General features: G+C 72.9%; 26 protein-coding genes (1 of these 26 cut by a window edge). 16 read left to right on the forward strand and 10 right to left on the reverse strand.

Annotation, left to right across the window (positions count from 1 at the left end; all coding sequences use genetic code 11):
• The 3 genes from TU30_RS02410 to TU30_RS32800 all read right to left on the reverse strand — a co-directional run.
• Positions 1–454, reverse strand: the 5' portion of a protein-coding gene (locus tag TU30_RS02410; protein WP_052479722.1) for a Crp/Fnr family transcriptional regulator. Its footprint begins 260 nt before the window's first position; the window shows 454 of its 714 coding nt (coding positions 1–454); it begins with the start codon at positions 452–454; its stop codon lies off the left edge, out of view.
• A gap of 77 nt (positions 455–531) precedes the next feature.
• Positions 532–1101, reverse strand: coding sequence for a YdeI family protein (locus TU30_RS02415; protein ID WP_042163759.1), 570 nt, complete (start codon positions 1099–1101; stop codon positions 532–534).
• Between the two features lie 54 nt (positions 1102–1155).
• Positions 1156–1890: a 4'-phosphopantetheinyl transferase superfamily protein gene (locus TU30_RS32800; RefSeq protein WP_052479723.1), complete on the reverse strand. Its 735-nt coding sequence runs from the start codon at positions 1888–1890 to the stop codon at positions 1156–1158.
• A gap of 261 nt (positions 1891–2151) precedes the next feature.
• Between TU30_RS32800 and TU30_RS02425 the strand changes: the two genes are divergently transcribed.
• The 4 genes from TU30_RS02425 to TU30_RS02440 all read left to right on the forward strand — a co-directional run bounded on the left by TU30_RS02425 (position 2152) and on the right by TU30_RS02440 (position 11069).
• Positions 2152–3381, forward strand: a complete 1230-nt coding sequence (locus TU30_RS02425) for a hydroxymethylglutaryl-CoA synthase family protein (RefSeq protein WP_042163761.1) — start codon at positions 2152–2154, stop codon at positions 3379–3381.
• The gene (locus TU30_RS02430) at positions 3381–4148 is read left to right on the forward strand and encodes an enoyl-CoA hydratase/isomerase family protein (RefSeq protein WP_042163967.1); all 768 of its coding nucleotides are present in this window, start codon (positions 3381–3383) and stop codon (positions 4146–4148) included. The genes TU30_RS02425 and TU30_RS02430 overlap by 1 nt, the downstream gene beginning before the upstream one ends.
• A gap of 3 nt (positions 4149–4151) precedes the next feature.
• Positions 4152–5024 (forward strand): ACP S-malonyltransferase, encoded by an 873-nt coding sequence (locus tag TU30_RS02435; protein ID WP_052479724.1) that lies wholly within the window; start codon positions 4152–4154, stop codon positions 5022–5024.
• 69 nt (positions 5025–5093) lie between these two features.
• On the forward strand, positions 5094–11069 hold the full coding sequence (locus TU30_RS02440) for an SDR family NAD(P)-dependent oxidoreductase (protein WP_158719291.1): 5976 nt from the start codon (positions 5094–5096) through the stop codon (positions 11067–11069).
• A 77-nt stretch (positions 11070–11146) separates the two neighbouring features.
• Here TU30_RS02440 and TU30_RS02445 read toward each other — a convergent pair whose 3' ends face one another.
• Entirely contained in the window at positions 11147–11971 is an 825-nt protein-coding gene (locus TU30_RS02445; protein WP_042163764.1) for a transposase family protein, read from the reverse strand.
• A gap of 180 nt (positions 11972–12151) precedes the next feature.
• Between TU30_RS02445 and TU30_RS02450 the strand changes: the two genes are divergently transcribed.
• The 5 genes from TU30_RS02450 to TU30_RS02470 all read left to right on the forward strand — a co-directional run bounded on the left by TU30_RS02450 (position 12152) and on the right by TU30_RS02470 (position 18734).
• A complete protein-coding gene (locus TU30_RS02450) occupies positions 12152–12547 on the forward strand; it encodes a VOC family protein (protein WP_042163766.1) in 396 nt (131 codons plus the stop codon).
• A gap of 314 nt (positions 12548–12861) precedes the next feature.
• The gene (locus TU30_RS02455) at positions 12862–14436 is read left to right on the forward strand and encodes an MDR family MFS transporter (RefSeq protein WP_042163769.1); all 1575 of its coding nucleotides are present in this window, start codon (positions 12862–12864) and stop codon (positions 14434–14436) included.
• A 156-nt stretch (positions 14437–14592) separates the two neighbouring features.
• Complete coding sequence (locus TU30_RS02460; RefSeq protein WP_234307752.1) at positions 14593–15441, forward strand: DUF6039 family protein; 849 nt, start codon at positions 14593–14595, stop codon at positions 15439–15441.
• Positions 15442–15445: 4 nt separating this feature from the next.
• The gene (fabD, locus tag TU30_RS02465) at positions 15446–17776 is read left to right on the forward strand and encodes an ACP S-malonyltransferase (RefSeq protein WP_052479728.1); all 2331 of its coding nucleotides are present in this window, start codon (positions 15446–15448) and stop codon (positions 17774–17776) included.
• Positions 17777–17810: 34 nt separating this feature from the next.
• Positions 17811–18734: a DUF6039 family protein gene (locus tag TU30_RS02470; protein WP_042163770.1), complete on the forward strand. Its 924-nt coding sequence runs from the start codon at positions 17811–17813 to the stop codon at positions 18732–18734.
• A gap of 145 nt (positions 18735–18879) precedes the next feature.
• Here TU30_RS02470 and TU30_RS02475 read toward each other — a convergent pair whose 3' ends face one another.
• Positions 18880–19242 (reverse strand): VOC family protein, encoded by a 363-nt coding sequence (locus tag TU30_RS02475; RefSeq protein WP_042163773.1) that lies wholly within the window; start codon positions 19240–19242, stop codon positions 18880–18882.
• 161 nt (positions 19243–19403) lie between these two features.
• On the opposite strand from TU30_RS02475, the gene TU30_RS02480 reads away from it, so the two are divergent.
• Positions 19404–20114, forward strand: coding sequence for a PIG-L deacetylase family protein (locus TU30_RS02480; protein WP_042163774.1), 711 nt, complete (start codon positions 19404–19406; stop codon positions 20112–20114).
• A 36-nt stretch (positions 20115–20150) separates the two neighbouring features.
• Here TU30_RS02480 and TU30_RS02485 read toward each other — a convergent pair whose 3' ends face one another.
• Both TU30_RS02485 and TU30_RS02490 read right to left on the reverse strand, forming a co-directional pair.
• A complete protein-coding gene (locus tag TU30_RS02485) occupies positions 20151–20900 on the reverse strand; it encodes a class I SAM-dependent methyltransferase (RefSeq protein WP_042163775.1) in 750 nt (249 codons plus the stop codon).
• A gap of 76 nt (positions 20901–20976) precedes the next feature.
• Positions 20977–22233: an alpha/beta fold hydrolase gene (locus TU30_RS02490; protein ID WP_042163776.1), complete on the reverse strand. Its 1257-nt coding sequence runs from the start codon at positions 22231–22233 to the stop codon at positions 20977–20979.
• Between the two features lie 129 nt (positions 22234–22362).
• Here TU30_RS02490 and TU30_RS02495 point away from each other — a divergent pair, with 129 nt between their 5' ends.
• The 6 genes from TU30_RS02495 (at position 22363) to TU30_RS02520 (ending at position 49319) form a co-directional block, all read left to right on the forward strand.
• A complete protein-coding gene (locus TU30_RS02495) occupies positions 22363–22608 on the forward strand; it encodes a phosphopantetheine-binding protein (RefSeq protein WP_042163778.1) in 246 nt (81 codons plus the stop codon).
• 5 nt (positions 22609–22613) lie between these two features.
• The gene (locus TU30_RS02500; RefSeq protein ID WP_042163780.1) at positions 22614–24191 is read left to right on the forward strand and encodes an AMP-binding protein; all 1578 of its coding nucleotides are present in this window, start codon (positions 22614–22616) and stop codon (positions 24189–24191) included.
• 72 nt (positions 24192–24263) lie between these two features.
• On the forward strand, positions 24264–46580 hold the full coding sequence (locus tag TU30_RS35140; RefSeq protein ID WP_042163782.1) for an SDR family NAD(P)-dependent oxidoreductase: 22317 nt from the start codon (positions 24264–24266) through the stop codon (positions 46578–46580).
• Complete coding sequence (locus TU30_RS02510; protein WP_042163784.1) at positions 46577–47827, forward strand: hydroxymethylglutaryl-CoA synthase family protein; 1251 nt, start codon at positions 46577–46579, stop codon at positions 47825–47827. Before TU30_RS35140 ends, TU30_RS02510 begins: the two co-directional genes overlap by 4 nt.
• Positions 47828–47850: 23 nt before the next feature.
• Positions 47851–48096 carry a phosphopantetheine-binding protein gene (locus TU30_RS02515; protein ID WP_042163787.1) on the forward strand — a complete coding sequence of 82 codons (246 nt, stop codon included), beginning with the start codon at positions 47851–47853 and terminating at the stop codon, positions 48094–48096.
• Positions 48093–49319 carry a beta-ketoacyl synthase N-terminal-like domain-containing protein gene (locus TU30_RS02520; RefSeq protein WP_052479729.1) on the forward strand — a complete coding sequence of 409 codons (1227 nt, stop codon included), beginning with the start codon at positions 48093–48095 and terminating at the stop codon, positions 49317–49319. The genes TU30_RS02515 and TU30_RS02520 overlap by 4 nt, the downstream gene beginning before the upstream one ends.
• Here the strand turns inward: TU30_RS02520 and TU30_RS02525 are convergent.
• The 3 genes from TU30_RS02525 to TU30_RS02535 are packed head-to-tail and all read right to left on the reverse strand — an operon-like array spanning position 49285 to position 57526.
• Positions 49285–50031, reverse strand: coding sequence for a thioesterase II family protein (locus TU30_RS02525; protein WP_042163789.1), 747 nt, complete (start codon positions 50029–50031; stop codon positions 49285–49287). The two genes, TU30_RS02520 and TU30_RS02525, sit on opposite strands and share 35 nt — an antisense overlap.
• Positions 50028–57113: a non-ribosomal peptide synthetase gene (locus TU30_RS02530; RefSeq protein ID WP_158719293.1), complete on the reverse strand. Its 7086-nt coding sequence runs from the start codon at positions 57111–57113 to the stop codon at positions 50028–50030. The genes TU30_RS02525 and TU30_RS02530 overlap by 4 nt, the downstream gene beginning before the upstream one ends.
• Positions 57101–57526 carry a group II truncated hemoglobin gene (locus TU30_RS02535; protein WP_042163980.1) on the reverse strand — a complete coding sequence of 142 codons (426 nt, stop codon included), beginning with the start codon at positions 57524–57526 and terminating at the stop codon, positions 57101–57103. Before TU30_RS02535 ends, TU30_RS02530 begins: the two co-directional genes overlap by 13 nt.
• Positions 57527–57671: the final 145 nt, after the last annotated feature.

Raw genomic sequence — 57671 nt, forward strand, 5'->3', positions numbered from 1 at the left:
TTGCCGCGAGCCGGTACTCGCACTTCATGGTGACCAGGTGCTTGATCATGCTTTCACGCTCGCGGATGCGCTGGGCCAGATGCTGGCTCCAGTCCTGGAAGAGGTCGAGGTCGCTGCACAGGCTGCGTACGAAGTCCCGGCGGTTAATACGCAGTACACGGCTGTCCAGTATGGCAGTGGCGGACTCTTCGTGCACGGATGGAATCAGCGAGAGTGCGCCCAGGATGTCGCCGCGCCGACATATGTCCAGGATGCATTCCTTTCCGCTGTGCGCGCTGGTGGTCAGTTTGATGCCGCCATGGATGATGAGGAAGAGGTCATCGATGGTCTCGCCGCAGGTGTAAAGGTTGTAGCCCCGCTCCAGAGTGATCGGGGTCAACGATATCTTGTAGATTTCTCTGTTCTGCAGCAGGTGTAAATGTAGGGCGGACTTGTCAAACTGAACACGCTGCATGAAAACTCCCCGTGAGTTATTTTCTGTACAGTGCGGCTCGTGGTGGAGGCTTGGTCAAGCCTCCACCACGAGCATTGTCAAGAGTAGATCTTCTCCTTGTTCGACATCATTGTGACGAATTTTTCAATTCGTTTGACGCGCGTTTCGGTCTTTTTGGCGCTTTGGATTCGGTACAGAATGGCGTAGCGGTTCTTGCTGTCCAGAGTCGCGAAGAACTCCGCCGCCGCGGGCTCCTCGCGGAGTGCCGCTTCGAAGTCGTCCGGCACGGTCATCTTGCTCTGGGAGGCGTACGCCGCCTCCCAGCGTCCGTCGGCCTTTGCGGCGTCGATCTCCCGCTGACCGGCAGGCCGGATTGCGCCCGCGGCGGCCAGTCGCTCCACCCGCTCCCGGTTGGCCTGAGACCAGGGGCTCTTCTTGGTACGAGGAGTGAAGCGTTGCTGCCAGTACTGGTCGTCGACCTTGTCCCGCTGGCTGTCGATCCATCCGAAGCAGATGGCGCAGTCGAGCGCTTCTGCGTAGGTGACGCTCGGAATGCCGGTGGCATTCTTGGCGATCTTGACCCATACTCCGGACGCGCTCCCGTGGTGCTCCTCCAGCCACTGTTCCCACTGCGTCTGGTCCTCGAAAAAGATGATCGGTTCGCTCATCCCTCGATCCAATCAGAAGTGCGTGAGGGGGGGGGGGATATGTCCGTCACGGATTTATGGCAGGTGCACGCGGACTGCGACGTCGTCCTCCCGTGTGCGCCCGGGATCGCCCTGTACCGCGACAGCGAGGAGACCACCGTGCTGAACCGGCCATTGCCGGAAGGTGTACCCGGCATGCTGGGGGCCGGCGGCGAGGGAGCGCAGGACCGGCCTGCCCATTCCGACATCGAACTCGCAGGCGGTCATCGGGAACCGTATCCCGGTCCCGATCGCCTTGAGATACGCCTCTTTCAGGGTCCAGTAGCGGAAGAACAGTTCCTGGCGCCGGCCCGGGGGAGCCAGGCCGAACTCGCGCTGCTCGCGTGCGGACAGCACCGAGCGGGTGAGCCGGTGCAGCGGCAGCACCCGGCCGGGGCGCTCCACATCCACACCGCAGCGTGCGTCGCGGGTCACCACGCACGCCACCATTCCCTCCGTGTGGGACAGATTGAACCTCAAAGAGCGGGCGCGGGCCGGGTGGTGCACCTCGGGACGGCCGAGGCTCGAGCGCAGGAACCGCCACTCGTCCGGGCGCACCTGGGGCTCGGCCGCGCTGAGAGACTGTCGCACCAGGCCCCACGCGGCGGTGTACAGCGCACGGTCCTGGGCACGGCGCAAGGTGTCCCGACGGGCCAGTTCGCCGTCGCTCAGGGTCCACTCGACGTCAGTGGGGCGCACGCCGTCGCGGGCTGCCGCGTCGTCGGCCACCGGCCGGCACCACACGTGCGCCACCGTTTCCGGGTACCCCATCGCCCGCGCACCTCCTCACTACCTCGCGGCCATGCCGGAGCGTCTCGAACCCGTGGGTACTCGTCCTCGGCTCCGCCAGGAAGCCGCAGTACGTGCACGCAAGGGGATAAGAGCGATTTTTGCCCCCGTCCGTTCGCACAGTCTGAGCTCCCGGAGGTTCAGTCGACTGCGCAATAGTGCGCAGTCATCGCTCGGTCGGCGGGGGCATGATCGGCGCCGGTCAGACGGACGCCGGTGCGCTCCGGCAGACGGGAGAGCGGCATGGGCGTCGGAATCAAGGCCCTTCATCCGTACGTGGGGCGGAGCTGCGTCGACATCAGGACGCTGTATGAGTCGCGGGGCCACGACATGAGCCGCTTCGGCAACCTCATGATGAGCCGCAAGTCGGTCAACATGCCGTTCGAGGACGCGGTGACCAACGCGGTCAACGCGGCCCAGCCGCTGGTCCGGCGCCTCACCCCGGCGGAACGCGACCGGATCGAGGCAGTCGTGGTGGCCACCGAATCCGGCGTCGACCTGGGCAAGTCGATCAGCACCTATGTGCACCACTACCTCGGACTCGGCTCCCGCTGCCGCTCCTTCGAGGTCAAACAGGCCTGCTACGGCGGCACCGCGGCACTGCACACCGCCGTGGGCATGGTGCACGCCAGCCCGTTCGACGACGCGCTCGCCTTGGTCGTCGCCGCCGACTCCGCCGGGGTGCCCGCGCTCGGCGAACAGTGGGAGGGCGCCGAGGGCGCCGGCGCCGTCGCCATGCTGGTCGGGCGCGGGGCCACCGCGCTGGAGATCGACCTCGGCGCGAGCGGCTGCCACACCTTCGAAGTGATGGACACCTTCCGCCCCGGCCCCGGCATCGACGTGGTCAACCAGGACGTGTCCATGCTGGCCTACCTGGAATGCCTGCAGAAGGCGTTCGAGGCCTACCACGAGCGGGTCGACGGCGCCGACATCGTCGACAACTTCGCCTACCTGGCCTTCCACACTCCTTTCGTCGGCATGGTGCGCGGCGCCCACCGGCGGCTGCTGCGCCAGCAACGGCAGGCGGGCCAGCACGAGGTGGACGCCGACTACGAACAGCGGGTCCGCCCGTCCCAGCGGTACGGCGCCGAGGTCGGCAACATCTTCTCCGCCTCGCTCTATCTGGCCCTGTGCTCCCTGCTCCGGCACGGCAGCTTCCCGCAGCCCCGGCGCATCGGCCTGTTCTCCTACGGTTCCGGCTGCGCCTCGGAGTTCTTCAGCGGCGTCGTGCACCCCCGGGCCGTGGACGACCTCGCCGCCTTGGGAGTCGAAGAGGCCCTGGCCGACCGGCGGCCGCTCACCGTCGGCGAGTACGACAAGGTCGCCGCCGAGGGCGACCGCGCACAGTTCGGGGTCCGGGACGCCCACTTCGACCTCGACGCGTACGGGGAGCTCGGCGAGGACTTCGCAGGGCGCGGGCTGCTGGTGCTGGACCGGATCGAGGGCTACCACCGCAAGTACGGGTGGACCTGATGACCCTTCACCCCACCGGACCCGCCGTACTCGTCGACCGCGACGGACCGGTCACCCGCCTCGTCATCAACCGTCCGCACCGGCAGAACAGCCTCACCGCCGACGACGTCCGGCTGCTGCGTGACGCCTTGGAAACGGCCGCCGCAGACCCGCAGACCCGGGCCGTGGTCCTCTCGGGCAGCGGCGGCACACTGTGCACGGGCATGGACCTCGCATCGGTGTCCACCGAGGGGGACTCCCTAGGCGGCGGCGAGTTCTTCGACCTGCTGCACCGGCTCACCGACATCCCCGTGACCGTGATGGCGGCGATCGACGGCCAGGCCCTGGGTGGCGGCGTGGGCCTGGCCGCGGCCTGCGACCTGGTGGTCGCCACCGAGCGCAGCTCCTTCGCACTGCCTGAGGCACTCTGGGGGCTGCTGCCCTGCAACATCCTGCCGTTCCTGGTGCGCCGTACCGGTTTCCAGCGGGCCTACGCCATGACCCTGTCCACGGCGCCGGTCATGGCGGCCGACGCGCGGACCTTCGGACTTGTCGACGTGCTGGAGGGCGCGCACGGACAGCAACTGCGCAGGCTGCTCGGCCGGGTCGGCAAGCTGGACCGGGCGACCATCGGCGCGGCCAAGACGTACTGCGCGAGCCTGTCCCCGATCCCGGACACCGCGCGCGCCCACGCCGGAGAGGTGTTCGCCGGACTGCTGGGTTCGCCGGCGGTGCGCGCCAGGATCGACAACTACGTGCGCCACCAGCGGATGCCCTGGGAGGTGTGACCCGTGCCAACTGCGCTCGCCTTTCCCGGGCAAGGCGCGCTGCGCGGTCAGACCGGTGCCGATCTGCTCGATCGGTACCCCGACCTGGCCGCGCAGGCCGAACAGATCCTTGGCCACCCACTGCGCGCCGTGCTCACCGCCGAGCCCGACAGCCCCTGGCGGCACCTCACCTGCGTACAGCCGACGCTCTTCGTCCTCACCCGCCTCGCCGCGCTCGATCTGCCACGACCTGACTACCTGGTCGGGCACAGCATGGGCGAACTGACCGCACTCTGCCACGCCGGGTCGGTCGACTTCGCCACCGGACTGCGCCTCGTCCTGGCCCGGGCCCGGCTGATCTCGCAGTGCCCGGTTCCCGGCGGGATGCTGGCGGTCACCGGCATCGGCGTGGGCGAGCTGACGGGGGTGATGGCGGCCGAAGGCTTCGCCGATCTCGACATCGCCAATCTCAATGCCCCGGACCAGACCGTGTTGGCCGGTCCGACCGGTTCCCTGCGCGCGCTCGGCACGGTCCTGCGCAGTGGCGGCACGGCCAAGGCGACACTCATCGACGCACCCAACCCCGGTCACTCCCGCTACATGGCAGGCGCGGCTGCCGGGTTCGCCGAGATCCTCGCCGAGGTGACGTTCGCCGCCCCGCGCATCCCGGTGATCTCCAATGTGACGGCCCGTCCACACAGCCCTGCGCGGCTGGCCGAGCTGCTCGCTCAGCACCTGTACCGGCCCGTCCACTGGTCCGCCAGCATGACCTATCTCCACGCCGCCGGAGTCACGGAACTCCGCCAAGCCGGTGCCGGCGGACTGCTGCCCCGGCTGTGGACCGCCTGCACGGCGCCGGACGCCACACGTGTGGCTCCCCGGGACGCTCAGGAGTGAGCGTGGCGCGCGCCGGTGCGCTTATAGCGTGCGCCCCGGAACAGCTACCACCGGACGACAGGGGTGAGCGTGGCGCACAACGAGAAGGTACAGATGGTCCTCCTCTCGGCGGCCGACGAGGAGCGGCTGGTGCGCCTCGCCCGCCTCTACCGGGACTTCCTCGACGACGCGGCGGACGGCGAACAGGATCTTGATCCCGCCGACATGGCGTTCACCAGCCAGGTCGGGCGGGTGCCGCTCGGCCACCGTCTCGCCGTACTCTGCCGCACCGTCGCGCAGTTGCGGGCAGCACTGGACGACGTGGTGCACGCGCGGTCGTCGGCGGCGGTGCGGCGCTCCGTGGTGCACGTCGTCCCGCCGTACACCGCCCGGGCGACGGTGGTCGCCGACGAGCAGGAGGCGCTGGCGGCCTGGCTGGCCGGACAGGACGTCGACTGGCGCCGCCTGTGGACGGCGCCGGGCCGCCGGGTGGCGTTGCCGTCCTACCCGTTCGACGATTCCGGCAGTGCCACCGGCACGGGCGGCCAGGACAGTGCCGCTGCTCCCCCCGGGCCTCCGGCGCCTGCCGACGGAGGCTGGGCGAGCGCCTACCTCTGCCGGGTGTTCGCCGAGACCGCCGGACTGGCCGTCGAGGAAGTGCACCCCCACGCCGCGCTGGAGGAACTGGGTCTCAGCTCCTTCCTGATCACACGGCTCAACACCCGGCTGGAGAACGATCTGAGGGAACGGAGCCGGACACTGTTCTTCAAGTACGGGACCCTCGCCGACATCGCCGCCGTCCTGGCCACCCGGCACAGCGGCCCGCCCGGCACGACCGGCCCCTCTGCCTCTCTGGCTGACGAAGCCCGGCCCCCCGCCCACGCGGTCTCCGCAGCGGACCACACCCCCGCAGCCGATCGCGCCCCAACGCCCGCGCCCCCCGGCACGCGTCGACGTGTCGGTGCGGAGCCGCTGGCCATCGTAGGAATGTCCGGGCGGTTCCCCGGCGCAGCGTCCCTGGCGGAGTTCTGGGAGCGGCTGCAGAGCGGGACCTGCACCGTCGGCCCGGTGCCTGCCGACCGGCTCCGGCCGGGCTGGCCCGCCTCCCTGATGCACGGCGGTTACCTCGCAGAAGTGGACCGGTTCGACCCGCTGCTGTTCGGCATCACCCCCCGCCACGCCGAGCTGATGGATCCCCAGGAGCGGCTCTGCCTGGAGGCCGTCTGGGAGGCCCTGGACGACGCCGGCTACCCGGCCGGGCGCCTGCGCACCGACCACGGCTCCCGGGTCGGGGTCTACGTCGGTTCCATGTACAACGAGTACCCGTACTTCGGAGTCGAGCAGAGCCTGCTCGGTGTGGCCGCGGACAGCGGCTCCACCGTGGCAGGCATCGCCAACCGGGTCTCGTACGCCTTTGACCTGCACGGACCGAGCATGACCGTGGACACCATGTGCTCGGCCTCCTTGGTGGCGCTGCATCTGGCCGCCCGCGCGATACGCGCCGGCGAGTGCGAGGCCGCCGTGGTCGCCGCGACGAACCTCTCGCTGCACCCCAACAAGTTCCGCCAGATCGACCGGTTGGGCGGTGCGTCCAGTGACCAGCTGTGCCGCAGCTTCGGCCGGGGCGGTGACGGCATGGTTCCCGCCGAGGCGGTCGGCGCCCTGCTGCTCAAGCCCCTGTCTGCCGCCGAGGCGGCCGGGGATCGGGTACACGCCGTGGTGGCGGGCACCGCCGTGGTCAACGCGGGGCGGACGAACGGCTGGATCGTGCCGAGTCCTGCCTCGCAGGCCGAGGTCGTACGGCAGGCCCTCGCCGATGCCGGGCTGGCCCCGCGGGACATCGGGTACCTGGAGGCGCACGGCGCGGGAACCGCGCTGGGCGACCCGATCGAGGCCGACGGACTGCACCGGGTCTTCACACGTGACGCACTCGGCCAAGGGGCTCTGCCGATCGGCTCGGTGAAGTCCAACATCGGACACGCCGAGGCGTCGGCCGGCCTGGCCGGCATCGCCAAGGTGGTGCTCCAGTTCACGCACCGCACCCTGGTGCCGTCCCTGCACGCCGACGAGCTCAACCCGGACATCGACTGGGCCGAATCCCCGTTGCGGGTCCAGCGGTCACTGGAGCCGTGGGCCACCCAGGACGGGACGCTACGCCGGGCCGGAGTCAGCTCGTTCGGCGCCGGCGGTACTCTCGCCCACGTCATCCTGGAAGAACCGCCCGCACACCTGGCCCCTGACGTCCCGTCTGCCCCCGCTCCGCCGGCGCCGACGGTGATCATGCTGTCCGCCTACGACGAGGACCGCCTCCGCGAGGTCATCTCGCGACTGCTGGCGCACCTGCGCGAGCAGCCGGACACCGACCTGGCCGACCTGGCCTACACCCTCGCCGAGGGGCGCCACCACCTGCGGGAGCGCGCGGCCGTGGTGGTCTCCGACACCGGCGAACTCGCCGACAGGCTGAGACGTCACCTGGACGGTGACGCCACCGCGCTGCTGCGTGGCCGGGTGCCGTCGGGCCGAGCGCCGGGCGAGCCGGTCCGCGGTGGAGCACCGGACGAACTCGCCCGTCGGTGGATCGCCGGACAGCCCGTCGTCCCGGAACGGCCGACCGGACGTCGGCCCCGTGTCGTGACGCTGCCCGCGTACCCGTTCGCCCGTACCCGCTGCTGGCTGCCCGAGCCCGCCGCCGCGCCCGCACCGCCCGAGCCCGACCCCTCCGGAGAGTTGCCGCTGTACCGCAAGACCTGGCATCCGGCCGGTCCGGTGGGCGCACCCGGCGCCCTGCCGGGCAGCCTGCTGTGCGTGTACGGCAAGGGCAGCCGCGACCTGGCCGATGCCCTCGTGGCGCGGGTCGGCGCCGACCGGGTCCACCTGATAAGGGAGGACACCGGCGACGGTGAGGCGCACGGAACCCTCACCGGCTCCTCGGGCGCGGACCTAGCGGACCGGGCCCTCGCGGCGCATCCCGATCTGGCCGCCGTTGTCGACCTCGCCGACATCGGCCGTACCCCTGGCGGCGCCGGCCCATGGCAGGTGCGTCTGGCGCTGCTCCAGCGGCTGATCGCGGCCGGCGCCGGGCGCCGTGCGGCCGGGCGCACCACACCGACGCACGTGGTGCACGCAACCCGCGGGCGACGTGCGGTCGGCGGGGCACAGAGCGGGTGTGCCGGGGCCCGGATGGCCGGCGTCGTCCGCCTCCTCGGTGCCGAGACCGGCCACCTCACCGGCATCACCGTCGACCTCGACGACACCGACCGGGACCCAGGTGCCCAGGCCGCCGAACTGCTGTCGGCGCTCACCGGCAACGCGTACGGCGAAGTCGTCCACCGGCGCGGCGTGCGCCACCTGCCGACGCTGACCCCGCTGACCGGCCCCCGCCTCCCGGCGCCCCGGTTGGACCACTACGGGACCTATCTGCTCACGGGTGCCACCCGCGGCATAGGCGCCCGCGTCGCCCGGCACCTGGTCGCACGCGGCGTCCGCCATCTCGCCCTGCTCGGCGCCCGGTCGCTGCCCCCGGCGGTCCGCTGGGACGACCCGGAGCTGAGCGCCAGGGCGCGCGCCGCCGTGGGGACCGTGCGCGCGCTGGAAACCGCCGGAGCACGAGTGCACGTACACCGCGGATCCCTGCTGGACCGCCCAGGGCTGGAGGACTTCCTCGACCGGGTACGGGAGGACAGCGGACCGGTGCGCGGAGCGGTGCACTGCGCCGCCGTGACTCCCGCCGTGGGCCCCTTCGCCGGGCGCACACCGAGCGACATCCAGCGGGTGTTCGAGCCCAAGGCCGACGGGCTGGAGATCCTTTATCAGCTGTGCCTGCCCGACCGGCCCGACTTCCTGGTGGCCTTCTCCTCACTGGCCGCGGTGGTGCCGCCGGTGGCCGCCGGGGTACTGGAGTACGCGGCGGCCAACAGCTTCGTGGACGACTTCGCGGAGCGCCTGGCGGCGGACACCCCCTGGGTGCACTCGGTGGCCTGGCCGATGTGGCGCGACAGCGGGGCCCGGCCGGGCGCCGACAACCCCGGCGAACGGTTCGGCCTGGACGCGGCCGGGGACGACGAGGCGCTGCACGTCCTCGACCGGATCATCACGTCCGGCACCGGCGGACCCGTGGTCGCCCTGCGCGCGCTGCGCGGTGCGGACCCCGCCGACCTGATCAGGCTGCCCTCCACCGAGCCCGCCGCGCCGCCGCCCGCCGCGTCACCCGAACCGTTGCCTCCGTCCGCCCCGGCAGCGTGGCTGGACGGCCGTCGTCCCGTACCCGCCTGGCTGTGCGACATCTTCGCGCGCGTGGTCGGCATCCCCGCCGACGACTTCGACCCGACCGTGGAGTTCGCCGAACTGGGAGTGGAGTCGGTGATGCTCGGCGAACTCCTCGATGCGATCGAACAGCACGTGGGCCGGCCGCTGGACCCGGCACTCCTGCTGGAGTACAGCACGCTGCGGACCCTGGCGGACCGGTTGGACGCCCTGGTGCCGTCGCAGCCGGTAGGCGCGCGCGAACAGGCTCCGACCGACGAGCCGTTGCAGGAGCAGGAGCAGGACCCGCACCCGGAGCCGCGTGTGGATGATGCCGTACGGCAGTCGCCGCACCCCATCGCAGTGCCGAGGGCCCGGGACACCGAACCGGAGCCAGTCCGGCGTACACCGCGGGACCGGGACGCCGTCGCCGTGATCGGCATGGCTTGCCGGCTGCCCGGCGCACCGGACGTCGCGACCTTCTGGCGCAACCTGAGAGCCGGACACCTGGCCGTCGCCGAGGCGCCGCCAGAGCGCTGGGACGTGTCCAGGTTCCACCGGCCCACCGCGCGGACCGGTCACACCGTCGGCAAGTGGGGCGGTTTCGTCGAGGGCATCGAGGAGTTCGACCCGGGCCACTTCGGCCTGACCGACGTCCAGGCCCAGTACCTCGACCCGGTCATCCGGCTGTTCCTGGAGAGCACCGCCGACTGCCTGCGCGACGCCGGTCTGGAGGGGCCCGAACTCGCCGGCCATGACGTCGGCGTGTTCGCCGGCGCACGCGGCTCCGGGTACGCCGCGCGCGGGGAGATCCGCGCCGAGGTGCCCGAGTCCGACCCCAACTTCGTCGCCTCCCACGTCGGCCAGCACTTCGACCTGCGCGGCCCCCACCTGGTGGTGGACAGCGCCTGTTCGTCGTCCCTGGTGGCGATCCACCTGGCCTGCCAGAGTCTGCGCAGCGGGGAGACCGAGATGGCCCTCGCGGGCGGTAGCAGCGTGCTGCTCGACGAGGAGCCGTTCCTGGAGTTCTCCGCGGCGGGCGCGCTGTCGCCGACCGGCCGGTGCGCCGCGTTCGACCGGCGTGCCGACGGGTTCGTGCCCGGTGAGGGCAGTGTGGTGCTGCTGCTCAAGCCGCTGCACGCCGCCCTGCGCGACGGAGATCCGGTGCGCGGCGTCATCGAGGGCTCGGCGGTCACCAACGACGGCCGGACCATGGGGCTGACCACGCCGAACCCGGCCGCGCAGGCAGCCGCCGTGCGCCGGGCGCTGCGCGACGCCGGGCGCTCGCCCGGAGAGGTCGGCATGATCGAGGCGCACGGCACCGGCACGGCGATCGGCGACCCGCTGGAGTTCCGGTCCCTGCGCACGGTCTTCGACGAGGACACGTCGCCGCGCCCCGGGCCGTGCCTCCTCGGTTCGGTCAAGACCAACGTGGGCCACCTGCTGCACGCGGCCGGTGCGGTAGGGCTGCTCAAGGCACTCCTCGCGGTCGAGCACGGTGTCGTACCGCCGACGCTTCACTGCGAAAGCCCCAACCCCCGCCTGTCGCTGGCCGGATCACCGTTCGTCCTGGCCCACACGGCGCAGGACTGGCCGCTGCCCGGCCGCCCCCGGGTGGCCGGGGTCAGCTCTTTCGGCTTCGGTGGGACCAACGCCCACGTCGTGGTGGCGCAGACGCCGCCGGAAGCGCTCGCGGCGGCCGGCCCGCGCCGCCGGAGCAGGCCGCCAATCGCGTTCGAGCGGCGGCGGCTGTGGCTGGAGCGGGTGGACGGGGCGCTCTCGGTGCCGGCGGAGAAGCCCGCCCTGCGCCTGGCGTTTCGGTGAGCGCCCCCATGGATGGCCCAGGGGTGAACGTATTGAATCTTTCTCGGTAACGTTTCGTGACGGTTCGTGATCTTCGGTCAGACGGTGCGGCCGTGTTCCAGCTGGAGCAGGACGAGGGCGGCTCGGGCGATTCGGGTGATGCCGCTGGGGTCGAGGCTGACCCGGCGCAGGGCCTTGAAGGTGACCTTGAGCAGGGCGTTGGCCCGCTCGGCGACCGCGTGGACGCCTCGGATGACCGAGTTGAACGCCTGCCGCTCGTCATCGAGTTCGCTGCCCTTGGGCTTCTTGACCGGGTGGCGGAAGCCGTCGCCGGCGTTCTCGTAGCCGAGGTCGGTCAGGGTGGGAATGTCCAGGGTGGATGCGAGCCGGTTGAGGGCGTCGACGAGGCCGTGGGTACGGGCACAGGTGGTGTCGTGCTCGCGGCCGGGGCGGACCGGGGAGACCCAGATCGGCCAGCCGTCGGGGGCGGAGATGACCTGGACGTTGCCGCCGTGGTGCTTGTGCTTCCCGGACCACCAGAGGTCGGCGCCTTTGGGGCCGGGGGCGGCGACGCGGTCAGTACGGATGACGGTGCCGTCCAGGTTGAGATGGGTGTAGCCGGCGGCCGCCGCCCGTTCCAGCGCGGTGGACAGATCCGGGGCGTGGTCGGCGAGCACGGTCAGCCCTTCGTGCAAGCAGCGGTACGCGGTGGGCACCGAAACCCCGTTGTCCCGGGCGAGTTGGGCCAGCCGGGTCCCGTCGACGAACCACCGCAGCACCAGGACACCCTGCTTGAAGACGCCCAGAGCGCGGGTCCGCCTGCGGGTGCCGAGCCGTTCGCGGTGCAGGCGCAAGAGTTGGGCGAGAGCCTCGGCGGTCTCCCTGCCGACGTCGAGTGTTGCGGTGTAGGTGATACTGGTCAACGCGTGAAGCCTCTGGGTTCCGGAACGTGATCTGCGCAGACCTGTTCCTGCCAGGGGCTTCTCGCGTATCTGATGCCAGGTCAAGCCCGTCTGATGGCTCGCCAGCCAGGAAGATCGCGGATCTGTCGGACGGGAGGCCTGGCCAATACTCTGAACCCTCCGCACTGCCTGGGGAGAGTCATGACAAGTAGGTTCACTGAGTTGGCCGTTGACTGCCACGATCCTGAGAGGCTCGCGGCCTTCTGGTGCGAGGTCCTGGACTTCAAGGTGATCGACCGGAGCGAGGGCAAGGTCGAGATCGGCTCCTGGGTGCCGGCCGTCGAGGATGTTCGGGCCCGTCAGATGCCGCCCACCCTGCTCTTCATACAGGTGCCCGAGGGCAAGACCGTGAAGAACCGGCTTCACCTCGACGTCAGTCCAATCGACGGCAGCACCGAGGACGAGGTGACCAGATTGCTCGGCCTCGGCGCCACCAAGACGGATGTGGGCCAGGGGTCAGACCGAAACTGGGTAGTCATGGCAGACCCCGAGGGCAACGAGTTCGACGTCCTACGCACCCTGGCACCGCAGACCTAGGCCGCGAGCGGGCACCCGCACCCCATCACACACCGCAACCGTTACGTTGCCGAGAAGACCTCATTGAGACATCCCTCGGCGGACAGGGCCGGATTGCCCATGTAGCCCTGACAAGCCGTCTGCGGGAACGGTAATGTCCCGCGCCGGTGCGGAGATCCTCAAGCCGCTTGCGGTGGACGGCCTTTGGGCCTTCCGTCCGTGACAGAGAGACAATGTCAAAGATCGTCGGTAAGCCGTTTGCGGAAAACCCGCACGCGCGGAACGGAAAGGGGGACGGGGTCCAGGACCCTTGGGGACCAAGCCCCTGACTGCCCATGACAACATCAGAATCACAGGCCCCACAGGATTCGGCCGGGCCCCAGCTGAGCCAACGGCAGATCAACCGGGCCCTCATCGGTGTGATGACCGGTCTGCTGCTCTCCGCGCTGGATCAGACGGTGGTCAGCACCGCGTTACCCAGCATCGTCAGTGACGTGGGCGGGCTGGAGAACCTCGCCTGGGTCATCACCGCCTACCTGCTGACGTCGATGGCGAGCACCCCGGTCTGGGGCAAGGTGTCCGACCAGTTCGGCCGCCGCATCGTGTTCATCGTGGCGACCAGTGTCTTCATCGTGGGATCCGCGCTGTGCGGTATCGCCCAGGAGATCACCCAACTGATCGCCGCCCGCGCGGTGCAGGGCCTCGGGGCCGGCGCGCTCTACGCCCTCGCGCTGTCCGTGATCGCCGATGTCGTGCCGAGCCGCGACCGGGGCCGCTACCAGGGCATGGTGGCCGGGGTCTTCGGCATCGCCACCCTGGCCGGCCCGCTCGTCGGCGGCGGTCTGGTGGACGCGATCGGCTGGCGGTGGATCTTCCTGATCAACGTGCCGCTGGGACTGCTCTCGCTGTTCGTCACGGCCTCGGCCCTGCGCATCCCCATGGAACGGCGCAGCCACACGGTGGACTACCTCGGTGCCACCCTCGTCATCGCCGCCACCACCCCGCTGCTCCTGTACCTGAGCTGGGCCGGCGGCGAGCGAGGCTGGGCCGACCCGCTGTCGCTGGGACTGGTGGCCGCCTCCGTTGTGCTGACCCTCGCCCTGGTCCTCGTGGAGCGGCGCGCCGCCGAACCCGTGGTGCCGATGGTGCTGTTCCGCCTCCGGCTGTTCTCCCTCGGCTCGGCGTACAGCCTCATCGCCGGTCTGGCACTGTTCACCGGCGTCGTCTTCCTGCCCGTGTACTTCCAGGCGGTGAAGGGTCTGTCTCCCTTCGTCGCCGGGCTGGCCGTCGTGCCGACCATGATCGGCGTCGGCTTCGGGTCGATCTACGCCGGCAACCGGATGAGCGCCACCGGCCGCTTCCGGATCTTCCCCGTGCTCGGTGCCGCCCTCCTGGTGGTCACGCTGCTCCCCCTCGGCTTCATCGACGCGGACACACCGAGCTGGCTGATCATCCTGCTCGGCCTGGTCTTCGGCGTCGGCGCGGGCTTCGCGCTCCAGCCGATCATCACCGCCGTCCAGGGTGTCGTGGACCCCGCGGACATCGGTACGGCCACCGCCGCAATCAGCTTCTTCCAGCGGCTCGGGTCGGCGGTCGGCGTGGCGCTGTTGGGGGCCGTCCTCAACAGCCGGTTCGTCGCGCTGCTGAGCGACGCGAGCGGCTCCACCGGCGGTGCCCCGGATGAGGAGTCCCTGGGCAGCGTCGAGAGCATCCGAAACCTCGCCCAGCCGCAACGGGACCTCGTCGTCGGCGCGTACGGCGAGGCGCTCGCCACCGTGTTCCTCACCGTGGTTCCGTTCGCCGTCCTCGCGCTCGTACTGGGTCTCCTCATGCCCGAGACACCCCCGGCCGAGGCGACGGAGGAGGACGCCACGGCCGAGCAGCCGGTGGCCGGGGAAGAGCAGCGCTGATCCGGAACGAGTCGGCCTGCCCCGTGCGCGTACGCCGAGAACAGTCGACGACTGTTCTCGGCGTACGCGCAAAACTGTGCGTCGCCGCTACCGCCCTTCCTCCTAGTGTCGGCACGACAAAGCCGACGAGGAATTGAGGTCGTGGTGAACGACGTTATGAAGCCGGCCAGCCACCAGGTAGACCGCCCCGAAAGTGAACTGCTGCACTCTGGAAATGCGGGTTTCATCATCTCGCGTTACGCCCATTTCAAGCCGGGCCATGAGCAAGAGGGAATCAATTTCGTTTCCGAAGTGCTCAAGCATATGAACAAGGCCGACCTCAACGGCATGACGTTCTTCTTCTTCCAGAAGGCGTTCGGCGACCAGGCCAAACACCACTGGTTCATCAACATGAAGAGCCCGGCCGACTACGCGGCCAGCCTGGAGATGGTCGACCACGACGAGACCACCAAAATCCTGCTCGAGGACGACGTGGTCGCCGACGACCGCGGCTTCGGCAGCTGGGGCAACGCCGTGGTGCAGGGCAGCATCACCGAGCAGATCCTGGTGCCCCAGCACGGACTCGACTACGGCGAGGACGAGGCCCACGAGGCCTGGGTGCCCGAGGCCTGGCGGCAGACGTCGGTGCCCCCGGAGGAGCAGCTCAACTCCGCCAACGCCCCACTGATGGTGCACCGCGTCGCCTACGCCCGGTACCCCACCCGCAAGGAGGCGCGGTACTACGCCTTCGCCTGGCAGAGCTACGTCAACGAGCACCTGCGGGGCAAGGTCACCGCGTACCTGTATGAGGAGACCTTCGGCGCGATGGACCGGCTGCACCAGTTGATCCACCTCTCCTCGTACGAGGCGTGGGAGGAACTGCGCAACCTGCCGTACCGCGACCCGGAGTTCCGCAAGCTGCTGGAGCGCCAGATGATCGCCCCGGAGAAGGGCGGCGGCACCGGTGCAGACGCCTTCGTTCCCGGCGGCGTCACCGACACCCTCCTCGTTCCCCGACAGCTCTGACGCCGTGCGCGCGTTGCTCTTCGCCGGGCAGGGCAGCCAACGCCGGGGGATGGGAGCCGACCTCTTCGACGCCTTCCCCGACCACTGCGCTCTCGCCGACGACGTCCTCGGCTACTCGATCCGGGAGCTGTGCCTGGGCGACGACGACAGACTGCGGCTCACCCGCTATGCCCAGCCCGCGCTGTTCACCGTCCACGCGCTCACGTATCTGGCGCAGCGTGCCGAAAGGGGAGAGCCCGACCTGGTCGCCGGGCACAGCCTCGGCGAACTCAACGCGCTGATGGTGGCCGGAGTCCTGGACTTCGCTACGGGACTGCGCCTGGTCGCGGAGCGTGGCCGGCTCATGGGCGAGGCCGACGGCGGCTCCATGGCCGCGGTCGTCGGCGCCGGTCTCGCCGAGGTGGAACGCGTGCTTGCCGACTCGGGCCGGGACGACGTCGAGGTGGCCAACGACAACTCGGCGACGCAGGTGGTGATCTCCGGCGCCCCTGCCGGTGTGTCGGAGGTCTCCCGCCTGCTGAGCGGGGGAAATCCGGCGCTCCGGTGCGTGCCGCTGCCGGTCAGCGCCGCGTTCCACTCCCGGGACATGGCGTCGGCGGCGCAGCGGTTCGCGGACGTGCTGGCCGAGGCGCAGCTGGCGCCCCCGAAGCTGCCGGTGATCGCGAACGTGACGGCCGCGCCGTACCCGCCCGCAGAGCCCGTGGCGGCGCTGCTCGGCCGCCAGATCCGGTCCCGGGTCCGCTGGCGGGAGACGATGGACCGTCTGCTGGACGTCGGGGTCGACGAGGTGTGGGAGATCGGCCGCGGCCGGACGCTCACCGGTTTCTGGCGCGAGGCCGACGCAGCCCGCCGGCAACCCGCCGGAGGGGGGCGACCGAGTCCCCGTACCACTGCGGCACCTGTCGGCCATGCGACGGTCCAGCCGTCGCAGCCCGTCGTTTCCGCGACCCCGCCGGCCGACTCCGTGGCCGCGCATCCCGCGCCGGCGGGGCGGCGAGCCGGCACCGCCCTCGGGTCGGCCCGGTTCCGTGAGGTCTACCGCACCCGCCACGCCTATGTCGCGGGGTCGATGTACCAAGGCATCGCCTCCACCAACATGGTGATCCAAATGGCGCGGGCCGGCTTGTTCGGCTTCTTCGGCACCGGGGGACTGTCTCTCGCCCGGATACGGGAGGCGCTGGACGACATCGGACGACGGCTGCCGTCCGGTGCCGGGTACGGCATGAACCTGCTGCACGACATGACCGACAGCGTGCTGGAACGCGCCACGGTCGAGCTGTACTTGGAGCGCGGCGTGCGGTACGTCGAGGCTGCGGCGTTCACCCGGGTCACCGCGCCGCTGGTGCTGTTCCGGGCCAGGGGCGCACATCTCGACGGGGCCGGCCGGCCGGCGGCGGTCAACCAGGTGCTCGCCAAGGTGTCCCGGCCGGAGGTGGCGCGGCAGTTCCTGGCCCCGCCGCCGCCGGAGCTGCTCGCCCGGCTGCTCGCCGAGGGCGCGTTGACCGGCGAGGAGGCGGCGGTCGCCGCCCGGCTGCCGGTCGCGTCCGACCTCTGCGTGGAGTCCGATTCGGGCGGGCACACCGACGGCGGAGTCGTGCTCGCCCTGATTCCCACCCTGCTGCGGCTGCGGGAGAGCCTCTCCGCGTCGGCGGGCGGGGAACCGGTACGGGTCGGCGCGGCGGGAGGCATCGGCACCCCGGAGGCGGTGGCGGCCTGTTTCCTGCTCGGCGCGGACTTCGTCCTCACCGGCAGCGTCAACCAGTGCAGCCCGCAGGCCGGCACCTCCGACGCGGTGAAGGACCTGCTGGCCGGACTCGACGTGCAGGACGTCACGTACGCCCCCGCCGGTGACCTGTTCGAGATCGGCTCCCGGGTGCAGGTGGTACGGAGGGGCACGATGTTCGCCGCCCGCGCCAACCAGCTCTACGAGCTCTACCGCAGACACCACCGGCTGGAGGACATCGACAGCAGGACGCTCGCCACCCTCGAACGCACCTGCTTCCGCAGGCCGTTGGCTGAGGTGTGGGAGCAGACCGGCCGGTACTACCGGGACACCGGCCGACCGGAGATCGCCCGCGACGCCGAGCGGGACGCGAAACGGCGTATGGCGCTCGTCTTCAAGTGGTACTTCGCCGAATCGTCACGGGCTGCGCTGGACGGCGCGAAGGACAACGCGGCCAACTTCCAGATCCACTGCGGCCCCGCGATGGGCGCCTTCAACCGTCTGGTCGAGGGGACCGCGCTGGAGTCGTGGCGGCGGCGCGACGTAGACGCCGTGGCCGACCTGCTGATGACCGGTGCCGCGGAAGTCCTCGCCGCCGCCCGCGTCCGCTGATTCACCCACCACCCCCGAGTGAAGGGACCCACCGATGAACGCCTTCCCGCCCGCCGCGGCAACCGCCCAGCACCAGGTGCGCACGCCCCCGGACAAGACCCTCGACACCGCCTCGGCCGAAGTCGTGCTGTGGCGCTCCGCGCAGATCCGGGCCGGTCACGGCCCCCGCGCCCGCGCCGCCACCCGGGCCCTGGCGGAGGACTTCAACGAGCGGAACGAGGGCATCGCCACCGCACTCAGCTTCGAGGACGCCTTCGGCACCCGGGGCCGCCTGCACTGGCTGATCCACCTGCGCTCCCTGGGGGACTACACCGCGCTGACCCAGCGCGGAGCCGACCGAGGGAGCGGTGTCTTCGGGCGCGACGCCGGCGAGGACGACGGCTGGGAGGAGCTGTTCGAGGCGGGCAGCGTGCGGGAGACCGTCCTGCTGCCGCACCGCTGGGGCATCTTCGGCACCGCCACCGAGGCGATGGCGCAGCAGGAGACGACGCGGCAGGACCTGAACCCGGTCGAGACGGTGGACGGCCGGGCCCGGTTCCAACTGTTGCCGGCCGCGCGGCAGAGCTCGCTGCCCCTCGAGAGCCTGCTCACCAGCGCGTCGTCCGGGCTGCTCATGCACCGCACCGCCCAGGTGCACTACGCGTACCGGGCGGAGGCCCGGGTGCTCGTCCGGACGCTCGCCGAGACGTACAACCTGAACGCCAAGGGCCGGACCACGGTCCTGCTGTTCGAGGAGGCGTTCGGGCAGATGGACCGCCTCCACATGTTCATCCACATGGCGGACATCGAGGCATACCAAGAGCTGATGGCGCTGGACGCGAGCCCGGACCCGAGCGCGCCCCGGGCGTCCTACATCCAGGAGTGGATCTCGCCGGAGCGTGGCGGCGGCACCTGGGACAAGATCGTCATCCAGGACAGCGCCAGGGACGGTCTGCTGGTGCCCCGGACGTTCGGCTGAGCGTCAGACACACGCACGCGTCCCCGCTCCGGGAATCCGGGGCAGGGGACGCGTACGTGGGTGCGCGGGACGGAACCTCATGGGCGGCGGGTCAGGAACCCGCCGGGACCGGTGGGTCCGGACGGCGGTCGGCACCGGACGGCGGTCAGGCCATCGCGGTGATGCAGAAGGGGTAGCCGACCGGGTCGAGCAGGACTGTCCACTTGCCTTCGCCCGGCTGGTCCTCGGGCTTGGTGGCGCCCAGTTCCAGGAGTTCGGCCTCGGCCTTGTTCAGGTCCGTGACGCTGAAGTCGATGTGTACGCGATGGGCCGCGTCCGGCCAGGTCGGGGCTTTGAATCCGTCAATCTTGACGAATCCCATACGCATGCCGTTCTCGCCTGCCAGATATGCCGCCGACTCGCTGGTGAAGATCTTCTGCCAGTCGGTTGCCCGAGCGTAGAAGTCGGCCAGTGATTCCGGGTCGGGACAACTCAAGGTGATGGCTCCGGGCTGAGTGATCGCTGCCATTAATCCACCCTTTCAGGAATGTGGTTGGGGGCCGGGATGCCCGCACGCAGTCTTCCACGAAGATGCCACGGCGGGAGCCGAACCAACGATCTTCCGGACTACGTCCCACGGCAGCACACTATTGAGCATTCGGCGCCTTTGCCCGGCCGTACCGTCGGATCATGACGGATAACCTGGAACGTATGCCCGAGGACTGGGAGAACGCGCTCGTACTGGCCGCGCACCCCGACGACGTCGAGTTCGGTTCCGCGGGAGCGGTCGCGGTGTGGACCCGCAAGGGACACGCCGTGTCCTACCTGCTGGCCACTCGCGGCGAAGCGGGGATCGACAGCATGCCCCCCGCGCGGGCGGCCGAGGTGCGCGAGACCGAGCAGCGGCAGGCCGCCGCCCAAGTGGGCGTCACTGAAGTGGAGTTCCTCGACCACCCCGATGGCGCGGTGCGCGCCGGCGAGGCGCTGCGGAGCGGCCTAGTGGCCGCGATCCGCAGGCTGCGCCCGCAGCTCGTAGTCGTCTTCAACCACCATGAGCGCACCGGCACCGGACGGTGGAACGCCCCCGACCACCGCGAGTTCGGGCGATGCGCGCTGGACGCCGTCATGGACGCCGGGAACCGGTGGATACTGCCGGACGCGGGTGAGCCGTGGTCGGTGAAGTACCTCGCCGTGGCGAACTCTCCCCAGCCCACCCACGCCGTGGACATCTCCACCGGCCTGGACGCCGCCGTCGCGTCACTCGGAGCTCACGAGACCTACCTCGCGAGCCTGGGATACACCCGGGAAGCTGTGCGGCCCGCCGTCAACGGCCAGGCGCAGGCGACCGGCGCGCGCTTCGGGGGGGTGCCTGCGGTGGCGTTCGAACTGATCCCCTGCTGACCGGGTTTCCCCGGCGCCACCGCGGGCCCGGTCCGGTCAGACCGGCTTCTCCGCGGCGGTCAGCCAGCACGACCACGCCTGCCGCCGCACCCGCTGCGGTTCCGGCAGGGCACGCAGCTGCTCCAGGATCGGCGCGACGACCTCCGCCGCCTGCTCGGGCTCCAGCCGCTGGAGGAACGGCACCTGCCGGTTGGTGATCAGCGCGATGAAGGTGTCGGGGTTCATCCCGCTCTCGTACTCCGGCTCCAGGCCTTGCCGGAGCAGCCGCAGCCCGGCCGCCTCGGCCGCCGCCCGCACCGCGTCGGGCTCGTCGGGGCGGGCCGGCTGCATCGCCTGAACCTGGCGCAAAATAAGCACCAGGTCGTCGGCGTCGGCTACGGGGTCACCGTGGCGTATCACCACCCGGCCGCCGGGCCGCAGCACCCGCGCCGCCTCGGTCAGCACCGCCGTCATGTCGGCCATCAGGTGCAGCGCGTGCACGTACACGACGTTGTCCTGCGAGGCGTCGTCGAACGGAAGCGCCATCCCGTCGCCGATCAGCAGCTCGCCGTCGAAGCGTTTCGCGGCGACGTCGAGCATCGGCTGGGAGACGTCCACGCCGCGCACCGTGCGCCCCAGAGCGGCCAGGCCGGCCGCCACCACACCGGTTCCCACGCCGACTTCGAGCACCGGGCCGGGGGCGAGATGCGGTGAGATCGTGGCAGCGGTCATGTGTCCGCGCCCCTCACCTCCGCGAGCCGCGTCGTAGTGGGCGGCGAGCTTGTCGAACTTCACGGAACTGGTCATGGCGTCACTTCCTCGCGGAATGGGGTCATGCCCTCGTGGGCGTACGTATGGGACGAACTGGACGCCGGAGGCGGGTTCACGGGCACGGGGCCCAGCGGATCTCCGCCGGTCCCGTGGCGAGGGGCGCACCGCCCGACGGGTCGTCGAGAAAGGCTCCGCAGACCGCCGCCACCACCTCGGGGCGGTCGATCATGGTGTAGTGCGTGGCACCGACGAGCTCACCGTGCCGGCCTGCCAGCAGCGGCATCAGCGCCGCCGGCGGTTCGGGAGCGGCGACCCGGTCGAGGTCCGCGGCCAGGGACAGCAGCGGCGGCAGGCCCGATGCAGGGCCGGGCAGCGGACGTTGCCACAGCTCGGTCAGCTGACGGCTGTAGCGGACCAGCGCGTCCGGATCCCGGAACGGGCGGCGCAGTACGGACTCCACGCCCGCCGGGGCACGGGCGAGCACCTCGACGGCCGCGCGCCCCTCGTCGGCGGGCAGCGGCTCGGGCACGGCGCCGCCGGTGAGCATCCTGAGCGCCCTCTGCGCCCGCCCGGGTCGCGCGGCGACGGAGGCGCACACCGCGCCCAGATCGCGTTCGTAGGCGGAGCAGGCGTCGCCCGCCGCCCTCGGGTACGAGCCGTGCAGCAGCACCAGCGCCCGGACGGAGGAGGGGCGGCTGTGCGCGTACTCCAGCGCGATCTGGGCCCCCGAGCACCACCCGACGACGTCGCACGAGGCCGCCCCTTCGGCGTCCAGTACGGCGTCGATGTCGGTCAAATGGCCGTCGAGCAGCCAGGGTTGTCCCGACGGAGCGGTTTCCCCGGCGTCCCACATCACCAACCGCCGCCCCGGCAGCAGCCGTTCGGCCAGCGGATGCCAGACCTCGTCGGTATGCCCCAGGGCGGTGAGCAGCACCAGCATCGGCCCTCGCCCGCCGACCCGGTAGCGCAGGCGGCGGCCCGCGTGCCGTACCACGCGGCGCTCCAGGGACCGGCCCAGGTGCGCGGCCCGCGCGGCCCGCAGCGCGCCCTGCCGGTCCTGCCGCTGCCGCCATGCCCGCCACGCGCCGGCCGGGACGTGGCCGGCGGCGCGGCCGGGGTCGACGTCGTCGGTGTCCTCGTCCGGCCGGGTTCGGCGCCGCCGGTCCAGCAGCTCGTCCACAGCCGTGAACGCCGCCGGATCCGTCGCCGTGAGCGTCACACCGAACGCGTCGGCCACTGCCTCGGCGGCACCCGTCGGCGGGTCGCCCGCCCGCAGCGGGCGCGTGGCGAAGTAGCCGGGCTCCCGGCGCGTCACCTCCGTGTACGTCCGGTGCACGGCGCACAGGAACGACTCGATGGTCTCGGGCATGGTCCTCCCACTCTCGGCCGCGTTCCGAGCATGATCGGACCTTCTTTGCCATGCCGCTCAGTTGTGAGCAGCACGGGCAGCCCGGCACCGGTTCGCTGACAGGCTCACCGAGGGAGAGGGCATCTGGACATGATCGGGTACGAGACCCTGGAGCAGATACTGCGGGCTCAACTGCCTGCGCTGGCGCAGGAGGCGGCGGTTCCCAAGGACCTGCCGCTGGCCACCGTCGGGCTGGACTCGGTCGCGGCGGTGGTGCTGATGGACACCCTGGAGGACATCCTGGGCGTGACCTTCCCCGACCACACCATCACGCCGACCACGTTCCGCACGCCGGGCACGCTGTGGGCGGTCGTCGGGCAGCTGGCGAACGGCTGACCGGGATGCCCGCCGACGGATTACTGCTCGACCAGTGGTTCGACCGTGGGCGTTCGCTCGCCCCCGGCGGACCGGCGCTGCGGGTCGGACAACAGACCCTGACCTACGAGGCGTTGGACCGTGAGGTGTCGGCGCTGGCCGGTCCGCTCGTAGCGGACGGGCGGCGCCGGGTGGGCGTCCTGGCCGCCAAGAGCGTGACGGCGTACGGCGGATTCCTGGCCGCCCTGCGCGCCGGCGCCTGTGCTGTCCCGCTCGCCCCCGACGCGCCGCCGGACCGGCTCACCGCCGTGGCCGCGGCGGCCGGGCTGGACGCGCTGGTGGTGGATGCCACCGGTGCCGCCGCGCTGCCCGCCCTGCTGCCGCTGCTCGGACCGGGCACCCTCGTCACCGCCGACCTGCCCGAACCGCCCTCCCCGGCCGGCCCCTCCGGGACCGGCCCTCAGGTGCGCAGGCCCGGGCCGCCCGGCATCGTCCGGGTGCCCGGACGATGCCCCGACGACCTCGCCTACCTGATGTTCACTTCGGGCAGCACGGGGGTGCCCAAGGGGGTGCCGATACGGCACCGCAACATCAGTGCCTTCGTGCGTACCGCCCTCGAACGCTACGACTTCGGCCCCGGCGACCGGTTCAGCCAGATCTACGAGCTGACCTTCGACCTGTCGATGAGCGAGCTGTTTCTCGCCTGGGGCTCCGGCGGCTGCCTCTGCGCCCTCAACCGGCTTCAGGCGCTGGCACCGGCCCGGCTGGCCGGTCAGCACATCACCGTCTGGCATGCCACCCCCAGCCTGGCGGCCTCGCTGCGCATCACCGGCCGCCTCGACCCCGGTTGCCTGCCGGACCTCCGTACGACGATCTTCTGCGGCGAGCCGCTCACCACCGGCACCGCGCGTGCGTGGCGCACGGCAGCTCCCCACTCCGTCATCGACAACCTGTACGGACCGACCGAGGCCAGCGTCGCCTGTACGGGACATGTCTGGGACGGCGCCGACGACACGCCGGACGACGCCGTCGTGCCGATCGGCGAGCCGTTTCCCGGCGTCCACACCCTCGTCGTCGACGAGGACGGCACACCGGCGAGCAGCGGCGAACTCTGCCTGCGCGGCGCACAGGTGTTCAGCGGCTATCTGGACCCTGCCGAGGACGCGCAGAGGTTCCTTGACCTCGACGGACACCGCTGGTACCGCACCGGCGACCTGGTGCGCCGCGGCCCCGCGGGTATGACCCATCTGGGCCGCTCCGACAGTCAGCTCAAGGTCCAGGGCTACCGGGTCGAGACGGGGGAGGTCGGCGAGGCCCTGCGCGCCGCCGCCCCGGGCGCGGAGGTGGCCGTCCTCACGGTCGCCGGAGACAGCGGCCCGCAGCTCGTCGCCTGTCTGATGGGCGGACCGGCCGTCAACCAGGCCGAGGTCCTGCGCCGGGCCGCCCTACGGCTGCCCGCGTACATGCTGCCGCGCCTGCTGTGGTGGGTGCCGGAGCCCGTCCTCAATGCCAACGGCAAGGTCGATCGTCCCCGTCTGCGCCGGGTCGCCGAACAGCGCCTGGCCTCGATGCAGTCCTCAGCGCGCCGGCCCGCTCAGATCTGAGCGGGCATCGGCGCCGTCGCCAGTGATGCTGGGCCGGTCCGGGCCCTGCCGGATCGTCCACGGGAGGTAGTCATGCTCAGTCCGGGTTCCCGCGTCGAAGCAGAGGTCGCTCTGGAGCCGACCGACTTCGTCGTCCACGAGCACCGGCTCCGCGACGTCTGCCTGCTGCCGGGCAGCGCCCTCTTCGACGTGATCTGGCGGATGCTGGAGGCCCGTGGTCTCGACCCGGCGCGGGCGGTGCTGACCCAGGTGCTGTTCGCCGAACCTGTCACCACCGCGCCGGGCATCGGCCGGGAGCTGCGCGTGGTGTTCGAGGCGGACGACACCGGCCGGGTCGGTGTGCGCGTCACCAGCCGCCCCGTCGGCGAGCTCACACTCGGTGCGCCCTGGGTGGAGAACCTCCGCGCGCAACTCGACTGGTCCGGGCGGGCGCTGCCCGCGCTGGCCCCGGACGTCCGGGACGCGGCCGACGCCACCGGCGACATGGCGCAGGTGTACGGCAGGGCGCGCGCCCAGCAGGTGCACCATGGGCCGCGCATGGCCTGCACCGGTACCGTCCGGCGCGGCCCCGGCGGTCTGCTCGCCGAGATCGACCTCGGCACCGGCGCCGGGAGCGAGGACTTCTACCTGCACCCCGCCCGCCTGGACGCGGCCACGCTGCTGGGGTTCTGTCAGACGCCGCCGGAGAACGACCCGTTCGTGCCGATGTTCGTTAGCAGGTTCCGTGCGGTCCGGCCCCTGCGCGGACCGGCCCTGGTCCATGTCCCCGAGGCGGAACGGCTCACCGATTCCGGCGAGTTGCTCAGCAATGACGTCCGCATCTACGACCTGGACGGCGAGCCGATCGCCGAGATCGTGGGCTTCGCGTCCAAGCGGCTGCGACCGGGCGCGGCGGTGTCGGCCCCGGAGGCTCCCGTGCCGGTGGCTCCGGAGCGGGCCCCGGTCCCCGCTGTCTCGTCGGCAGTGGCTCCCGAGGTGGGAGAGCGGCGGGCGACGCCGGTGGGCGGAGCGATGGCCGACCGGGTGCGCGCGGTGGTCGCCGGGCACCTCGGCCGGCCCGCCTCCGACGTGCCCACAGGAGTCGGCTTCTACGAACTCGGCCTCAACTCGGTCGACGTGCTGCGGATCGCGGAGCAGTTGGAGGAAGTGGTCGGCTCGACCCTCTACCCCACACTGCTCTTCGAGCACACGACAGTGGACGCCGTCGCCGCTTTCCTCGTCTCCGAGTACGGGGAGACCTCCTCGTCCGAAGACGTGTCCCCGGATGCGGAGACCGGTTCGGCCGAAGCGGCCCCCGGGACCGGCGACGCCCGGCTGCCGGGTGAGCTCGTCGCCTTCGAACCGGTCTGGACCCCGGCGCCCGCCCCCGTGCCGGGGCACGGGTACGGGGACATCGTGGTGTTCGGCGCGGCGTGGGCCCAGGCATTGCGGGCCGCTCGCCCGGACCGCCGGGTCGTCACGCTGGTGCAGGACGGGCCGGCGCCGGTCGGCGGCTACGTCGTGGACCAGTGGGACCGGGCGGACCTGACCGGCCTGCTGCACCGGATGGCCTCCGACGGGATCGAACCGTCCGTGTTCATCGACGCCACCTGGCCCGCGCCCGCGCCGTACCCCCGGCTGTGGGCACTCGCATCGGCCCTCGTCGACAGCCGCAGACCCGGCCCGCACCGGTTACTGGTGGTGCACGGGCCGAACGCCGACGCCGGGTACCAGGCACTCGGCGCGTTGCTGCGCACCCTCGGCACGGAGGTGCCCGCACTGCGCTGCCGCGTGGTCGCCCTGCCGACCGGCACGCCCGACGCGGCAGTCCTGCTCGCCGAGGCCGACGACCTCACGGCCGACGTGGAGGTGCACCACTTGGGCGGCCGGCGGCTGGTGCGCCGCCACCGGCCCGTACCCCTCCCGCCGCCGGAACGGGCGCCGATCCGGCGGGGCGGCTCGTACCTCGTCGCGGGAGCCGGCCGGATCGGTCTGCACGTTGCCAACTGGCTGGCCCGCGAGTACGGGGCCGAGCTCACCCTCGCTGCCCGTCGCCCGGAGCCGCCCGAGACCTCCAGGCTCCTCGCCGAGTGGCGGGAAATCGGTGTGACGGCGCGTTACGTGCGGGCCGAGCTCACCTCGGCGGCCGATGTGGCACGTCTGACGGAGGCCGCCCGGCGCACCCAGGGGCGTCTCGACGGGGTGTTCCAGTGCGCGGGCGCGGTCGAGGACGCGGTGTTCTTCCGCAAGCGGCCGGAACGCGCCGCCGCCGTGCTCGCAGCCAAGATCGACGCGGTCACCCTCCTCGACGAGGCGACCTCGGCCGACGACCTCGGCCTGTTCGTGGCGTTCTCCTCGCTCGCGGCCACCCTGCCCAGCCCCGGCCAGTGCGACTATGCCTACGCCAACGCCGCCCTCGGCGCGCTGATGCGGCGCCGCACCGGGCCGGGCTGCAGTCTCGCCGTGGAGTGGCCGTACTGGTCGGACGGCGGAATGACCGCGCCCGCCGACGCCCTGCGGCACGACCGGCAGACGCACGGACTGGCACCGATGCCCACCGCGGCCGGACTCCGCGCCCTCGGCGGCGCGCTGGCCTCCGGCGCGTCCCATCTGCTGATCGGTTACGGCGAACCAGACCGGATCGCGATCGCGCTCGGCACCGCGACCGAACCCGGGTCCGCCACCACGGCCACATCCGGTACGGCTCCCACGACCGGGACCGCGGCCGGGACCGGCACCGAGCCCGGTGCCCCGTCCGACACCGATCTCGTCCTCGCCCCGGCCGCACCTCCCGCCGAGGCAAGGGGCGGGGTGGACGATGACGCCATCGCCGTGATCGGCATGGCCGGCCGCTACCCGCAGGCCGCCGACGTGGCGGAGTTCTGGCGCAACCTCAGCGCGGGACGCGACTGCGTCACCGAGGTACCGGCCGACCGTTGGCCGCACGAGCAGTTCTTCGACCCCCGGCCGAACACACCGGGCCGCACGTACGGCAAATGGGGCGGGTTCCTCGACGGTATCGACCGTTTCGACCGCGCCTTCTTCGGCATCTCCCGCCGCGAGGCCGAGCGGATGGACCCGCAGGAACGGCTGTTCCTGACCACCGCCTGGCAGACGGTCGAGGACGCGGGATACCGGCCCGACCAGCTCACCGACCGCCGCGTCGGGGTGTTCGTCGGAGTGATGTCGTCCCACTTCCAACTGGTGGACGCTGCGCCGGACGAGCCACTGCCTCTTGCCCTGCACTCGTCCGTGGCCAACCGGGTGTCCTACCGGATGGACCTGCGCGGCCCCAGCATGGCGATCGACACTGCCTGTTCGTCGTCGCTGACGGCGATCCACCTCGCCGTGCAGGCCATCCGCTCCGGCGAGTGCACCTGGGCGCTGGCCGGCGGGGTGAACGTCATGCCGCACCCGGAGAAGTACCTGCAACTCGCCGCCGGGCAGTGGCTGTCGCGCGATGGACGATGTCGCAGCTTCGGCGAGGGCGGCACCGGTTATGTACCCGGCGAAGGGGTGGGCGCACTGCTGCTCAAGCCGCTCGCCGCCGCGCGGGCGGACGGCGATCACGTGTACGGCGTGATCCGCGGCTCCCGCCTCAACCACGGCGGCCGGGCCAGTGGATTCACTGTGCCCAGCCCGGGCGCGCAGACCGACGTGGTGACCGGAGCCCTGACCGCCGCCGGCGTCGACCCGGCCACCGTCAACTACGTCGAGGCGCACGGCACCGGCACCTCGCTCGGCGACCCGATCGAGGTCCAGGGACTGCGCGACGCGTACACGGGTGTGGACACCACCTGCGCCCTCGGTTCGGTCAAGTCGGTCATCGGCCACCTGGAGAGCGCCGCCGGGGTGGCCGCCGTGACCAAGGTGCTGCTCCAACTGCGGCACCACACGCTCGCCCCCACGCTGCACTGCGACGAGGTGAACCCGGCGCTGCGCATCGACGAGAGCCCGTTCCGGCTCCAGCGCACCGCCGAACCGTGGCAGCCGGGAGCGGCCGGAGTCCGGCGGGCGGGCGTCAGCTCGTTCGGCGCCGGCGGCTCCAACGCCCACCTCGTCCTGGAGGAGGCGCCCCCGCCCCGCGCCGCCCCCGTACCAGCCGGGCCCGCCGTACTGGTGCTGTCCGCCGAGGACGAGGAACAACTCGCCCGGGTGGCGGGGGACCTGCTAGCCGTCCTGGAACAGGGCGACGAGCAGGTCCGCCACGCGGTCGCCGGTCTCCTCGGCGTGCAGCCCGACGACGTATCGGCCACGGTGCCCCTGCGCGATCTGGGCCTGGAAGTGGTGGACCTGGAGCTCCTCGCGGCGTCGACCGGGCTTCGCGCCGACGAGCTCGCCCGGCGCACCCTCGACGAACTGGCCCCGGGCGAGGGAGCGGAGCGGCTGCACGACCTCGCCTACACCTCCCAGGTCGGCCGGACCCCGCGGGCCCACCGGCTGGCCGTGGTCTGTGCCGACAGCTCCGCCGCCCGCCGGGCGCTGCGGGCCCACCTCGCGGGCGAGGCCCCGCCACCGGGCGCCTACTGGGGGCGCGAGCCGGGCGGCGCGGACCCGGCCGGTCTCGACGACGCGGTGCGCGAGCGGCAGTGGGACCGGCTCGCCGAAGCCTGGGCGGCCGGGGCCGACGTGCCCTGGCACCGCTGTCACCCGGCCGGCCTGCGACGGGTGCCGCTGCCGCCGTATCCCTTTCGGGGCGAGCGCTGCTGGCCGGGCCTGTGGCGCGCGGAGAACGCGGGGGGAGCGGACACGGCTGCCGTCGCGGGCACCCCTGCCGCCACACAGGCCACGGCCGTGCCGGGCGTCCGCGCCCGGGCGGGCACCACCGCCGGGAGACAAGCGGGTGCCCGGCCCCGAGTCGCTCCCAACACCGCTGCTACGACGGGAGTCACCGCGGTGACGGACACCGCTGCCGCGAACGGTGGAGCGCCGGAGCCGCCGCGGGCGCCGGATCCCGATCCGGACCGGCCCGCGTGCGAGACACGCCTGCTGCCGGACGGAATCCTCCTGGTCACCCTCGGCCGCAGCACCTTCACCGACGAGCTGCTGGACGGCTTCCGGGAAGCCCTGGTGCGGGCAGCCGCCGACGAGGCGGTGTCCTGCGTGGTGATCACCGGGAGCGGCGAGGTGTTCAGCATGGGCGCCACACCAGAGGCGATGGCCCGACTGGCCGCCAAGCAGGGCACGTTCGCCGACGTGTCCTTCCTGCACCAGCTAGTCCTCGCGTGCGACAAGCCGGTCGTCAGCGCCCTCCAGGGCCACGCCAGCGGCGGCGGCCTGGTGTTCGGCCTGTACGCCGACGTGGTGGTGATGGCGCGAGAGGCGAGTTACGGCGTGCCGTTCCTCACCTACGGTTTCACCCCCGGAGCCGGCGCCACCTTCTTCGTGGAGCGCAAGCTCGGTACGGCGGTCGCCGAGCAGTTGTTCTACACCGGACGCACGTTGACCGGTGCGGAACTGCGCGAGCGCGGCGCCTCGGTGGACATCCGTCCGCGTGCCGACGTCCTGTCCACCGCCCTGGGGTACGCCCAGTCCATCGTCCGGCAGTCCCGCACGGCCGCCGCCGAGCTCAAGCGGGAGCTGGCCGGACGCACGCTCGCCGCTCTGTCCGACGTGATCGAACGGGAGTTGCGCATGCATGAGCGAGTGCTGGGCGGCGAGGCCGTCGAACGCGTCCAGAGCCGCCTGGGACGCGAGTCCGCGCCGCCCTCCCCGACCGCCGCGGCGACCGCACCAGCCGCGCCGCCCGTGTCTTCCGTGCCGCCTCACCCGCCCGTCCCCTCCGTGCCGCCGGCACCGCATGTGCAGCCGGTACCGCCGCCGGGACCTTCCGGGTCGGCCGGCGAAGAACTGCGGGACGTCGTCGTCGAGGTGGTGGCCGCTCAGCTCTACCTGGCACCGCACGAGGTCGATCTGCGGCAGACGTTCTCCGACATGGGACTGGACTCGATCGGCGCCGTCGAGGTCACCAACACCCTTGCCTCCCGGCTCGGCGTCCACCTGGAGTCGGTCCTGGTCTACGAGCGGCCGACGGTCCCCGAACTGGCCGATGCCGTGGCCGAGGCCGTACGCAACAAGCAACAGGTGGCCGACGCCGCCGTGGCCCCGCGCGTCGGGGCGTCGGAACCGGCCCGGCCCGCCGAGCCTGTGACGGACGGGCCGGCCCCGTCGCCCGTCGGCACAGCCGCGCCCGCCCCGGCGACGGCACCGCTCGTAATCCCCGTTCCCGCCCCCGTCGTGGCGGCCGTGTCCTCGCCGGAGCCAGGGGCCGCGGTCCCGCTCGTGCTGCGTGGCGTCGGCGCACGCGCCGGGCAGCACGCGGCCCCCGCGGCACCCGCCGCGCCGGGCCCGGTCGGTACCGCCGTACCCGCCGCTTTCACCAGGCCCGCGGCGACCGTGGCGCCGGACCCCGCCCCGCCACCGCACGACGCGCACGCCATCGCGGTGATCGGGATGTCCGGCCAGTTCCCACACGCGCCCACCCTGGAAGCATTCTGGGCCGCTCTGGTCGATCGCAGGCAGCACACCGAGGAGGTTCCGGCCGAGCGCTGGGACACCAGCGTCCACTACGACCCGGCGGGGCCCCCCGGCACCACGACCAGCAAGTGGGCGGCGTCGCTGTCCGGCATCGACCGGTTCGACGCGCCGTTCTTCCGTATGTCCCCGCTGGAGGCGGAGGACATGGACCCTGAACAGCGGCTGTTCCTCACCGAGTCGTGGCGCGCGCTGGAGGATGCCGGCTACGCGGTCGGCCCCGACACACCCACGTCCTGCGGTGTCTTCGTGGGCTGCACGCAGAGCGACTACCGGCACCTCCGCCGCGCCGCCGGACGGCACGACACGGCGCACAGTTTCCTCGGCGGCGCCCCGTCGGTGCTGGCGGCCCGCGTCTCGTACTTCCTCAACCTCACCGGCCCCACCGCCGCGGTGGACAGTGCCTGTTCGTCGTCCCTGCTCGCGGTGCACCTGGCCTGCCAGAGCATCCTGAGCGGGGACTGCGAGATGGCGGTCGCGGGCGGGGTCGCGCTGATGCTGGGCCCCGACATCCATGTGCAGACCAGCGCTGCGGGCATCCTGTCGACGACCGGCCGGAGCGCGCCTTTCGACGCCTCCGCCGACGGCATCGTGCTCGGCGAGGGGGTCGGCGCCGTGGTGCTCAAGCCGCTGGCCCGCGCGCTCGCGGACGGCGATCACGTCCACGGCGTCATCCGGGCCGGCGGCGCCAACGGCGACGGCCGCAGCAACGGCATCGCCGCGCCCAGCGGACGCGCCCAGGCCGACCTGCTCACCCGGGTCTGGCGGCGAGCGGGCATCACCCCCGACGAGATCGGTCTGATCGAGGCGCACGGCACCGGCACCCCGCTGGGCGACCCGATCGAGGCGAAGGCGCTCGCGGAGGCGTTCACCCGGACGGGATCGACGACGGCGTCCTGCGCGCTCGGCTCGGTCAAGGGCAACTTCGGCCACACCACCATGGCGGCGGGCATCGCCAGCCTCCTCAAGGTGCTGCTGGCGCTGCGCCACAAACAGTTGCCGCCGACCGCCGGGTTCGCCTCGCCCAACCCCCGGCTCGACCTCGACGACAGCCCGTTCCAGGTGGTCACGGAGGTGCGGGATTGGCCGCCGGGCCCGAGCGGGCAGCGCATCGCCGCGGTCAGCAGCTTCGGCGTGAGCGGCACGAACTGCCACCTGGTCGTCGCTGAGGGCCCGGCCCGGCCGCGGCACCTGGGACCGCGCAGCTTCGTCGTACCGGTCTCGGCCCGTACCCCCAGGGAACTCGGGGAGCAGCTCGGCGCCCTGGCCGAAGCGGCGCCGTCGGCGCCGGAACTCGCTGACGTCGCCTACACCCTGTGCTTCGGACGCCGCCACCACCCGGCGCGCGCCGTCGTCGTCGCGGACAGCCTCGACGACCTCGCCGTCCATCTGCGGGCCGCAGCGAACGGTGCCCCGCCGTCCCTGGCGGCGGCCACGCCGGAGCAGCGTCGCCTCGCCGACGAGTACCTCGCAGGCGGCAGCCCCGCGTTCGGGACGCAGTTCCACGGGATCGAGGCCCGCCGCACCCCGCTGCCACCGCATCCGTTGCGCGGCACCCGGTACTGGCCGAAGCCCCCGGCCGCTCCTGCGACCGCTCCCGCCGCGGGCCTCACTTGGTGGGTGGCCCCGGACGCCTGGCAGGTCGCCGACCACCGGATCGGGGACACTCCGGTGCTGCCCGGCACCGGCGCGCTGGCCCTCGCCGCGATCGCGGCGGGCGACGACGGGACGCTGGAGCTGTCCGGAGTGCGGTGGCTCCAGCCGCTGCGCGCCGGTACGGCGCAGGAGGTACGGGTCGAGATGGACGGCTCCCGCTTCAGCCTGCGTTGCGCGGGGACGGACTTCGCCACGGGCACGGTGCGGCCCGTTCCGGCGCCGGCCGCACCGCTCCCGGTCGACGACATAGCCCGGCGCTGCACCGGCCACCGGTCGGGCAAGGACCTCTACACCCGGTTCGCCGCCGCCGGACTGCACTACGGCCCGGCCTACCAGGTGGTCGACGAGGTGTGGGTGGGCGACGGCGAGGCGCTCGGCCGGCTGACCGTCGCCGAACGATCCACGTGGAGCAGCGTGGTCGACGTGGCCGCACTGGACGGCGCCGTCCAAGTGGCTTCCGTCCTGGCCGGAGAGGGGGAACTGCTGCTGCCGTTCGCGGCGGCCCGGGTGGTGGTGCGCCCGGCCGACGGGGCGCCGACCTGGGCGCACGTCAGCCGGACCCCGGAGGGCATCACGGTCCGGCTCGCCGGAGCCGACGGCTGGGAGCACGCCCGCATCGAGGGCCTGGTTGCCCGTGAGGCGCGCACGGAGCACCCGCGCCCGGCGCGCGCCGGTCAGTACGGCGAGGTGGCGGCCCCGGGGCAGTCCCCCCGTACAGCCCCCGAGGCACCGTCGTCGTCCCGTACAGCCGGTGCGGGGGAGGAGGACGGCGGGCCCGCGGTCTCCGTACTCGTGCCCACGTGGACGTCGGTGGGGGAGGGAGACCTCTCGCCCGCCCAGTCCGGACGTGCCCTGGTTCTCCACACGCCCGGCGCGGAACCGCTGGCCCGGGAGCTCGCCGCCCGGTGCGGCGGCGAACTGCTGCCGCTGGCCGCCGGACCGGACCGGTTGGCACGCCCCGACCTGGACTCCGTTCACGTGGTGGCGACCGGCGACAGCCCGGCCGACCCCGACGAAGACCCCACCCTTGCGCAGGTGTTCGACTGTGTACGGGTGCTGGCTCAGGGCCCGGCGGCCCGCCGGCCCTTGAACCTGACGGCGGTCCTCGAAGGGGTGCTGCCCGCCGGCGGACGACCCGTCACGGCTCCCGCGCGGGCGGGCATCCTCGGTGTGCTGCGCGCCGCCGGCGCCGAACACCCCCACTGGCAGGTACGCGGCCTCGACCTCGGCGACGCGGGCGTGGAGGCGCTGCTGCGGGCCCCGGCCGGGCACCCGGCGCCGGCCTGGCGCGACGGCCGCTGGCTCACCCGGGTCTTCCGGCCTCTGACGGCCGCGCCCACCACGGCCCGGCTTCCGCAGGCCGGGACCGCGACCCCGGGCGGCCCCGCAAGCCCCGCCTCGCCCTGGCGCGACCGTGGCGTCCATCTGATCGCGGGTGGCGCGGGTGGCATCGGTTTCGCCCTGAGCCTGTACCTGGCCCGGCACACCTCCGCCGACTTGGTCTGGCTGGGACGCCGACCGGCCGACGCCGAGGTGGCCGCACGGCTGGCGGAGGTCGAGGCGGCCGGCGGCCGGGTCCGGTACGTGCGGGGTGACGTCGCGGAACCCCGCGACGTCCGGGCCGCGCTCGCCGTGGCCCACACCGAGTTCGGCCCGGTCACCTGCGCGGTGCACGCCGCCCTGGAACTGCGGGACCGGACACTGGCGTTCGCCGACGCGGACGACCTGCGGGCCACGCTGCGGCCCAAGGCCCGGGGCGTACGGGTGCTCCACGACGTGCTGCGCGACGAACCCTTGGACCACTTCGTCCTCTTCTCCTCGGCCGCCTCCGCGATCGACTCGCCCGGCCAGGCCGCGTACGCGGCGGCCAGCTCCGTCGAGGACGCCCTCGGGCAGGCGCTGCACGCCGCGGGCCCGGTTCCGGTGACCGTCGTCAACTGGGGCTACTGGGGCAGTGTCGGAGTGGTCGCCGCGCCGGAACGGGCCCGGATCATGGCGGCGGCCGGAGTGGGCTCGATCGAACCCGCCGACGGATTCGCCGCCCTGGGGCAGATCCTCACCGCCCGCGTGCCACAGGCCCTCGTCGCCCGGGCCACCCCGGAAGCGCTGAGCAGACTCGGAGTGACTGTGCGGGAACCGTCCGAAGACAGCCTCGAATCCCTGGCGGGCGCCCTGCTGGCCGCTGAACTCACCGCCGCCGGAGTGCTGCCCGCACCAGGTGCACGGTGCTCCGCCACGACGATGGCCGAACGGCTCGGCGTCGTACCCGCCCATCGCCGGCTGTTCGACGCCCTGTTGCCCATTCTCGAACGCGCCGGGGCGGTGCGCTGCGAGGGCGCGGACCTCATCGGCCTCGGCGGCACCGGACCGGCCGGTGCTCCCGCACGGCCGCATGCTTCCGTCGAGGCGCAGGAGCAGCTGCTGCGGCGATGTGTGGCTGCGCTGCCCGAGGTGCTGGCCGGGCGCCGCAACCCGTTGGAGGTGCTGTTCCCCGGCGGTTCGACCGACCTCCTCGCGCGGTTCTACGGCGGCGGCGCGGCCGAACGCGCCGCCAATCAGGAGCTCGCCGCCCGGGTGCGCAGCCAGGTCGACGCCTGCGGGCCCGGTGCACGAGTGCTCGAGATCGGCGCGGGCACCGGCGCCACCACGCGCCACGTGCTGGCCGCACTGGACGGCGCCGCACCGGTCGAGTACGTGTTCACCGACCTGTCGGCCTCGTTCCTGCGGCAGGGCGAACAGGCCCTGCGGGCGCACGCACCGGACGCCGTCACCCTGCGGTACGCCCGTTTCGACGCGGAACGGGAACCCGCCGTCCAGGGCTTCGGAGCCGATCACGACGCGGTGGTTGTCGCCGGTGTGCTGCACGCCACCTCGGACGTCACCGCCGCGCTGCGGCACGCCGCCGAGCTCCTGCGTCCGGGCGGCCTCCTCCTGGTGCACGAGACCACCGGGCGTTCTGACTTCCTGACGCTCACCTTCGGGCTGACCGAAGGCTGGTGGCGCTACCAGGACCCCGAGCTGCGCCAGCCCCACTCGCCGCTGCTCACGCCCGGAACCTGGCACGCGGTTGCCGGGAAGGCAGGCCTCACCGACGTCGAGGTGACCGCGGCGGCGGCCACGGGAGCGGCGGGTCCCTGTCTGCTCACGGCCCGCAGGGAACCGGCCGCCGTGACGCCGGACCAGGTATCCACGGCACCGGACCCGGCCGTCCCCACGCCCGAGGCGGCCCGCCACTACGTGCGCGCAGTGTTCGCCGAAGTGCTCCGGCACGATCCGGAGGACCTCGGCGACCACGCGGCCTTCGACGACTTCGGCATCGACTCACTGGTCAGCCTCACCCTCATCGGCCGGTTCGAGGCCGACCTGGGCGCACTGCCGTCGACGCTGCTGTTCGAGCACCTGACCATCGCAGCTCTCGCCGACCACCTGCGCGCCATGCGGCCGACGGAGCTGGCGGCAGCGACCGGAACGCCCCGCACCGGCCCTGGGACGATCTCCGAGGTCCGCCCTGACACCGGGGCGCCTTCTGTGGCCCGTACCGGATCCGGGGCAGCCCTTGTGGCCCGTACCGCAGGGACGGAACCCGCTTCGCACGACGGGGCCGTGCGGCCCGACGACATCGCGATCGTCGGCGTCAGCGGCCGGTACCCCGGCGCGCCGGACCTGGACGCCTTCTGGCGGCTGCTGTCGTCCGGCGGGGACGCCGTCACGGAGGTGCCGGAGGACCGGTTCGACTGGCGGGAGTACTACGACGCCCGGCCCGGCACCCAGAACCGGCTCTACACCGCACGGGGCGGGTTCATCGAGGGTGTCGACCGGTTCGACCCCGGCTTCTTCGGCATCCTGGCCCGCGAGGCGGTGAAGATCGACCCACAGGAACGGTTGTTCCTGGAGACCTGCTGGGACCTGCTGGAACGCACCGGCAACCTCGGCGACCGCGCGACCGGGCGCACCGGGGTCTTCGCCGGTGCCATGTACGGCACCTACGGCCAGCTCGCCGCGACCGCGTGGCCGCAGGGCGAGATGACCGGCGCGCACTCGTCGTACTGGTCGATCGCCAACCGGGTGTCGTACCTGCTGGACCTGTCCGGGCCCAGCTACGCGGTGGACTCCGCCTGCTCGTCCTCGCTCACGGCGCTGCACCTGGCCTGCGAGAGCCTGCGGCGCGGAGAATGCGACACGGCGATCGCCGGCGGCGTCAACGTGATCATCCACCCCGCGCACTTCGTCTCGCTGTGTTCGCTGACGATGCTGTCGCCGCACGGTATGTGCCGGGTCTTCGACGCCGAAGCGGACGGATTCGTTCCGGGCGAGGGTGTCGGCGCGGTGCTGCTGAAGCCGCTGAGCCGCGCGATCGCCGACGGCGACGACATCTGGGCGGTGGTCAAGGGCAGCGCAGTCAACGCGGGCGGCCGTACCTCCGGCTACACCGTGCCGAACCCGAACGCCCAGGCGGCGGTCATCACGCAGGCCCTCGAACGGGCCGGCGTCGACCCCGCCACGGTCGACTACGTCGAGGCGCACGGCACCGGCACCGCCCTGGGGGACCCGATCGAGATGGCCGGTCTGCGCAGGGTGTTCGACCGGGTCGCCGTGGGCACAGCCGATGGTGCCGATGCCCGTGCCGACGCCCGGCCGCTGGCCGTGGGCTCGGTGAAGGCCAACGTCGGCCACCTGGAGGCGGCGGCGGGCATCGCCGGGCTCACGAAGGTGCTGCTCCAACTCCGGCACCGCGCCATCGCTCCCTGTGCCCACCTCCGCGAGGTCAACCCCCGCATCGACCTCGGCGACCGGCTGGACCTGCCGAGGGAACTACGGCGCTGGGAGGCGGGGGCGTCGCCCCGGCGGGCCGGTATCAGCTCGTTCGGCGCCGGTGGTGCCAACGCACACGTGGTGATCGAGGAGTACGTGCCCGCACGGCCGGACCCGGTGGGCCCGCCGTCCGGAGACCAGCTGTTCGTGCTGTCGGCACGGTCGCCCGAGCTGCTGGCCCAGTACGCCGGTGACGTCGCCGCCGCCCTCGGGGGGCCGCTGCCGGTGGGCGCCGGACTGCCCGGGCTCGCCCACACCAGCCAGGTCGGGCGGCCCGCCCTGCGGGAACGTCTCGCAGTGCTCTGCGGCAGCGTGCCCGAGCTGGTCACCCGACTGACCTCGGTCGCCCGTGGCGAGAGCGCGCCGGGTGTGTGGCGCGGCAGCGCGGCACCCGGCCGCGAAACGGCTGCTGCCCGCGAGGCCGTTGCGGGCGGGCCCGACGACACGGCCGTCGGCCCGGCTGCCGAACGGTGGGCGGACGCGGCCCGGCGCTGGACCGGGGGCGAACGGGTCGACTGGGCCGCCCTGTGGCCCGTTTCGCCACGCGCGGCCGCCTTCCCGGGGCACCCCCAGCGGCGCCGGCGGATCTGGTGGGAGCCGGCCACGCCGCCGCCCGCAGCCCCCGTGTCGCTGCCCGCGACCGAACCCCTGCCCGAGGGCGCTCCCCTCCCCGCGACCGCTTCCGTCCCTGTAACCGCCCCCGTGTCCCTGAGCGTCCTCGGCGAGACCGTCCGCGGCCACCACGTCGGAGGCCGTCGCATCCTGCCGGGTGCCGCCGTTCCCCAGCTCGTCCACGCGGCTCTTCCCGGACTGTCCGGCGCCGTCCGCTTCGGCGACCTGACCTGGCAGCGGCCCCTGGACCTCGACCGCATAACCGAGGTACGGGTCGTGGCGGGCGCCCACCGGCCGGACGAGCCGGTCCCGTTCACGCTCACCGGCCCCGACGGGGTGGCGTACGCGACCGGCACCGTCGAGCCCCTGCCCGACCCCGCCCTGCCGCCCGGTACTGCGCCCGCCCCCGGCCAGGTCGGCCCGTCCGTGGCGCCCGCCGTCGTCTACGCCCGCCTCAGCGCGGGCGGGGTGCGGCACGACGGTGGCCTCCAGGTGCTCCGGGCCCTCTGGGCCGGACCGGGGGAGTGCCTGGCCGATGTGGCGGCATCGCCCGCGCCCGGCCTGTGGCTGGACCCGGCCGTGCTCGACGGCGCGCTCCAGGCGCTCGCCGTGCTCGACGACGCCAACGGCTACCTGCCCACCTCGTGCGCCGAACTGACCAGCGTTCGTCCGCTCCCGGCCCGCTGCCGGGTGCATGCCCGCGATGTCACCCCGGACGGTGCCACCGGCTTCCGCATCGTCGACCTGGACATCTACGACGGGGAGGAACAGATCCTCGTCCTGCGGGGGTTGCGGCTGACCGCCGTCCGGACCGAGGCGCCCCGTGCCGCCGTCCCCCTGGACGCGTCCGTGCCCGCAGCGGTTCGGAGCGAGGCTCCGGCGCCGTACGGCGGTGTCCGTACGGACCACGCCCCCTCGGCCGGTGCGACGGCCCGGGAGTCCGCGCCCGTCGACATCGAGATCCGCCACCGGCGGCCCCGTTGGCGGCCTGCCGGCCCGCCGGAGCCGGGCCGCCCCCTGCGCCGGGTGCTGCTGCACTGTCCGGAGCCCGCACTGCGCGCCGACCTGGCCGCCGAACTGGACCTGCGCGGCATCGCCTGGGACGTCGACGCCTATGCGGGACCCGGCGCCGTGGACGCCGTCCTCCACGTCTGCCCCGCCTCCGCACCGGACCTCACCACACAACTCAGGGAGGGCTTCGACACCACGCTGCGGCTGGCGACGAGCCACCTGGGGGCCGCCCGTTCCCGGACCCCGCTGCGGATGCTGGTGGCACACCACATCGACGAGCGGACCGGGCAGGCCCGGCCCGCGTACGCCGCCCTCGGCGCCCTGCTGCGCACCATCTCGCTGGAGCACACGGACTTCTCCGGCGTCCAGGCGCAGGTGGAGGGGGCCCCCGCAGAGCTTGCCCGGCTGCTGGTCGAGGAACTGCTCGGTGCCGGTGAGGGCGACGTCCGGCACACGGCCACGCAGCGGTACGTGCGGGAGTTCGAGGAGTACGAGCCACCGTCGGCCGCTCAGGCGGCCGACCCGGCCCTCCTCACCGGCCCCGCGCGCACCTACCTGATCACCGGCGGAGCCGGCCGGATCGGCACGACGCTCGCCCGGCACCTCGCCGTGCGCGGCGGCCCGGTCAACCTCGTCTTGTGCGGCCGTCGCGCCGCCGACGCCGCAGTGACGGCGGCCTTGCGGGACCTGTCCGCAACCGGAGCCGAGGTGATCTACCACCAGGCCGACGTCAGTGACCGGCGGCAGGTCGACGCTCTCGTGGCGACGGTCCGTCAGCGGTTCGGCGCCCTGCACGGCGTCGTGCACGCGGCTGGTGTCACCCGCGACTCCCTCGCGGTGCGCAAGACCCCCCAGGAGGTGGCCGAGGTACTGGCCCCCAAGGTCTGGGGCGTCGTACACCTGGACGCGGCCACCCGGGACGAACCGCTCGAATTCCTGGCGCTGTTCTCCTCGGTGGCGGCCACTACGGGCAACCTCGGCCAGGCCGACTACGCCTTCGCCAACGCCTTCCTCGATGCCTTCGCCGACGAACGGGCCGCCCGGCACCGCGCCGGGCGGCGTCCCGGGCGCACGGTGTCCATCGGCTGGCCCCTCTGGTCGGACAGCGGCATGCTGGTCGACGAGGCCAGCCGCACCCTGATGGCGCAGCACACCGGCATGGTGCCGCTGCCCGGGGCGGACGCCCTGCGCTCCTACGACGCCTTCCTCGCGGGAGACGAGACGTGCCCCGGCGTGGTCTCCTACGCGGAGGGCCTCCGGCCGCGCAGCACGCGGCACCACACCTTGGTGCCGGACGTCGCCGGGACCGCCGAGGAGGAGCCGACCGCCGAACGAACCGGGAGCGTCGAGCGGGAACTGCGTTCCGTCGCTGCCGGATTCCTGATGGTGCCGGACGACGACGTGGACACTGGCACCGACCTGATGGAACTGGGCTTCGACTCGATCTCGCTGACCGAACTCATCACCAAGGTCAACGCGCGCTACGGCCTCGACCTCCTGCCCACCGTGCTGTTCGAGGCCCCCACCCTGGAGGCGCTCGCCGAGCGCCTGGTCCGCGAGCACCCGACGGTCGGGCGGGTGGAGGACGTCCCGGAAAGGGCGTTGTCCGAAGCATCTTCCGCACCTGCCGTGTCTGATGTTCCTGGCGAATCTTCGGTGTCGCCCGTACCCGCCGGCCGGGTGTCCGGCCGCGCCGGGTCCGCGATGCCCGTCGCCATCGTCGGCATGGCCGGCCGGTTCCCCGGCGCCGACGATCTCGCAGCCCTCTGGCAGACGGTGTCGGCCGGTCGGGACCAGGTGGGGCCCGTCCCCGCGGACCGTGCCGAACTGCTCGCCGATCCGCGGATGGCCGGGGTACGCGCCGGATTCCTGGAACGTGTCGCGGAGTTCGACGCGGCAGCCTTCGGCATCTCGCCGCGCGAGGCCGGATACATGGACCCGCAGCAACGCCACTTCCTGGAGGTGACGTGGCAGGCCCTGTACGACGCGGGCCGTCGCCCCGGCGAGCTGGCGGGTTCAGCCACCGGCGTGTTCGTCGGCGTGGCCACGGGCGACTACAACGAGCTGATGACGGCATATGGCGGCGCCCCCGAGGCCCACATGGCCACCGGTGTCGCCCACGCCGTCCTCGCCAACCGGGTCTCTCATCTGCTGGACCTGCACGGCCCCAGCGAGGCGCTGGACACCGCGTGCTCCAGTTCGCTGGTCGCCGTGCACCACGCCGTCCGCGCGCTGCAGAACGGTGACTGCGACCTGGCCATCGCCGGTGGCGTCAACCTGACGCTCAGTCCCGCCCTTTTCGCGACCTTCACCAGGGCCGGGATGCTCAGCCCACGCGGCCGGTGCGCCAGTTTCGACGACTCCGCCGACGGATACGTCCGGGGCGAAGGCGTCGGCGCCGTCGTACTGAAGCCGCTGGACCGCGCACGGGCGGACGGCGACCACGTGCACGCGGTGATCCTGGGCAGCGCGGTCAACCACTGCGGCCGCACGCCGTCCCTGACCGCGCCCAACCCGACGTCCCAGGCGGACGTCGTCGTCGATGCCGTCCGGGCGGCCGGGGTGGACCCGCGCACCATAGGCTTCGTCCAGGCGCACGGCACCGGCACTCCGCTGGGCGATCCCATCGAGATCGAGGGCCTCAAGCAGGCTTACGCCCGGTTGTACGAGGACTGGAACCTGCCCGCCCCGGCCGAGCCGCACGTAGCGGTCGGCTCGGTGAAGGCCAACATCGGTCACCTGGAGGCGGCAGCCGGGATCGTCGGCCTGCTCACCACGGTGCTCGCGATGCGGGGCGGTCTCGTCCCGCCCCAGCCGCACCTGCGCGAGCCGAACCACTACCTGCGCCTGGGCGGCACCCCGCTGACCCTGGCGGACGGAGCCCGGCGCTGGGACCCGGTGACGGACGAGTCCGGGCAGCCGGTGCGCCGCGCCGGAGTCAGCTCGTTCGGCTTCGGCGGGTCCAACGCCCATGTGGTGCTCCAGGTCGAGGGAGCGGCGGAGACCCGGCCACCCTCGACCGGCGGACCGTGGGTCGTGCCGGTGTCGGCGAGGGACGCTCAGGCCCTGGCCGACTACCGCGCGCGGCTGGCCGACTTTTTCGACCGGACGCCGGGCGCCCGCCTCGACCAGGTGGCGTACACCTTGCAGGTCGGTCGGGAGGAACTCCCGCACCGCCTCGCAGTGGTGGCCCGCGACCGTGCCCAGCTCGTCGCCGCGCTGCGCGGCACGAGCCCCGACGGAGTACACCTCGGCGTGGCGACCGCCCGCCCGGACGGTGCTCGCGCGCACGTCACTCCGGAGGAGCTCGCCGCAGCCTGGTGCGACGGCCATGCCGTCGACTGGGCCGGCCGCTGGCCCGCCGTCCCCGGCCGGACACCGCTCCCCGGGCCAGGCTTCAGCCGCGTGAGGCACTGGTTTCCCCGTCCCGCCCAGCCCCTGAAGGGATCGACCGACACCATCACCGAGCCTGACAAGACCTCGGTCGAAGCCGTCGAAACCGTGGCCGTACCTGTGGGGAACCGGAGTGAAACCCGTCAGGCCGCGCCCGCAGCCGTCGCGACCACGTCCGTTGCCGCACGGGCCTCGGCCGCTTCCGTGCCGTCGTCACTGTCGTCACTCCGGTCCGCCGAGGACGCGAACGAGTCCGTACAACCCGCCCCGGCACGTCGCGCGGCGCGTGGACAGGTCCGCTTGGCGCCGGTACGCCGCGTGGACACGCCGCGGCCCCCGTCCCCGCGCGTCGGCGCACCCGAGCCGTCGGCCCCGGCGCCCGCACGGGCCGCCGAGGTGACGGCGCAGGGGCTCCGCGAGCGGGTGGCGGTGGCGCTGGGCCTGCCTGCCGAGGAGATCGGCGACCACGACTCGTTGACCAGCCTCGGCCTCGACTCGATCATGCGCGTGGAACTGGTCCGCTGGCTGCACGACAAGCACGGCACTACCCTGCCGACGAGCGAGCTCTATGAGCACGACACGCTCTCCGGCCTGGCGCGCTACCTCGGCACGGTCGGTGCGCCGGATCCCGCCCCGGCTGCTCCGGACTCCGTACGGTCCCGGCCGGAGGCCGAGTCGGCCGCGGTGATGCCCGTACAGCCGGTGTCGGCGCCGCAACCGGTCGCCGCGGACGCCGTACGGCAGCCCATCCAGGAAGCGGCCCTGATGCCGGACCCGGCGACGCCTGTACCGGCCGAGTCGACTCCGGCACCGGCCGCTCCGGATGCGCAATCGGAGGCGGATGCGGAGCCGGACGACCTCGCCGCCGTCGTGCGTCGCGCCGTCGAGCGTGCCGTGCAGAAGGATCTGGGGCCCGACGGCCGGTTCACGGACGGTTCCCTCACCTCTCTCGACATGCTGCGGGCGGTACGCGCACTGGAGAAGGTGCTCGGCACGCTGCCCAAGACGCTGCTGTTCGACCGGCCCGACTGCGTCTCGCTCGCCGACCACCTGGCCGGACGGTTCGGCGCCCCGGCGGTGGCCCGGCTCGGGGAACCCCCCGCCCCTGCCCCGCGGGACATCGCCCACACCGGAGCGGGCGCCAGGGTGGTTGTACCGCGCTCCGAGCTGGCCGACCGCCCCGACCTGCTGCGGCTCGTGCGGGATGTCGAGGAGCAGTACGGGATGGAGACCGGCCTGGCCGGTCTGAGCATCGCTCCGCTGCTGTTCTTCCCGGCCACCCGCGACGGCTACCTGGCGATCGGCCGCCGTGACGACTCCGTGCTGGTGTGGCGGTACACCGGTGCACCGGAGCAGTTCGCCTCGGCGGCCGGTGAGCTGCTGGCACACTGCCGCGACAACGGACTGCGGCTCAACCTGCTGTCCACCGAACCTCTCACGGAGCTGGCCGGCACCCCCATGCTGGCCACCGCGTTCGGGGTCGTGCAACGGCTGCAGAACCTCGACGCGTTCTCGCTCGACGGCGGTCGCCGGAGCAAACTGCGCTATCTGGTGAACCGGTTCCGCCGCGACGGTGACAACCGGGTCGAGGAGTACGTCAGCGGCTCCGACCCGGCGACCGACGAGGCGATCGCCGGTCTGGTCGACCAGTGGTCCGAGGGCAAGCAGATGGTGAACGCGTACGTCGCCGAGGCCCGCGAGCTGATCAGGGCGGGGAAGCTGCCCGACCGACACCGGATCTTCCTGACCTACCGTGACCAACAGCTGCTCAGCGCCATCGTGCTGGCCGCACTGCCCGCCGAGAAGGGGTACCTGCTCGATGTGGAGTTCTATCCGCGGAGCATGCCGCTGGGCGGCCTGGAGTACAGCCTGGTCGAGATCGTGGGGCGGCTCGCCGCGGAGGGGGCCGAGGTGCTCAGCTTCGGCGGCAGCTTCGGCGTCGAGGTGACGACCACGCCCAACCCGGCGCAGGACGTGCGCCAGGCGCTCGCCGAACTGCGCTCGGTCGGGATCTTCGACGAGGGCAACTACCGCTTCAAGAAGAAGTTCGGGCCGGTCGAGGTGCCCCTCTACCTTTGCCAGCCGGCCGCGAACCGTACCGATGCCGTCGACCTGATCACGATGATCGCCAACTCGGAGGACACGGCGGCCACTTCCCCGGAGGGCGTGGACACCGGCACGGCGGGTACCCCCGGCTCGGCCGACCACGAGGCGGCCCCCGGCGCGCCCGTGTCCGACCGCGCCGCGCAGCTGGCCCGGGTCGGGCACAACCCGGTCCTGCTCGACCACGCGGAGGTGGAGTTCGACCTGCTCACCGACTCGTGGTTCGAGCGCACCGACGCCTTCGTCACCGACCGGATGGCCGCCCTGGCTGCCCGGGTCGCGGACCCGGGCAGCGCCCCGGTGGCACCGCCCGCCTGGATGCCGCTGTCGCATGTGTCGTGGACGGCGTCCGGACGGTCCGCCGAGCTGCGGCTGTGCCGCTCCTGGCCCGGCCGACGGGGAGTCGTGCTGCACAACGACCTGTTCCCGACGTGGCAGTTCGCGCTGGCCGAGGCGGGGTTCACAGCGGTCCGGACACCGCGTCCGGACGGCGCGGCGCACACCGGCGACGCCCGGCTCGCCAGGCTGGCAGCCCTGCTGGACGAGTACGGCGCGGACGTGTCGTTCGTCTGTCTGGAGCTGAGCACCAACGCGGCCGGCGGCCTCCCGCTGACCCTCGGCGCACTCAGGGAGGCGGCCCGTACCCTGCATGAGCGCGGCGTGCCGCTGGTGCTGGACGCCACCCGGATGGTGGACAACGCGTGGGCGGCCGGCGAAGCGGCCCGCGCCGACCTCTGGCAGACGGTGCGCGACCAGCTCGACACCGCCGACGCCGTGACGGTGAGCCTGTCGAAGAACTTCGCCGTCGGGCTTGGCGGGCTGGTCGCCACCCGGCGCTCCGACCTGGCCGAGCGGATGGCCGAGGACGAGGACGCCTACGGCCGTCAACTCGGCCGCCAGCAACAGGCCGTGCTCGGTGCGGCGCTCGCCGACACACCGGTGATCGGCGAGCTGGTCCACCGCCGCAGCGAGCAGGTGCGGTCCCTGCACCAGCGGCTGGTCGAGGCCGGTGCGCCGGTGCACGGTGGGCCGGGCGCACACTGCGTGCTGCTCGACCCGCGGCGCGACGACGCGTTCGGCGGCCTCGCGCAGCCCGGGCCCGCCATGCTCGCCTGGCTCTACCGGGCCACCGGGGTCCGGGGCGGCCCGCACCTGGGCGACGACCCGGCCGGTCTGCTGCGCCTCGCGGTGCCGACGGGCCTGTCCGACGCCGACGCCAAGACGCTCACGGACCGGCTCGCCAGCTGCTTCGTCGATCGCTCCGGGGTGGTGGACCTGCACCCGACGGGACCGGTGGACTCGCCGATGGCGTTGGCACGGGCCCGGTTCGAGCCGGCGGACCGGATTCCGGACGACGTACGGGCAGCGGTTGCCGACGGCTACGCACCTGCGGGTGACAACCTGGCGGTGCTCAACGCGCACGCCCCGGCCGTCCAGCGGCACCTGGTGGAGCTGGAGACCGCGACCGTCGAGGCGTTCGTGCACGGCACCGGCCCCACCCTGCTGCTGATGCACCCGTTCAACATCGGGGCCGGGATGTTCGCCCGCCAGTTCGCCGAACTGGGCGCGGACCACCGGCTGGTGGTCCTGCATCACCCCGGGGTAGGCGCCACCCGCACCCGGGGGCAGATGTCCCTCGACCACATCGTCGACCTCTGCACCGAGGCCCTGGAGCGGCTCGGCATCGACGGCCCGCTGCACCTGGCCGGAGCGTCCTGGGGCGCGCTGGTGGCCCAGACCTTCGCGCTGCGGCACCCCGGCCGCATCGCCTCGCTGACCACCATTGGCGGCTCGTACCGGTACGCCAACCGGGTCGGCGAGGTGAACCGGCTCGAGGTCATCGTGGCCGAGGACATGGCCGCCGTGGCGGCGGCCACCGGCGACGAGGCGCGGCTGCCGGACCTCGCGGCGGAACTGCTGCGCTGCGAGAGCATGGACCCCTACGTCGGCCTGTCCTACCTGGACTTGTTCGCCGACGAACCGGATCTGCTGCGCCGACTGCCGGAGCTCGACCTGCCGGCCGCGGTGATCCAGGGACGGCTCGACTGCGTGGTGCCGTTGGACACCGCCCGCAAGCTGGCGGCCGCCATCGCGGGCGCGCGGTACGAGGAACTGGCCGACGCCGGGCACTTCCCCTGCGTGACCCACGCGGACGAGATCAGTCGGCTCTTGCGGGAGGTCGTCGCCGCGTCCGCCGACCGAGAGCCCCACACCACTCTCCGCCCCTCCGACGCCTCCGGCACACCGCGTTCCACCGACGCCCACCGGCACCCAGAGGAGACCGCATGACCACCGCACCGCGCCCCGTCACCGTGGGCGTCGAGGCACTCGACGTCTACGGCGGCAGCGCCTGGATCAGCGCCGACGACCTGGCCGCGGGCCGGGGCCTGGACCGCGGCCGCGTCAAGAACCTGATGCTGACGGGACGTTCAGTCGCGCTGCCCTTCGAGGACCCGGTCACCCACGCGGTGAACGCCGCCAAGGGCCTGGTCGACGGTCTCGACCCGGAGGCGCGCGACGCGATCGAGGTCGTGCTGGTGGCGACCGAGTCCGGCGTGGACTACAGCAAGTCGATCGCCTCGTACGTCCACCGATACCTCGAACTGCCCTCGCACTGCCGGCTCCTGGAGGTCAAGCAGGCGTGCTACGCCGCCACCGCGGCCCTGCAACTCGCCGTCGGCTATCTCGCCTCGGGCGCCTCACCGGACGCACGGGTGCTGCTGATCGCCACCGACGTGGGCCTCGCCGACGAGCGTGCCGAGTACGCCGAACTGGCCACCGGCAGCGGCGCGGTCGCGATGCTGCTCAGCGAGCACCCCGACATCCTCGAACTGGATCTCGGAGCGTTCGGCCTGCACAGCTTCGAGACGATGGACACCGCCCGGCCCGGTCCCGACATCGAGGTCGCCGACGCCGACCAGTCCCTTGTGGCCTACCTGGAGTGCACGGTCCGCAGCTTCGCCGACTACCGAACCCGGGTCGCCGACGTGACGTTGGACGGCACGTTCGACCACCTGGTCTTCCACACACCATTCGCCGGCATGGTGCGGGCCGCGCACCGCCGGGCGATGCGCGAGTTCACCGGGTTCGGCTCGGCCGCGATCGCCACCGACTTCACCCGCAGGGTCGAGCCGGGCCTCACCTACCCGGCGCAGGTCGGCAATCTCTTCTCCGGGTCTCTCTACCTGGCGCTGGCAAGCCTGGTGGACCAGTTGCCCGGAGCGACGGATCGGGCCCGGGTGGGCCTGTTCTCCTACGGGTCGGGGTGCTCCTCGGAGTTCTTCAGCGGCACCGTGCGCGAGGAGTCCAGGCAGGCCATGGCGGCCCGGAAGATCGGGCCGCGGCTGGCCGCCCGTCGCCGCCTCGGCTTCGCCGAGTACACCGAGCTGCTGCCGGAGAGCCGGGCCTGTCTGCTGCCCCGCCCACACCTGGCCGTCGGCGCCCACACCGATTGGCGCCCCGACTCCCCCGGCGGGCCGCCCCTGCTCGCTCTCCAGGGCGTGGAGAACTACCACCGTCACTACGACTGGATCTGAACCGGAAGGACGTCAACGACACCATGGAACACACCGACGGAGCGGTGCTGGCCGCCATCCGCCACCACGCGACCGCGATCCTGCCGGACCTCGCGCCCGCCGACATCGTGCCCACCCGGACGCTCGCTGAGCTCGGCCTCAACAGCGTGGACCGCAGCGAGGTGGTCACCAACGTGATGGACGACCTGGACGTGCTCGTCCCGATCACCGAGTTCCGCCAGGCCATGCCGGTCGGCGACCTGGTCGCCCTGTTCGAGCGGTACCGGTGACGCCGGACGGCATGCGGGCGGCGGTCACCGGACTCGGCGTGCTGTCGCCGCTGGGGCCCGACGCGGACCGGTTCACCGCCGCGCTCCGCGCGGGCCGCACCGCGATCGCCCGGACCGGGGCGAACGACGCTCTGCCGTACCGGGCCGCGCTGTCCGACGACGCGCTGAGCGAGGCACTCGCGGCGGCGTCCCTCCCGCCCGGGGCGCTGCGCCGCACGTCCCGAACCGTCCGCGCGTCGCTGGCCGTAGCGGGCCAGGCATGGCGGGCGGCCGGACTGCACCGGCGCGACCTCGACCCGCGGCGGCTCGCCGTGGTGGTCGGGGGCAACAACCTGAACGGCGCCCAGAGCGCCGCCGCCGCGGGACGCCTGGGACGGGACCCGCTGCTGGTCCCGCCTCGGCTGGCTCTCCAGTACCAAGACACCGACCATGTGGCGACACTCAGCGCGGCGTTCGGCATCAGGGGGGAGGGGCTAACCGTGGGCGGAGCATCGGCCGGTGGCAACCTCGCTCTGATCCAGGGCGCCCGGCTGATCGCGTGGGGGGTCGCCGACGCCTGCCTGGTCGTCGGTGCGCTGGCCGAACCCGCACCGGCCGAACTGCGCAGTTTCCTGAACCTGGGCGCCATGGTGCCCACCGAGGGCAGCGGGCCCGGCGGTCCCTTCGACCGCTCGCACCGCGGGTTCGTGCACGGGCCCGCGGCAGCCGCGATGGTGCTGGAGAGAGCGGACGCGGCGATGCGCGACGGAGCCGACGTACTGGCTGAACTGGCGGGGCACGCCGCCGCGCTGGACGCGAACAGCCAGCCCGATCCGACCGTCGACGGGGAGGCCGACGCCATGGCCCGGGCCCTGGCGGACGCCGGCATCGCCCCGGCCGACGTGGACCTGGTCAGTACGCACGGCACGGGTTCCCCGCTGGGCGACCGGGTCGAGGCCGACGCCATCGCCCGGGTGTTCGCCCACGCCTCGCCCTGGGCCAATGCGGTCAAGGGACTGGCCGGGCACGCGCTCACCGCGGCCGGCCTGGTGTCCGCTGTCGCCGCCGTGGTGCAACTGCGCGGCGGCTTCGCGCACCCCGACCCGTGGCTGCGCGCACCGATCGACGGTGCCCCCAGGCTGGTCGGGGACACCGCCGTCGCCACCCCGCTGCGCTGGGTGGTGTCGAACGCCTTCGGCTTCGGGGGGTTCAACTCCGCCTTGGTGTGGCGGGCTGCTCGATGAGGCGCCCCGTCGCGTCCAGCAGGGTACGGCGCAGGGACTCGGGCAGCCCTTTCAAGTAGAAGTGGTCTCCGGGGAAGACGTGCAGGCTGAAGCCCCCGGCCGTGAGATCGGCCCAGCGTGCCATCTGCGCCGGGTCGACCTCCGGGTCGGCGTCGCCGGTGAGGGCCGTCACCGGGCACGCCAGGGGCGGCGTCGACGTCGGCTGGTACGTCTCCACCAGCCGGAAGTCGGCCCGCAGCGACGGAAGGAACAGGTTCGCCAGGTCCGGCGAGTCGAGCACCGCCGACGGTGTGCCACCGAGCCCCGTCAGCACCTCCAGGAACTCGCGGTCGCCGAGCAGATGACGTACTCCCGTCCCCCCGGGCACCCGCCGGCCGGAGACGAACACCATGCCGGGCGCCGGGCGCAGCCGCTGCGCCGCCTCATAGGCCACCATCGCGCCCATGCTGTGCCCGAACAGCGCGTAGGGCCTGTCCAGCAGCGGCTCCAGCGCGGGCACCAGGTCCTCGACAAGATCCGGCATACGGGTGTACGGCGTTTCGTGGTACCGCCGTTCCCGGCCGGGCAGCACGATCGGGACCACGTCGATGTCCGGCGCCAGCATCCGGCGCCACGGCAGGAAGAGCGTGCTTCCCCCGCCGGCATGCGCGAAGCAGAACAACCGGACGGGGGCGTGCGGATCTCGTGTGCCGACGGTCCAGTCCACGGTCATCGGGACCCTCCTGCTTCTCGTACCACCAGGTGGCCGTAGGAGCCGCCCGAGCCGACGGCGTTCACCAGGGCCCGCCGTGGCGTGCCGGACCGTTCCCAGCCGATGGCCCTCCGGGGCACGTACACCGGCCCGTCCGCCCAGTCCACCAGTGGATTCGGTCGGTCGGAGACCAGGGTCGGCGCGATCCGGCCGTGCCGCAGTTGCATCAGAACTTTCATCAGCTGCCCGAGCCCGGCCGCCGCCTCGGCGTGCCCGATGTTCGGCTTGACCGTGCCCATGGGGACCGGGACTCCGCGGCCGGCCAGCAGCTCGGCGAAGGCCGAGACCTCCGTCGCGTCCGCGAGGCCCGCGCCCGCCGCGGAGCTCTCCACGTAGGACAGCGCCGCCGGATCCAGCCCGGCTGTCCGCAGCATTTCCCCCAGCGACGCGGTCAGTTGCGCCGGGCCGGGCGCGCCGAACCGGCCTTCTCCGCCCGCGTGACCGCACCACGACGCCTCCAGCACACCGTGCACCCGGTCGCCGTCGCGGGCGGCCGCGTCGGCGCGCCGCAGCAGCAGCGTGCCGACGGCCTCGCCCAGGTACCAGCCCGGTGCGGCCTCGTCATAGGCGCCGTTCGGCCTGCCGCCGTCCGGTGTGGCGAGCAGGCCGAGACTGGAGAGCAGCCCCACATGCCGACGGTGGGTCACCAGGTTCACCCCGGCGACCACCGCGCTGTCGCACTCGCCGGAGCGCAGCGACTGGATCGCGAGATGTAGCGCGGTCAGCGACGACGAGCACGAGGTGTCCACCGCGAGGCTCGGTCCCTGCCAGCCGAACGTGTGGGACAGCCGGTTGGGCAGCGTCGCCCGGGTGGCGACGACCTCCACGGGGTCCCCGCGTTCCCAGCCGTCGCCGGCCGCGCCGAGGTGGTCGTCCCACATGGACGCCACGAAGACCCCCACCCGGCCACCGTCCTCGGTCAGGGACCGGGGGGTGTACCCGGCCTCTTCCAGGCATTGCCAGACGGTCGGCAACAGCAGACGCAGCTGCGGGTCGATGACGGCGGCCTCGGCGGGGGAGATGCGGAACGGCCGCAGGTCGACCGGTCCCAGCGCGTCCAGGAACCCGCCGGTCGGGGGCTCGCCGGTCCAGCCGAGTGCCGCGATGCGGGAGGGGGGCATGGGGCCGATGGCCGACCGGCGCTCGTACAGCAGCCGCCACAGCTCGTCCGGGCCCGTGGCGCCGGGGAAGCGGCCCGCCATCCCGACGACGGCGACCCCGCCCGACCGCCGGGCGGGCGGGGTGTCCGCCGCCGTCCACAGAGGCTCGCCGGGGGCCTCGTCGCCGGTGGCGTCCAGCGGCGCGCACAGGAGCCCGAGCAGGAACGTGTGGGACGGCCCGAGTCCCAGCACCTCGGCGAGGTCGCTCTGCCGCAGATCACCCACCGGGCAGACGGCGACACCCGACGGCACCTGCTGCTGCATCAGCAGCTGGGCCATGTGCCCTGCCTCCAGGGCCAGATAGCGGGGTGTCTGGGCCCGGTACAGCGGCTCGATGCCCTGCTCCTCTCCGACCAGGTAGATCTCGGCGCAGGCGCGGGCGGCGAAGGGCCGGTTGTAGTAGACGTGCGCGTTGACCGGGAGGTCCGCGCCGGTGCCGAGAGGTTCCAGGGCGTGGGTGCGGGGCCGGTAGTAGTAGGCGCCCGCGTCGAGGCCCTCCACGGCGCCGTCGCGCACCAGCACGTACACCTGCACGGCGTACGTGTCCCCGGCGGACGGGTAGAGGGCGCCGGCGCCGGGGCTCCCGTCCGTCCTGGCCAGCACCCGCAGCAGTCGGCCGAGTCCTTCGCCGTCGAGCCGCCCCTCGGTCACGGGGCGGCGGCTGGCGCGCCAGCGTCGCTGCTCCTCGCTCGGCCGGCCGCCGGGCAGCGGCATCGAGCGGGCATGTTCCGGGGCGGGCCGCTGCCCGAAGTCGCCCTCTTTGAAACGACGCCGGTCTTCGGCGGCGAAGAAGTCCACCTGCGGCGGAGGCGTTGCGCGACGCGGTTGCGCGCGCGTCGCCGAGGCGGCCTGTGGTGGTTCCGTAGCCTCCGGTCGTACGTGCGGTGGTTCGCTCCGCTCCGGTTCGGCCTGCCGTGCCTGCAGCCGCTCCGGTTCCGTCTGTGGCGGTTCGGCGCGCCCCGGTTGTGCCTGCGGTCGGTTGGCGGCGGACAGGTGCGCGGCGATGGCGGCGACCGTCGGCTCCGACAGCAACAACGCCACCGGCACCTCGCAGCCGTACCGGTCCCGCAGCACCCGGCTGGCCCGCACCATCGTGAACGAGGTGGCCCCCAGCTCCCACAGGTCCGCCGAGGGGTCGACCGGCGGCAGGTCGAGCAACTCGCCCAGCAGCGCGGCGATCGACGCCACGTCGTCGGCCGGAGCGGCCTCGACTGCCGCCGGTCGCCCCTTCGGCGGACCGGCGGCAGTCGGCGCGGCCTTCTCCCCAGCCTCTTCCATCTCGGTCTTCTCCCGGGCCCCTTCAGCCTCGGCCTTCGACGAGCCCCCGACAGTGACCGGCGCGGCCCGCTCCACCGTCGGCGCGGGTTTGCCGTCGACCGGCCAGGGCAGGGCGTCGCGGTCGAGTTTGCCGTTGGTGGTGGTCGGCCACTCGGTGACGAACGCCACCACGGACGGCACCATGTAATCGGGCAGTGCGGCCGCGGCATGCGCCCGCAGCTCGGCCCCGGTGGGAGGCGGAGCAGGAGCCCGGTCCGGGTGCGGTGCCTGGTCCTCCGCCAGCACGTACGCCACCAACCGGTCCTCCCCGGAGCCGCCGGACCGCAGCAGGACTACCGCGTCCGCGACACCGGGATGCGCCCGCAACCGGTGTTCGATCTCCGGCAGTTCCACCCGGAACCCCCGCACCTTGACCTGGCCGTCACGACGGCCGAGGAAGTGCATGACACCGTCGGGCGCGAACCGGGCGCGGTCGCCCGTCGCGTACAGCCGTGTCTCCGAAAGCCCGGGGAACTCGCCGGTGACGAACCGCTCCGCCGTGAGGCCGGGCTGCCGGTAGTAGCCGAGGGCCAGACAATCGCCCGCGATGTACAGGTCGCCCTCGACACCGATCGGCACCGGGCGGCGCGATGCGTCGAGAACGTGGTAACGGGAGTTGTCCAGCGGACGCCCGTACGGGATGCTGCGCCACCCCGGGTCCACCCGGTCCACCACGAAGTAGTTGGACCAGACGGTCGCCTCGGTCGCACCGCCGAGGCTCACCAGCGTGGCGTCGGGGAACGCAGCCCGCAGCCGGTCGGGCAGCCACAGCGGGGTGTAGTCACCGCTGAGGAACACCAGCCTCAGGGTGTCGCCGCCGGGCCGGCCGAACGGCGTGGGGAACTCCGGCGCCAGATTCGCCAAGGTGGTCGGTGCCGAGTTCCAGAACGTCACCGGCTCGGTCTCCAGCACGCGGAGCAGCAAGCCCGGGTCGCGCTGCTGTTCCTCGTCGGCGACGTACAACGCGGCGCCCAGGCTGAGCAGTCCGAGGATGTCGAAGACCGACAGATCGAAGCCCAGCGACGTGACACAGAGGCCGAGGTCGCCGGGCCCGAAGCCGAAGGTGCGGCGACTCCACTCGAAGAGGTTCAGCATCGGGCGGTGCGCGACCCCGACCCCCTTGGGCCGCCCGGTGCTGCCCGACGTGAAGATCACGTACGCGAGGTCGTCCACCTCGTTCACCGGATCCGGCGCACGCCCCTCACGGGGGTGCGGCTCGGCGAGCACCGCGTCCAGATCGAGCAGACGCAGGTCCGGAAGGTCCTGCGCCGGCCGTGTCACGCCCTTCGCCGACGGTGTGTCCGGTACGCCGGACAGCGATGTCGCCCAGCCGCAGGACGCGTCGCGCACCAGGAAGGCGGCGGCAGCGTCGGCGAGCATCACCGAGGCCCGCTCACGGGGCAGCGACGGCAGCACCGGCAGATACGCGCCGCCCGCCTTGAGGATGCCCAGCACCGCGACCACCATGTCCGGGCCGCGGCGCACCGACATCCCGACCACGTCGCCGCGGCCCACTCCGGCCCCGCGCAGCGTCCAGGCCAACCGGTTGGCGCGTAGTTCCAGTTCGGCGTAGGACAGGGCGCCACCGGCCCAGCGGACCGCCACGTCGGAGGGCCTGATCCGGGCTTGGTCCTCGATCAGTACCTGCACCGGCAGGTCCGCCGGGAACGGGCGGGTGGTGTCGTTCCAGCGGGCGGGCGGCAGTTCCGGGTCGTCGACCGGCATCTGTTCGAGCGAGACCAGTCCCGCCAGGTCGTCGGCGAACCGTGCGAACGCCTCTTCGGGCCACCCCTCGGGCAGTTGCTCCGGCAGGATGTCCCAGGCGTACTCCAGTACGTCGCCGTCCTGTACCGCCACGCAGTCCAGCGCCACGCCCGGAGTGCTCGTCGCCCAGACCCCCGCGGTGACCCCGTCCGGCAGCGGATGCGCGTCGAGGTCGAACAGGCTGGTGTACACCACGGGAAGACCGTTACCGGAGCGCCGCGCCTTGCGGAGTTCGGCCAGGCCACTCGCCGCGTCGGCCTTCCGGTCCTCGGCCAGCACGGCGTCGTACCGGCGCGCCAGGTCGATCAGTGGACAGTTCTCGGCTGTGACTGTCACCCAGCTCAGCGCGGTCCGCTCGGCGGGCCGGGCCGCGTCGGAGCCGTCCGGCCAGCGCACCACCGGGACGGCGAACACGTCACCGAGGCCCGGGGAGAGAGCCCGCGCGTACGCGGCCAGCAACAGACCGTCGGGCGAACAGCCGTGCTTCGCCCCGGCGGCCACCACGGCGCGCCACCCCGGCAGCGTGCCGCGCAGCCGGGTGCGGCTGCCGTCGTCGGACACCGCTGGCAGCCGGGGACCCGGCGGCAGCGCGGCCACTCGCCGCTGCCAGTGCTCGCGAGCCGTTGGTGCGTCGAGGGATGTGGTGGACGAGCCCGCCGGACCGGGAGACGAGACGTCGCCGGTGTCGCTGTCGGCCGCGTAGAGCCGCATCAGCTCCTGCCCGGCCAGGTGTATACTGCGCGCGTCGATCAGCGCGAGGTCGACCGTCAGGAACACGGTGCCCGCACCGTCCGCGTCCCCGACACGGCCCACGCGGACGTCCACGTGGCCCTCGCCCCACGGGTGTGCCTCCCGCAGGAGGTTCCCGACGAGCTCCGCCGTGAGCGGGACCTCCGGCACGGGCGGCGACGCGGGCACTGCGGGCAGCCGCACACCGTGCTCGGCGTCGACCTGCGCGGACAGCACCGGGTGGGAGGTCGTCAGCCGCTCCAGGGCCCGCCGCAAGCGGTCGGTGTCCAGGTCCGCGACCTCGTAGCTGAGCAGCAGGCGGCAACCGCCCGCGTCGTCCGGGTCGAGCGCCCGGGAGACGAGATAGGCCTGCTGGAGGTCGTTGAGCGGGGCCGACGGCGCAGGGAAGGACCGGGCCGACGACAGGGGCCGGGCGGCTGCCGGCTCCTGCTCCCGCTCCGGCTGTGCTGCCCGCTCCGTTGGTGATTCCGGCGCCGGTTCCGCGTCCCTGGCCAGCGCCTCCAACCGAGCGGTGTACGCGTCGAACAGGGCCTCGGCTCCGGGCGCCGCGAAGGCCCGCTCGACCACGTCCCACCGGTAGCGCAGTGCCCCGTCCTCCTCCCACACCTGGTGGTCGAGGGACACGCCGGAGGTCCGGCCGACCGCGTAGCACTCGGCTGCGGCGAAAGCACCCTCGGGCGGCCCGTCGTCGATCATGCTGGTGAACGCCACGGGCAGGTCGGGCAGCGGCCCGCGGCGGCGGCGCAGCGCTGCCACCCCCGGCACCGTCGAGTGGTCGAGATCCTCGGCGAGGCGCTCGTGCACGGCCCGGACCTCGGTGTCGTGGACCGGGAAGACCATCGTTGAGGTGAACGTGCCGACGGCGTCGTCGGCGCCCCGCATCCGCGCCCGGTCACTGGTGGTCAGAACGAGACTGAACGGCAGCTGCGCCCCGCCCCCGGCGAGGACTTCGGCGAACGTGCCCAGCAGAAACGCGGTCGCGGTCACCCCGCGACGCGCCGCCACCTCGCGCAGCCGGGCCCACGTGCGCGCGTCGAGCGCCCCGGTCAGCGGCCGCCGGTCCGGTCCGCCGCCCACGTCGCCGGTCTGCCGTGCGGGCGCCCGCACGAGGCCCGGTCCGGCCGGCAGCGTAGCCAGCCGCTTCTCCCAGTGGGCGAGGTCCGCCGCGTACCGCTCCCCGCGGCTCTCCCGGGCAACGGCACACGCGTAGTCGCCGAAGGACACCGTCGGCGCCTCGCACGCGAGGACGTCGGGAGACCCGTCGTACGCGCGCCACCAGTCCCACAGCAGGACCCGCAGGCTCCGGCCGTCGCAGAGGACGCCGTCGACGGCCAGGTGGACCCGCCCGTTGCCGTCGGCCCCGGGGGTGACCTCCACCTCGTACAGGGGCCAGTCCGCCGCGGTGTACCGGCGGCGGCCCAGCCGCGCACGGACCTCGGCCGGGTCGTGACCGACGGGACGCGTGGTCAGCGGCAGGTCCAGGGCGGGCCGGACGCGCAGCGCCCCGGCCGCGGTGAGGCCGCAGTCCAGCACCGGGTGCCGCCGCCGCACGGCCAGCCAGGCCCGCCGCAGCCGGTCGAGGTCCAGGCCGGACACCTCGAACTCGCGGTAGTGGTGACAGCCGACCGCGTCCGGCACCAGGCCGTCCTCCTTGCCGACGAGGTACGCCTGCTGGAGCGCCGTGGCGGGGAAGGGTTCATCGGGTGCGGCCGGATCGGCCGGTACCGTCAGCCGCAGCCCGGCGACCGCCGTGTCCCCGGCCCCGGCGACCAGACCGGCCAGCGTCGCCGCGTCGTGCCCGGCGCGGAGCCAGCTCAGCGGCACCGGGACACCGAGCCGGTCCTCCAGGGCCAGTGCCAGCCGGACCGCCGTCATCGAGTCGGCGCCGGGTGGCAGGACCGGTTCGTCGTCGCTCGGCCGCCGCCCGTCGAACGTGTCGTGCAGCGCGGCGACCACGCCGTCCAGCAGCCCGGCGCCCACGTCGCGGGGCGGAGCGGGAGTCGCGCTGGGCGGAGTGACAGGGGTGCTGGGCGTCCGCGTCACCACGTCCACCTCCCCAGCGTGCCGTGCCGGGTGTCCAGGTCCGCCTGGCTCATTCGGGACGCCCGCGTGGTGATCGTCGCCGCCCGGCGCAACTGCTCCTCGAACCGGGTGCGGAACAGCTCGTCATCGGGCAGCTCCGCCTCGTCCGCGGCGTCCAGCATCAGTTCCACGAACCGCTCGCGCTGCTCGTCGGTGATGCGCAAGCCCGCATGCATCTTCTTTACGTGCTCGAACCCGCCGATCTCGTCGGTGAAGGCGCTGCCCTCCCCGAAGACCTCGACGAAATACGCGGTCAGGTGCCGCACATGCGCGTCACCGGTGTACCGGAACATGCGCCCGATCTGCGGATCGGCCAGCGCGGCCCGGTGGAACGCCTCGGCCAGGCGCCGAAGCGGTTCCTCGCCACCGACGTGGTCGTACATCGTCACCGTGACCTCCAGGGTCGTGCCCGCCGCTGGGAAACCGTTGCGACGATAGGCGCGCCGATCACCGGCGCCCGCTCACGTTTGAGCGTCCTGCGGCAGAGGGCTGTGCCAACCTCGGGCCATTGCCCGCGGAGGTTGCGGA

The sequence above is a fragment of the Streptomyces sp. NBRC 110035 genome, assembly GCF_000829695.1.
GTDB lineage: Bacteria > Actinomycetota > Actinomycetes > Streptomycetales > Streptomycetaceae > Streptomyces.

Bases quoted from the DNA above. Each gene is read 5' to 3' on its own strand.
- TU30_RS02415 (WP_042163759.1), bottom strand. From the start codon at position 1,101: ATGAGCGAACCGATCATCTTTTTCGAGGACCAGACGCAGTGGGAACAG.
- TU30_RS32800 (WP_052479723.1), bottom strand. From the start codon at position 1,890: ATGGGGTACCCGGAAACGGTGGCGCACGTGTGGTGCCGGCCGGTGGCC.
- TU30_RS02425 (WP_042163761.1), top strand. From the start codon at position 2,152: ATGGGCGTCGGAATCAAGGCCCTTCATCCGTACGTGGGGCGGAGCTGC.
- TU30_RS02430 (WP_042163967.1), top strand. From the start codon at position 3,381: ATGACCCTTCACCCCACCGGACCCGCCGTACTCGTCGACCGCGACGGA.
- TU30_RS02450 (WP_042163766.1), top strand. From the start codon at position 12,152: ATGACAAGTAGGTTCACTGAGTTGGCCGTTGACTGCCACGATCCTGAG.
- TU30_RS02455 (WP_042163769.1), top strand. From the start codon at position 12,862: ATGACAACATCAGAATCACAGGCCCCACAGGATTCGGCCGGGCCCCAG.
- TU30_RS02460 (WP_234307752.1), top strand. From the start codon at position 14,593: ATGAAGCCGGCCAGCCACCAGGTAGACCGCCCCGAAAGTGAACTGCTG.
- TU30_RS02470 (WP_042163770.1), top strand. From the start codon at position 17,811: ATGAACGCCTTCCCGCCCGCCGCGGCAACCGCCCAGCACCAGGTGCGC.
- TU30_RS02475 (WP_042163773.1), bottom strand. From the start codon at position 19,242: ATGGCAGCGATCACTCAGCCCGGAGCCATCACCTTGAGTTGTCCCGAC.
- TU30_RS02480 (WP_042163774.1), top strand. From the start codon at position 19,404: ATGACGGATAACCTGGAACGTATGCCCGAGGACTGGGAGAACGCGCTC.
- TU30_RS02485 (WP_042163775.1), bottom strand. From the start codon at position 20,900: ATGACCAGTTCCGTGAAGTTCGACAAGCTCGCCGCCCACTACGACGCG.
- TU30_RS02490 (WP_042163776.1), bottom strand. From the start codon at position 22,233: ATGCCCGAGACCATCGAGTCGTTCCTGTGCGCCGTGCACCGGACGTAC.
- TU30_RS02495 (WP_042163778.1), top strand. From the start codon at position 22,363: ATGATCGGGTACGAGACCCTGGAGCAGATACTGCGGGCTCAACTGCCT.
- TU30_RS02500 (WP_042163780.1), top strand. From the start codon at position 22,614: ATGCCCGCCGACGGATTACTGCTCGACCAGTGGTTCGACCGTGGGCGT.
- TU30_RS35140 (WP_042163782.1), top strand. From the start codon at position 24,264: ATGCTCAGTCCGGGTTCCCGCGTCGAAGCAGAGGTCGCTCTGGAGCCG.
- TU30_RS02510 (WP_042163784.1), top strand. From the start codon at position 46,577: ATGACCACCGCACCGCGCCCCGTCACCGTGGGCGTCGAGGCACTCGAC.
- TU30_RS02515 (WP_042163787.1), top strand. From the start codon at position 47,851: ATGGAACACACCGACGGAGCGGTGCTGGCCGCCATCCGCCACCACGCG.
- TU30_RS02525 (WP_042163789.1), bottom strand. From the start codon at position 50,031: ATGACCGTGGACTGGACCGTCGGCACACGAGATCCGCACGCCCCCGTC.
- TU30_RS02535 (WP_042163980.1), bottom strand. From the start codon at position 57,526: ATGTACGACCACGTCGGTGGCGAGGAACCGCTTCGGCGCCTGGCCGAG.